The sequence below is a fragment of the Scytonema sp. PRP1 genome (assembly GCF_036697665.2).
Classification (GTDB): Bacteria; Cyanobacteriota; Cyanobacteriia; order Cyanobacteriales; family Nostocaceae; genus Kalymmatonema; species Kalymmatonema gypsitolerans.
The window spans coordinates 1-57096 of the sequence record NZ_JBAHYJ020000005.1 but is presented as its reverse complement, the minus strand read 5'-3'; the positions used below and the strand labels follow the sequence as shown (position 1 = coordinate 57096).

Here is a 57096-nt window from a genome sequence, read left to right as displayed (position 1 = left end):
CGATAGAGGATTTTCGGTTTTTGCTACCTCAATCGTTAACTTGCATAGCTTTTGTGTCAAAAAAGGTTGTCCTCCTGTCCAGGATAAAATTTCCCCTAGCACTTTCTGGGGATTACCAACCTGGTCCACTAGTCCCTTTTCTAAAGCCTGGGCTTCCTTAAACTTAAACCCATTTAAAGTAATTGCTTTGCCAATGTTAAAAGGAGTGCAGGCTTTATCTTTTATTAAATCTGAAGGTGTCGCCACTCCTAGCACTGGCAGGGGAAAATGATAAACGAAATCAACACTCAAGAAATTTGTGCTCAAGGTATCAGCTTTTATCTTTGCTTTTACCTTGGAGCGCACATTTTTGTAACTAGCAGCTTGAGTTAAATATATTTATGATATCTGTCTAATTACTGATGATTCCCTTAAAAGAATTGCTAGTCATATTGAAAACACCAATATAAATATCATTACAAAAGATGTAAGTGATATTTATATTTTTTTTCTAACTATTGTACTACTAGCTATAAATGCTTTGAAAAGGAACTTGTAGAAATTATGCTTATAGTTAGTGAGTTTATATTTAAATAGTTTCTGCATATAAAAATACTAAATTTTTTTAAAAAAATATACTGAAAAAATATAGTTCTTAATGAATTCTTAATTGATAGAGTTATAAAGTTTTAACTTTTGTTTGCTGAAATTCTAAATATTGGTCACAATTACTCTCAAATACTTTCCAAAATGCCAAATTTTAGACTCATGTATCTATCAACTATACATCCTCCTAAAGCATGAGTCTTAATGTGGCTAATTTTAACTTTTTAGAGTGAGTGACTAACGTGTGGAGTCTATGAAATTAGAGACTCCTTGCATCTATCTGTCTCATTAACATTGGTTATTTCTTCACAAATTGTTAGTCAATTACTACCCAAAGGTATATGTCAAACAATCACGTAATTTTCATTCATCCGGATGGTACGAGTCCATCCCACTACGCTGCAGCACGATTCATTAGCCAAGGTCCAGACGGTAGACTTAACTGGGATACGCTCTCCAATGCAGGTGTCTACCTAGGACACATGAAAGACCAGATCATTGGAACCTCCAACGGTGGTGCTGTGACGCACGCCAATGGCGTGAAGGTGTATGCCGAGTCCTACGGTTTGGACGAGAACGGTAACCCGGTGCAGTCGTTGTCTACCTTAAATAATCCTGACGTTCCGGCAGGTACCACCATTATGGAAGAAGCAGTTGCCGCTGGAAAGGTGACTGCTTTAATTAACTCTGGTTTCATCGCTGAACCCGGAACCGGAGCGTTCGCGGCTCAAGTTGCTCCGGCAGCGACTGCCCAACCATCGGCTCCTCGCAACAACTTAGCAGAAATTACCAAACAGGTGATTGAGTCTGGTGTAAATTTCATCATGGGTGGTGGTGAGTTGCATATGCTACCTGTGGGAACCACCGGACGCCATGTCACCGCAGAACTTGATGCTCAATATAGCACTGGCGATCGCGCAATCCAAAACCGCCCACAAGAAAACCTGATTGAGCTCGCTCAGGAATTAGGTTATACAGTTGTTTACACCCGTGATGAATTAAATGACCTGCTTGATCCGAGCAAAACACCCGAACCTCCCCAGAAAGTTCTGGGTGTGTTTGCTGCCATCCACACCTTTAACGACCAACCAGAAGAAGCCCTAGCCGCTAGCAACACCCCCCTCTACGTTCCAACTGCACCGACCGTTGCCGAAATGCTGGACGTTTCCCAGCAACTGATGGAGCAGCATCCCAATTTTGGCAATGGTTCCTTTACCGTTATGGAAGAGGAAGGCACTGACAACTTCGGTAACAACAATAATGCTGCTGGTGTGATTGAAGCCTTACTGCGGGCAGATGCAGCAATTGGCGTGGCGCAAAACTTCATTGAGCGCAATCCCAACACGTTGCTGCTGACTGCTGCTGACAGTGATGCAGGTGGTTTGCAAACAACTGACCGACCGGCAAACCAACCCGTAGGAACTCTAAGCACCAATCCTCGATTTTCTGGAAATGCATTGGAAGTGTTTAGAAACACTCTGGATGGAGTCAACGGTAGCAACACACAACCCTTCGTTGCTCAACCAGACGCAGATGGTGATGTTTTCCCCTTCGGAGTTGGTTGGGTAGGCACTCCTGACTTTTATGGCTCCATTGTTACGAAAGCAGATGGTCTGAATGCAGACAAGTTGCCTGCAACTGCAGACAACACCGATATGTATCGGTTGATGTATGAGACACTGTTTGGTGTCGAGTTACCTGCTTTAGTTGCTCCACAAACTCAAGCTCCGGCTGCAACGAAAGATACAGGTAATGTCATCTTCATTCACCCGGATGGCACAAGCCCGTCGCACTACGCTACAGCACGCCTTACCGACTTAGGACCAGACGGCAGGCTGAATTGGGACATGATGTCCAACGCTGGAGTGTATCTGGGACACATGGAAGACCAGTTGACCGGAACTTCCAATGCTGGTGCTGTCACTCACGCAACGGGTACTAAAGTATATGCTGGCTCTTATGGTTTTAATGAAGATGGCAGCCCGGTTGTGCCAGCTTCCGGTCAGGTCGGTATGACAATTATGGATGAGGCGATCGCCGCTGGTAAAGCAACTGCTGTGATCAACTCTGGCTACATTGCCGAACCAGGAACAGGTGCTTTCCTTGCTCAAGTAGAAAATCGCAACCAAGCAGCTGCAATCACAGAGCAAATCATCCGGTCTGGGGTCAACTTTATTATGGGTGGCGGCGAATTGCATATGCTGCCTGCGGGAACAACCGGACGGTATGTGACACCACAACTGGATGCTGCTCAACAGGGAGAACTGGTTAGACCCCAGACTAACTTGATTGAGTTAGCAAAGGAACAGGGTTACGAGGTTGTTTATAATTTGGATGAACTCCAAGCTCTGCCCGACAATACTGAAAAGGTTTTAGGCGTTTTTGCTGCTGAAAACACCTACAACGATTTCAACGAGAACGAGTTGGTAACACGGGGTCTAGGTTTGTATGGTCAGCCAAACAATCCGAATCCGCCCACAGTCGCCGAAATGCTCAAAGAAACCCTCAGGTTCGCCTCCCAAGATCCAGATGGTTTCTTTGTCGTTCTGGAAGAGGAAGGCACCGACAACTTCGCTAACAATAACAACGCAGTCGGTACTGTTGAGGCTGTTAGAAGGGCGGATGCAGCAATTGGTGTGGCAATGGACTACATCAATAACACAGACCCCAATACGCTAGTTATTACTGCTGCCGACAGTGAAGCAGGTGGTTTGCAAATATCTCAGGCAATTCCCTATGGTCCTGCGTACCAAATCTTTGAACCCAAAGTACCTACGGTTGGTGTCAACCCAGCACCACCTGCCTCAACTTTGCAGAATCCATTAGATGGGGTAAATGGCAATAATACACCTTGGGTTCCCTTTACCGCCGAAGATAGCATTGCAGGTCCGGTTGGTAACTTTGGCGTTGGCTGGGTCGGCACTCCTGACTTCCCAGGTAGCATTGTTTCTAAAACCTACGGTATGAATGCTGACCTACTTCCCAGCACTTTGGACAATACCGAAATCTATCGCATCATGTACAAGACCCTGTTTGGTAGCTACCCAGGTGGTAATACCAATCCAGCAGCTTTTGGCGATGATGCTTATGCTATCAATGTCACTCAAACTGTGACGGATGATGATCTACCGCCATTGAGTACAGTAAACTTCGTATAATCTATGTTCTGATTGGGGAATTTTACAATTCCCCAGTTTGACAGGTGGCGATCGCAAGGGAAAGCACTGCCCCGAATCGCGATCACTTCAATAAACCTTAAAGAAATGCGAATAGCAAAAGTTACGGAATTTAACTAAGAGATGCAATCAACTTCACCACTCGTTCCTTCACTTCATCGCGAACGCGGCGGAAAGTTTCTATACCTTGCCCCTCTGGATCATCGAGTTGCCAATCTTCAAACACATCCCTTAGTACCCATTCTTCTGGCAAGTTAACGCCACAGCCACAAAGAGAAATAACTGCATTGTAGTCATCTGCCTTGAAATCGCTTAACGGCTTAGAAGTCTGATGAGTAATGTCAATGCCAATTTCAGACATAACTTGAGTGGTAATAGGATCTACCTCACTTGCTGCCAATCCTGAACTCGTCACAGCAATCTTGCCTTCTCCCAAAGTGCGAGCAAATCCCTCTGCCATTTGCGAACGACGGGAATTCTTCTTGCAAACAAACATGACACGTTTCATCAGCGTTTCCTCAGTATTAGATATTAAAAGAATCCGTTGGAAAGTTGCTTTGACATCAGCACGGCTAGTTACACTTCCAAGATGGACGCAACCAAATAAATTAAAGTGATGCTGCCAAATTTCTCGCAATAAAATAAAAGGCGATACTAGTAGAACTGATGCCGTGATTGCCTCTCCTACAGGGGAAACAGATTTCCACAGGCTATTCTAGAAACTGCTTTCATGCCCATTCCAACCACCAGATAATTCTATTATTTCAAGAAAAATTGATATGTCAAGCACTGCTTAGTGCCTTTTTTAATGTAATGTATAATCGCAATTTTGGATATATACCATAAACAACATACAACCTTTCGGTATAAGTGTTCCCCTTAGTAAAGACGCCCATTGCTGCGTAGAGCAGGTTTTTTGTCCAAATTTCCCTAAGTCCGTGACATATAACCCCTTGACTTTGAAGTCAGGTATAAGGTTTAGGCTAATTTTAGAGTTCAAAAGGAGAAGTCGAAAATGTCCAAGCGTCTAGTTGAAGTTTTCACCGCAGGATGTCCTTTGTGCGATGAAACCGTTAAGGTGGTTAGGGAGCTAGCCTGCGAGAATTGCGACGTGCAAGTCTACGATCTGCGCTCTGGATGTGCCACCAATATATGTCGCGAGAAAGTGGCACAGTATGGCATCCACCGCGTTCCGGCTGTCGTCGTGGATGGGAAACTCGCTGGCTGTTGCCAGAAACAGCAGCCAGTGTCCCGCGAAGCACTCGTCGCTGCTGGTATTGGACAAGGATAAAGTACGTGTGGGTCGAGGTAGAACCCCGACCCATCGGCCCAAGGAGATGGCATGAAAACGAAAGAGGTTTTATTTATAGGCGAGTTAAGCCAGCGAGTGGATCTGCCCACTCAGACAATTCGTTATTACGAACGTTTGGGTTTACTCAACCAGCCCAAGCGAACAGAGTCAAAATACCGCATTTATTCACAAGAGGATGAGGAGCGCCTGCGGTTTATTCAGAAAGCCAAGCGCTTCGGACTATCCCTGGAGGAAATCAAAAAGCTGATTGACATCAACGCCCTTGGTGCTTTGCCCTGTGTAAACCTCAAGGCAATGGTGAAGCAGCACATCGATGAATTGGAGCGCCGTATCCATGAATTAACAGCCCTCCAACAGGAATTGCTCAGCCGATACGAGCAGATTGAGGCTTTGCTCCCAGATTCACCCGCTGTACCAAATGATACCATTTATAATGGCAAAATCTGTGGATTAATTGAACGGGAGTAAATCACTAGCAATAAGGCTTACCCAGATGACAAAACCTCAATCCCTAAAAGGCATACAGTAACATAGCTGTCACTAGCCGCCATCTACGAAAAAGGTTGGCTTGGGAGGCTGGCTACGCCATAAGTCCAAAGTCCAGTACGTAGAGGTTCGGTAAACATGGCGTTAACCCCCTCGCGCTTGAGAATATTAATCCAGTCGAGATGATTGTATTCAACTCGTTGAACAACAATGTTCTGCACAGAATCTGTTGCTACAGTCACCATGAGATAGTGTATTGCTGGATCACCATCATTGTCTGGTTTGCCAACGACACCACAATTCGCAGCAAACCGACCATCCTTCAAGTGACGAATCCAGGGTAAACCTGAATGAGTGCAGATAAAGCCTACTGCCTGATACTGCTCTAACCACTGAATCAACCTTTGTTCATCCAATTCCGATTCAAATAAAAACTCGTTGGTTCGATCTGGACTACCATGACACAAAAGGATGCGTCCAGCAGCGGTATTAATAATGGCAACTCCGGGTAAGGTTCCCAACCATTGCCGATTCCCCTCACTCAAGTCAAGCAGAGACCATTCAGCGGCTATGGAACTGAGACGCTCATCTTCGGGAGAAGCATAGCCACAACCACAAGTGTTTGACCCAGCTACTGCTTCAAGCTCGTGGTTTCCAGCAATCAGGATGTCAAAATGCTGTCGAACTAAATCAATCACTTCGTCGCTATGCCCACAAAAACCAATGGCATCGCCAAGAAACAAGAGTGTTTCACACTGTTGTTCCTTGGCATCTTGCAAGCAAGCTTTCAGAGCAGGAACATTACCATAGATACCACCCATCGCAGCAAATCGGTGTAGATTTTGACAATCATACACTGTTGTCACCATAGATTACCCTTAATGAAAATGTTATGAATGCTGCTTCTCAATTTTTTGATATCTGGAGTCTTTTCATACAGCCAGATGGAAATAACTACGTGCTTTTATGAGAGTTAACTTCAAGAGCCTTATTCGCGACAGCGATTGTCTCTTTGGCAGCTTTCTCTTTACGTTCGCTGTAGCGGTCTGTGAGATAATCCACTTTGTCACGCAACAACAGCGTGAATTTATAGAGTTCCTCCATCACATCAACCACGCGATCGCGATAAGGTGAATCCTTCATCGTTCCGTCTTCGTTAAATTCCTGGTATGCTTTGGCAACACTAGACTGATTCGGAATCGTAAACATTCGCATCCAACGCCCCAAAATCCGCAGGGTGTTGACGGCGTTGAAAGACTGAGAACCACCGCTGACTTGCATCACCGCTAAGGTTCTACCTTGCGTCGGTCTGACTGCTCCTATACTGAGGGGAATCCAGTCAATTTGGTTTTTCATGATGCCCGTAATATTGCCGTGCATCTCTGGCGATGACCAGACTTGACCCTCAGACCACTGGCTTAATTCCCGTAATTCCTGCACCTTAGGATGGGTATCCGGTACACTGTTGTGAATCGGTAATTCCCGTGGGTCAAAAAACCGCACTTCTGCACCAAACTCCTCGATAATTCGAGCGGCTTCTTCTGCAAGCAGGCGGCTATAGGAACGTTCTCGCAAAGAGCCATACAAAAACAGTATTCTGGGAGGATGAGAAAAATTCGTCATAGAAATCAGCAGTAGCTTCTAAGAATGGTATTTAATTTGCTGTTTAACCCAAGCTTGGGCGCTCATTTGCACTGGGTCCCAGGGACTACTTAAGGGTGGTGTGTAGCTGAGGTCGAGTTCATTTAACTCGTCTACGTTCATACCATGAAATAGAGCAGTGGCGAAGATGTCGATCCGCTTGGCAACCTCCCCCTGATAATGTCCAACCATTTGAGCGCCCAAAAGCCGACCATTTTGAGCATCTCCGGTGATGCGAATCCGCAATTTGTGCGCCCCTGGATAGTAAACTTTGTGATCCCAAGCATCCATCTCGACCGTGACAGCGTTGAACCTCCCACCTTGTGCTTCTGCATCGCGCAAGCCAGTACGGGCAACAGCCAAATCAAAAATTTTAACGACCTGAGTCCCTAATGAACCAGCAAATTCTTGCTCACCGCCAACGGCATTTTCACCAGCAATCCGACCTTGCTTATGGGCTGTTGTTCCTAAGGGAAGATAGGTGTACTCATTAAGCAGGCGGTGCCAGGTTTCAACACAGTCCCCTGCTGCATAAATATCGGGAACGTTAGTTTCCATCTTCCGGTTAACTTGGATTGCACCCCTTTGACCTGTCTTTAAGCCTGCTTCTGGGGCGAGGTCGGTTAATGGTCGAACGCCAACCGCCACCAACACCATATCGGTCGTCTTATGAAAACCACCAGTCCCTGATACTATTAACTGCGTTCCTTTTTGTTCAATAGTCTCGATTTCAACCCTATTGATGACTTCAACGTTGTGGCGTCTTAGTTCTTCACCAATAACTTGTCCTAAGGAGGGGTCAACGGTCTTCATGACGGTTGCTGAATGCTCCACTAGGGTAACGGCAATACCCCTATGCGTCAAAGCATCCGCCATCTCCAGCCCTATGTATCCGCCGCCGACAATGACTACTGATTGCGGCGCATGGTTGGTCAAGTGCTGGTGAACAGCAAAGGTATCTTCCATTGAGTGCAAAAGAAAAACTCCTGGAAGTTCCAACCCCTCTATGGCAGGTTTAACTGGCACAGCGCCCGTAGCCACAATAAGCTTATCGTAAGTCAACCATTGCACCTGTCCTTGTTGATCTACAATTTCGACGCTTTTTTTAGCAGGGTAAACAGTCTGGGCTGTGTGGTTGAGCAACAGATTAATGCCTGTCTGTGTGATTTCCTCTGCCGTGCGATGAGCTAGATTGCGCCAATCCGGTACTTCACCGCTGAGATAAAATGGAATACCACAAATGCTGTAGTTGGGAAAGCTATCAGCTACAACCACGGTGACATCAACTTTTGAATCCAACTCTTTTGCCCGTAAGGCAGCGCTGATACCCGCATCGCTACCACCAATAATTAGTAGGTGGGTCATGTTGACTTGCTTCCTGATTATGTATGGTACAAAACGTTGTCAAACAGTATACTTAATCATTTCAATAAAAATTGATGTTTCCTGAGAAATTTTTATTAGATTACATAATTTCATAAAAAACAATAAAAGTTTATGTTGCTGTCAGATTAAGAGAAATTATTACAAAGAAGAATTCGTGAGACACGAGGAACATCGTGTCTCCATGACTGAATCTAACTCAGTATTATCCACAACACGCCTTTTTCACACCTTGTGCTGTTGGCTCGGCATTAACCGTAACGTTCTTTTCTGGCGCTGTGTCTGTCACTTTCACCACAAATACTTCCCATTTGTTCTGGTCTGGATCGCTTATCCACACTTTGTCTTGCAGCGCATAGCAACAGTCAGTATTCTTTTCTTCAAATAGTGCCAGTCCCGCCTCTTGAAAACGATTGACTGCTGCTTGCACCTCTAACGTACTGTCAACTTGCACACCCAAATGAGACAAGGCACCACCAGGCTGCATACTAGAAACCACGTTCAGTGTCAGGTTTAACGGAGGACTGGGAATATCAAACTTGGCGTAGTCCACCTTATGTTTCACAGGTTCAACGCCAAACATCGCCTGATAGAAGGCAACGGACTTTGCCAGGTTGGTAACATTCAACGCTACATGGGTTTTTAGAACTGCCATAAATATTCTCCCTTGTCGTTTCTTCTAAATATTGATGAGTATCAATATTTATGCATATCAATATACTGGCAAAATATATTGATAAATGTCAATATAGAAGTATGAACTTTTCTCAACAAATTTCCGCTTGTTGTCCGTCACTGCTGTCAAGATTCATCAACGCGGACGAAGCAGCACAAACGGCAGCTATCTTCCGCGTCTTGGGAGAACCCGCTCGGTTGCAATTGCTCAGTCTTATCGCTGCTCAACCAACTGGTGAAGCTTGTGTCTGTCAGTTAACAGAACCTTTGGGACTATCTCAGCCCACTGTGAGCCATCATTTGAAGGTGATGTACGAGGCTGGTTTACTCCAGAAAGAACGACGCGGAACCTGGATTTACTATCGGCTTGTCCCTGAAGGTATCGAAGCTTTGCGAAATGCTTTGGCTCTCCCCAACCAGAAGCCGTGAGGTTTGTTATCTCTGAGGCTTGACCGAGCCCCGCGACAGAACTCCTTAATTTTCTTAATCATTTACTTGGTTTAGTAAAATTCGCATTTTTAACCCTTAAGTGTGAGATGGATGCTTTCCAAGGCTCCTTGAGTTTGCATTAGGTACTGTTCTAAAACAGTAAACTGAGGCAAATTAAGACTGTAATATATGCTACGACCTTCTTGACGTGTGCGAACTAATTCCACTTCTTTCAGGGTTTTGAGATGAAAAGACAGCCTAGACTGAGTAATTCCTAAATTTTGGCACATTTCGCATACGCGTAGCTCTTGAGAGCGCAGCAGTTCCAAAACTTGAATCCTTATGGGATCAGATAAGGCGTGAAAGCCCTCAGCAATTGTGTCAGAAATGACAGTCTTGGTAGCAGTCATCAAATTTTATTGATAAACGTAGCTAGGGTCTTTGTATCATATTGGGTTTCATTCTCAAATCCGGTGGAGGGGGATTAATAAGTCTTCTGAGCACAAATCGTCTGTAGGTTAAACAGAACTATTATTCAGCAAACGTTATAAGTTTAGGGACGAAAATTATTATGAAAACCCCGAACCAATGTTGTAAAAAGACTTGGCGATATTAATGTGCTAGTGTGCTCTTGAACGCGATAGCTGGTGTTTTCGCGTTCAATTTTCTTTTGGGATGATGTGATTACCAACTTTCCCTTCACATAATTAGAGCTACAAAGTTGTTGGTTCAGAAGAGCGGAAGAATCGTCTTTGAAACCAGAGTGCTACATTGACCAAACCAATCAGCACAGGAACTTCCACCAAGGGACCAATTACAGCAGTAAACGCTGCTCCGGAGTTAATTCCGAATACAGCCACAGCCACAGCGATCGCCAGTTCAAAATTATTGCCAGCAGCTGTAAATGCCACGCTTGCCGCTTTCGCATAGTCAGCTTTAATTTTCCAAGCCATGTAAAAGCTGATGAAAAACATGAGTATGAAGTAAATGAGCATTGGAACTGCTATTCGGACAACATCCAATGGAATCTGAACGATGAGATTGCCCTTCAAGCTAAACATAACCACGATGGTAAACAACAGAGCAATCAGCGTGATTGGGCTGATTTTGGGAACAAACTCAGTGTGATACCATCTTTTGCCCTTTGCTCTTACAAGAAGAACGCGAGTCAGGAATCCAGCAATGAAGGGAATTCCCAGGTAAATAAAGACACTTTGGGCAATCTCTCCAATGCTAATGTTGATTACACTGCCTTTTAAGCCAAATAAAGGTGGCAGAACAGTCATAAAAAACCAAGCGTAAACACTGTAAAACAGGACTTGAAATATACTGTTAAATGCCACAAGTCCTGCTGTATATTCAGTATCTCCTCTAGCCAGATCACTCCAGACAACGACCATTGCAATACAACGGGCTAATCCAATGAGAATCAATCCCGCCATGTATTCTGGATAATCATGTAAGAAAATAATCGCTAGAGCAAACATCAGAATTGGTCCGATGAGCCAATTCTGAAGGAGCGATATACCAAGAATTTTGCCATTACGAAACACATCGCCTAACTCTTCATACCGCACCTTAGCAAGCGGCGGGTACATCATCAAAATTAAGCCGATGGCAATGGGTATATTAGTGGTTCCTACCTGGAATTGGTTAATGAGGACATCTACTTGAGGAATAAAATAACCTATGCAAACCCCAATAACCATTGCTAAAAAAATCCACAAGGTTAGGAAACGGTCAAGAAACGAAAGCTGTTTTAGAAGATTCTTTCTCTTCATCACTTATCCCGCATAATTTCTCTAGATAGATGCAGTTTTTGAAACTTAGGTGGGGCAAGGTTGTATTGTGTACTACTTGAAACCTGAGACCACCCGTGAGATGCTTAAGTATAAGCTTCATTGTCCTTTCTAGTTCTAAAGCTCCTTCGGTTTCAAGAAAATTTGATATGTCTATGCTAATCTAGCACAGATGCTTCCTCAATAATGCATTTCTTAGTTCTAAGGGCTGCTTGCCGATGGGTTTGGGATCTTATTAAAAAAGTTGATGAAATACTGGTTTGTCTGCGCTATCTTGATGCCTTATGAAATCAATGCGGCGCAGACGGCATAAACACAAAGTTGATACCCCATATGAGTTACAGCACGACCGCTTATTGAATTGCCCATGAATCCACCATCACTGTACCACTACTGACAGACATCAAAGTAAAGGTATCAATTCCTTCTGCCTATGTTTGATGCTTATATTAAGCAACTTCTTTATGTATAAAGAAAATCATCAACCTAAAACTGCTTTTGCTTGCGTAACACTTCTCCCAGCGTTAGGTTAAGCTGCGCTTCGCCACCAAACACAGTTCCTACTTTACCATTGTTTAAGTGAACATGTCAATACGGTAAACTTCTTCTGGTAAAGGTACATAGCCCACAGAAATTAGAGTTTAGGTGCCTATCCTAATGTAAAAATCTACAAATTGGTAAATAGCCGCTTTATTTTCGTATTCCAAGAATTAACGTAGATAAATAAAGGTCGAGACAGTGGCTGATACTGAGCTTGTTCTACAGTTTCACGTGTTGGCAATACTGGTCCTTTACCATTGTCAACAGCGAGTACTTTCAATTTATCCTTGTGTTCTTGATAATAAGCATAGCCAAAGTAACCTAGAGCATTTGGATCTTTGCTGACTCCGGCTGCTATAACTTCGTCATCTTCGCTCGCTGTGTAGTCAGTACGACTGGCTCTTGTTTTGCCGACTGTTGCTTCGGTGAAATAGTCAAAAGTTCCTGATTTGTTGCCTGCACCAAACAATTTTAAGGGACGATTGGGCCAAGATGCGCGCACTTGATTCCAATTTGTAATTTTCCCTTGACCTACTGGTTCCCACATTTCTTTCAACTCGGCAAGGGTGATTTCTTTTGCCCAGTTGTTTTGTGGATGAACAACGATGGTGAGAGCATCAAAAGCTATGGGAAGTTCTATAAACCTGACACCATTTTTGCGACAAGTTTCTATCTCTGCTTTTAAAATTGGTCGAGAAGCGTTAGAAATGTCAGTTTGTCCAGCACAGAATTTTTCAAAACCGCCACTTGTACCAGAAATATTCACTGATACTTTCTTGCTTTCGCTCTGATTCAAACGCTTTAGCGATTGCCTGAGTGATTGGATAAACAGTACTTGAACCATCAATCCTCACATTCCCTGTTGTCGTTTGCGTATTCCCTTGAGCTACTTTTTGTGATACTTGAGTTTGAGTTGAGTAAGTTCTCGCAGTCCAATTGGTTGTTAAAACCAATGTTCCAAATGCGAGTACCAACTTGACAAGTCTTGCGTTCATTATCTCCACCACCCTGATAAATCAATTAAGGGTATATCTCTATCATTTCAAAAAAAATTGATTTGTTAAGAAAAGAAGAGTGATAATTTACACAACTTAATTAAAAAAAAATAGATATTTTAGGACTGGTCTTGACAAAATCGAGCAGGCAATATTTGGCTAAATCGGCGGAATTCAGACAGATACTGCTCTAGGGCGGCAAACTGAGGGATATTAAGACTGTAGTAAATCCAGCGTCCTTCCTGCCTTGAGCGAACCAAACCCGCTTCCCGCAAACTTTTCAGGTGAAAAGACAACTTTGATTGGCAACCTTCAAGGCATCACACAAATCACACACACAAAATTCTTTGGTCACGCAGTAGTTCTATGACCCTAACCCTAAGTGGATCGCAAAGGGCATGAAACCCAGAAACAATAGTATCGGGAGCGAGGGTATAGGTGGAAGCCATCAAGATTTTTTATTGAGTTACTTGTCCATATTAACCATGTTAAATTCAACTTAAATTAATTTCACTCCCCATGTAAGAGCCTTAACCATAGCTTGTTTGAATCGAGCCATTATCACAAGAGCTACTGAGCTAAAGCAAGAGTTGTTGTCACTTTCGCGCGTCTTTTTGCCAAGTAGGGGTAATGTACAGTAAGTATGTGCAAAGTGGTTGGCTAACCTAAAACCCTTATTAGAATAACCAGGATGACTGAAACCACAGTTCGCAAACAGTACGACCAGTTAGCTGCCGTTTACGATCTACGTTGGAAAAGTTATATCGCTAACACACTATCTTTCCTCAAAACCTGGGCAGACATATCACCAGCAGATACTGTACTTGATGTTGCCTGTGGTACTGGTGAGTTTGAACGTTTACTGCTGGCTGAGTATTCATCGCAACAGATTGTTGGGGTAGACATTTCAGAGAAGATGCTGGCGATCGCCAAACTCAAATGTAGTGCTTATCCTCAAGTATCATTTCAGACGGCAAGTGCGTCAGCTTTACCATTTGACAATGATAGTTTCGATGTGATTGTATCTGCCAATTCGTTTCATTACTTCGATGACCCACTTGCTGCGTTAAAAGAGATGAGACGTGTTCTTAAGCCTGATGGTAAAGTTATTATCCTGGATTGGTGTAGAGATTATTTAACTTGTAAAATTTGTGATATTATACTTAAAATTTTTGATCTGGCTCATAAGCAGTGTTACACCCAAGATGAATTTCACCGCTTCCTTGAAGATACTAATTTTGCGGTTTGTCGTGCGACCAGAATCCGTTTTGGTATTGTGTGGGGATTGATGGTAGCAGAAGCCGACCTCAAGGCTTAAGCCAATTTTCTATTTTATTGCTACTTACTCACCTGTCAAAATTTCTAAAATTCATACTGTCAGAACATTTCTCCTTGGAGAAGCGGATATTTGCTTTCTTTGTAGATGCCAAAATTGATATCAAATGGGCAAGTTCCAGATCCAAAAACTTATTTGGAACTAGTATTGTTGAAGACAGCTGCAAGTCACTTCACGCCAATCAAAATGCTGACCGATGCCTATGATGCTTGTACAGACACCACAAGACCGATATGTCCAAGTTGGTCAAATCAATACACGCTACTGGACTTCGGGGGACAAGGGAACAACAGTCATCTTGCTCCACGGCATCGGCAGTAGTGTAGAGACTTGGGCGTATAATATTAGCGTCTTAGCTCAACACCATCGTGTCTACGCTGTTGATTTAGTAGGCGCTGGTCGCTCTGATAAGCCACCAGTAACCTATTCGCTCACCTACCTAGCCCAGTTTGTCAAAGATTTCATGGATGCCCTTAGTATCGAGTGCGCCAGCCTGATTGGAAATTCGCTGGGAGGCGGTGTCGCCTTGCAATTCGCACTAGATTTTCCTCAAAAACTAGAGAAGTTGGTCTTGGTGAACAGCTTGGGGTTAGGTAAAGAAATCACACTTACGCTTCGGTTAGCGACATTACCATTTGTTGGCAGATTATTCAAACCCACTCGCAGCGGTACAGCTTTGGCGTTGAAGCAGTCTGTGTATGACTCAACGCTTATTTCCAATGAGTGGGTTGAGCTGTTTTACCAAATTGCTACTCTTCCTAGGGCATGGGAAGCAGTTGTAGCACTTATTAAAACAAACATCGACCTGTTTGGTGTTCGGACTGAAATTTATAATCGGATTGTCGATAGATTGCCTACCATCACTGCGCCAACACTTGTGCTTTGGGGGCGACAGGATCGTGTACTGCCAGTTGCTCACGCTGCTGTTGCAACCTTAGGTTTGCCGAATGCCCGTCAACATATTTTCGATCCGTGTGGTCATTGGTCACAAATTGAACATTCAGAGGAGTTTAATACTTTGGTTTTGGAGTTCTTAGCTCATTAGGTATTGAAATTGCTTGTGGCAATTAGAACTTAAAGCTTTAAGGGACTTCCAAATTAAAAAGTATCCAATTTTTTCTTGTGGAGTGGGCTTCTAGCCCGTCCTATTAACTGGGCGGGCTTTCTGGCCCACCCCACAAGAGGGATAATTTATTTGTTGGAAATCCCTAAGCGGGAAAAAGCCGCGCGTCCTGACCTCTAATCTCTCGATGCAGGAAGTGGTTGCGCTAGTTCCTGCTGGGAAGAAATTGGCTTGAGTCCGAACACAAATCTCGCCAGATTGTTTCGCCTGATGAATAACTCATAGAGGGCAATGGTTACGATTAGAGAGGTGGTGCTAATCACCCAAAATTTCTCCATCACGCCTGCATTCCAACGTACTACGTAGAAACCAATTGCCACGAGGACTGTTTGGTGAAGCAGGTAGAATGGATATTGTGCAGCGATCGCGTATTGCAGTAGCTTGCTATTGAAATTCAAGTACCTTCGACCTAACCCTACAAGGGCAACGATCCAAAACCAGGAGTCAACCCCCCGTAGTAATTGGTATAAGATGTATTCCAGAGAGTAACCTCGCTCTGGCAAGCTATCAGTCTGCCACAAACCAAAAAGAACTAACATACAGGTACATGCCAAGACCAGAGCGATACTCTTATGCCTGTCTATAGCCTGCCCAAATCTTGCGTCAGAACTTAGGAAGTAGCCGTAGATAAAGTACAAAAGGTATAAACAGAAGTTTGCCCAGTCGTCATAGAGGTTTTGGAAACCTGGCCATCTGGGTCGCAATGCTGTTTCAATGGCAGCCAAGGGTAGAGCAAGCAGCAAAATTGCTCCAGGTTTTTCTATAATAACTGAGAGCTTTGAGAGTAAATGCGCTCCTGCCCCTTTGAAATGTAGAAAGAGCGGTAGGGCAATCAATGAAAAGACGAAAAGATAGATCACAAACCACAGGTGTGACCACTCAAAATTCCCCTGAGGACGAATGCCATTGAAGAATTGGGGATAGAATTGCAGGTATGAGTCATGGTAGTTTGGATTGCTCCGAAGTCGGTAGTAAACCTGAGGCGGAACAAGGATTAGAGTACCAAACAAGAAAGGGATGAACAGCCGTTTGAATCGCTCCTGCACATACTCAAGCGTTGACCGAAATGACAGCGCAAACCAAGTGCCAGATCCTGACAACAGAAAAAAGAGCGGCATATGCCACTGATGGACGAATACGATGAAGCAACTCATCGCATGACTCAACTGGTCGTTCTTGATGTAAAACTCGCCAAGTTCGCCACTATAAAAGATGGCTGCGGTATGGAAATAAAGTAGCAGCAGCACTGCCAAAACCCTAAGCCAATCTAATTCGTAGCGTCGAGCGGGTTGGCTTTTCGCTTTGGCTTGACACTGAACTTGTTCCATATTACGGTCTACAATACAGTCATAGATTCTCTAAGTTGGTTTAGAAGATTTTACTCTCCTTTTTATCTTGATTAAGTCTATCTCAATAGAGCAATTCATCTCCCGTTACAGGGTAGCTTAACGGGAGATGAGAATGCGGCAAGAAATTTAAGAGCGGAAGGGCTAAAAAAACTGTTAACAAATACCGAGGGACACTCGGTATTTCAAGCTTGTGGAGAAACTGTAAGATTTGTTAGTGCAAGCACTAAACAGCAAGTTTCTGTGAAGCAAGAATCTGCCGCCAAGCGCGTAAGTTTGGCAGTGAGAGTGTCAAAACGATCATCTCTACGTCCTTGCCCGTTTGTTTAACGGAACTAGAACAAATAACAGCCTCTGGAAGCTGATAACTAAATTGATGTTCTAGTTTCGTTAAAGGTCTCGAAAGGTCAGCCTCCAAAATCCTGGTTCTTCCGCCTCAGAGAACTTGCCAAGAATGAGAATCACATCCCCATTCTTGATTTGTAATCGACCTTGCTGACGCACATTGATTGGAGTGTCGTTATTACTTTGCTGCACATATGTTCCATTTGCACTGGATTCATCGACCACCCACCAGCATTTTGCCTCATATTCAAGGACGCATTGTTGTCGAGAGATTATCTTTTCTGGGTCGGGAAGTATTATATCGTTGTTGTTGCTTCGTCCTATAGCAAAATACTGCTGTTCTAGCTTGATAGTGTACTCATTGCTATCTGGGTCTTTAACATTGAGAAAATGATACTCTGAATACATTGATACCTCCTACTTGCTAGTTACCTCAGCTATCAATGCCTACTGAGGTTGCTTTCATAGGTAACTATTAGGGTGTGGTTTAACCCAAAGCAATTGAAGAATGATTGTAAAATCCTCTAGAGTCAATCTTAAGTTGCTTGAATTTTCCCAAATTTCTTGATTGCGGCAGATTTTGATAGATTTGGTGGCGGTGGCAGAGTGGTTAAAGGAGTAGTTACGGGGGGCGATCGCTTTCCACCACCCATCACCGTTTTAAAAAATTTTCCCAAAACCCAAACAAAGCAGAGTATCGCCAGATGCAGTGAAGCTGCTTTTTCTGTTTTATTAGTTACGTACAATAATGCTAGGCTTGTTCTCAAAAATATCCATTTCAACCGCAGAAAGTACTTTAGGTTTCATTTGTTGTAAGTCATTCAGCACATTTTTGGCATTCTCGGTATTGAATTTGTAGTATTCTGTCAAACTTCCGATAGGATAATTAAAATCGTGATATCGGTGCTTGAAATACAGTTCTACATTTCCTCGATGTTCCCAAGTTCCTAGCACTTTGATATCAACGCTTTGGTAATGCGCTCCTAAATCCATTTCTACTTCTGCTATTCGCATTCTAATAGGTCGCTGGGTGACTCCAATTTTGTACAAAATCCCTTTGTTTGTTTGAATCTCTAAAAAATACAGGGTGCAGGATAGGACTCGTTTGAGTTGAGCGCAATACAGTTTCAAATCTGTCAATCTGTAGCCCAAATCAGGAGCGTTTTTATGTTTGGCGTGTTCTACGGCTAACTCTAACTTGAGTAATTTTTTGAGTAATAACGGCTCTTGTACTTCGTTAAATAGCATTAACGAGAGTGCTCCAACAGGAATTTTACCCAGATTGGTGAATTCATATTGATGTGGGAAAGTAAAAACATTTTTTTGTAATAATTCTGCTCGAATCAGATTAGAAGAAACTAAATCAGAACTGATTAAGTATTTTTTGCAACCATACTCTGACCAGAGTAGTTTCAATTGCTTTAAATCTTTACTGGATAAATAAATGTTGAAATGCTGGTATAGTGGTAAAGTTGGAAATTCACGGGTTAATACCGGACGGCAGGTTTCTTCAGTATGGGCAAAATGATGCTCTTTTATCTTGCCTTTTTTGGCAAGTAGTCCACTACCGCAATAGGGACATTTAAGCGAGGTCTTTCCCCTAGAGACATCTTCAATACTTACCAATGTCTCATCTTCATTTACACCATATTTTAACCACATTGTCAGCAGCCAATTTAACAAGAAAGAATAGAGGCGTCAGTCGTCAGAATTCAGGGCTGAATTCTGTACGACTGGTGAACCAGTACTGCAGGAGGTGAGACCAGTGCTGCAGGAGGGTTTCCCTCCGTAGGCAACTGGCGTTCGCCCTCAGGCGTGCCGAAGGCATACCCGAAGGGGTAACCCGAGCGCAGGTAACTGGTGTTCGCGTAGCGTGCCGTTCGGCGGAGCCGTGGCGTTAGCCATAGGCATACCCGGAGGGCGGATGAATAAGTGGGTTTAAGTCCCCCACTAAATCTTTGATGAGCGTGGTCTACAATTAGTGGCGGGTTCTACCGTCAACTAATTGATTCTGATTCGGTGAATTCTGACTTCTGGGTTCTTCTTCAATATTATTCTAATAATTTGATGACCGATTACCTAGAACGCAGTAACCCCTGGTATTCTGAACTGTCGCAGGCTACATCAGCGTGACTTTACAGTATACCTGTGGACTTTAGCTCCAATTGAGAAAACCCGCCTTGGGAAGTGATTAATTTTCAACTGGAAAAAGAGCATGATGTCCCCATACGTTACCCTTATTTGGGCTTATTTGAGTAGTTGCTACTACAGTTACATAAAAAGAAGCAGACAACTCAGTTCTGAACATTGTTTACTGGTAGATGTCCGAATATCTGGTTTTGAGTTTCGGTCGGCGGTAATCTCAGTATAACCTTAGCCTCTTTGCCAAAACCCTGACTGAAAGCCGACTGAATTTCTGTGGAATTATAAACTTCTTTAAGCTTTAATTTCAGGTTAGGAATATTCTCAATCTCCAGAGAAATGTTTACAAATTTCGTTGTGGTTTCTACATGAAACAATCCAGCATTTTTGCTCAAAAACTCGGCAGTTGTTACCGAACATTTAGCTAAGGATTGTTTCCATTCCTGGGCATATTTTTCCTGAAAATAGGGATTGCCTAAATTTTGTTTAAGTAGGGGTGATTTTGGTTGTTGTTCTGGCACAGATGATATTTTGGGAGCTACCTGATTAACAGAGTTATCTGTAGTGGCTCTCATCGGTGCTAAGTTATCTTGATTTTTTAACTTTCGCTGCTCGATAAAAGACAGAGCAAGCCGGCGATTTTTATGCCTATCAAGTGCTTCAGTGTATAGCTCCCAAGCTTTTTTAGTAATTACTACTTCGAGTGGTTCAATCATTTTGACAATCTCTCGCCAATCCCCCAAAGTAAATTCTGAGATTTTTTCGATAAAGGTCATAAAGATAGCTTTGTAGATTTTGGCGGGAGGAGCGTTTTTTAAGTTCTGCGAGTACAGCATATCGTACACCATTTCTAGCTTACTACCCGACACAGATAGGTCAATTTCTGTTAGGTCAAGGTTGAGGCTATTTTGAACTCGGATTTTTATCGTGCTTTTCAGGTTTTGGTTTGTAGTTTCTTTAGTAGTAAACTCAACGCTGCAAGCGCAGCTAGGGCAAATAGCTTGGTGATGTTCAATGACTAAACCGTCCTCACCAATTTCTCCATCCACAATCGCCCTTTCATGAGAAAGAGGCTTAAAAATATGAGTGCAATGTGGACATTGGATTAAACCCAAAGAACTTGAGCAAGTGAGGGTTTTTGGTTCTAAGCTCCATTGACGCTCCTCGTCCGGGAGTCCATGCTTTTTCCAGTTGTCAGTTACGTCAATGATCACAGCCGTTGGTTTGAGACTTGAGGTTCTCAAAACCCGTCCTGTCATCTGAAGCCATAAAGTCGAGCTTTCGGTTGGACGAACACAGTAGATGCACTCGATATTCGGACAATCATATCCCTCTGTTAAGATTTCGTAATTAGTAATGACTTGGGTGGCCCCGGTACGGAACCGTTCTAGGATTTGAACTCTTGATTCTGGTTTAGTTTCACCATCTAAATGTTCGGCTTTAATCCCATGACGGCAAAATTGAGCCGCCAGCACTCGACTATGTTCTAGGCTACAAGCGAATATAACTGTCCGCAAATTCTGAGCATATTTTAAGTAGTTTTGAAAGATTTCATCAACTCCAATTTGGCTGGTGACAGCAACAGCTAATTCTTTAGCTCTAAAATCTCCACGGGACTTTTTAACCCCACTAGTAGAAATAGTTTGGTTGGTGCTAAATAATCTAAATTTACTTAAATATCCTTGCTTGATTAAAGCTGCTGTGGGTATTCCCACCACCAAATCGTCAAATAATTCTTGAAATCCTTGACCGTCGATTCTTTGTGGAGTGGCAGTTACACCCAATATCCGTGCATCTTGATAATGTTCAATTAGGCGTCTATATGATGAAGCGCTGGCGTGATGTGCTTCGTCAAAAAGTAAAAGTCCAATGTTTAATGGTAGTTCTAATAGCTCTCGTCTGGCTAAGGTTTGAACACTGGCAACTTGAATTCTCCGTTCTGGATGCTCAGGACATCCTCCTTTGATGATCCCAACTGATTCGCCTACAATAATTTCTAACTTTTCGGCAGCTTGAGTAATTAATTCAATGCGGTGAGCGATGACTAAAACCTGTTGATGCTGTTGAAAAAATTTGTGACAGATATGAGCAAAGCAGATGGTTTTACCTGCGCCAGTTGGTAACTGAGCAAGTACCCTTCTATTTCCTCTGTTCCAAGATTCGCAAATATCCTTTATCCATTTGCGCTGATAATCCCTAAGTTCGTATTGTCGGACTACTTTGCTCATAGCTCAAGAAATCAGTTGATTTTTTTACTTACATTATGCTTGGTAGATTATAAAATTATATTCAAACTAATAAATCCTACTGAGATGTTCCTTTAGGAGCATCGCTGTGAAGGCGAGTGTCCCATCTTCATGTCAGTAGGCACGAGCGTCTTGGGCATGATCTTGCTTTTATCTTTCCAGGACAGGGAGATGACGCGATCGCACTTCTGGGGTTATAGTCGAGTAATAACGATAATCAAATTGGGAGGAGGGAGACGAGCGACGCTCGTTTCCCTCCTCCTCCCATCCCCTACACGATAATCATTATTAGCAAAATAACTCGAATATTAAAAGTGAAGCATAAAATGAGTATCTCATTTTTGAAGCATATCATGAGTTAAAATCTCATTTTTTATTTCAAATCACAGTTACCAAATCTCCGATAATTAAGTTTTGAGACCCTTGTAGTCGAAAACTTTAAGATTCAAACTCTTCGCCAATTAAGGCGAGCCAGCGCCCTTTGGAGGGTTTCCCAACCCAGGCGACTGGCGTCGCAAAGAAAGACGCAAAATTTTTTGATAACTAATTAAGCGGACTTGGTATTACTCCTTCCTTAACGGCACCGAGTCACCGCCGCGATCGCAACAAAGTAGTTTGCTTCAGCAAATCTAGCTGGCAATTCCTGAGAACAGTTGGAATGTTTTAGAGTATTGACTATTAGATACCCATGCGTAGCAAGTGACTGGTGCTGTAGCATCCAAGCGATGTCCCAGAAACAGAGCAAGATGAGCAGGTCCAGCAAAAAATAAATGGATTTCTTTACCACCTATGCACACTAAGTTATTGACAATTAATTTTTTAATGCTTCCAACGGCATTGTTGGCATGTTGTGGAGAAGTAATAGGCTGCTCTCCTCTAATGTGAAGCAGTGGCTCACCTGTGAGTCCATACTTCTCCAGATTGACTTCCACTTCAGGAATAATATCTCGAAGAATACCTATGCTAACAACCAAGCGGGTTCCTGTTCCACCTATAATCTGATGAGCTAAAGGATAAACGGGGGTTTCTTGAGTGGGATGAGCATCTGTCGCCCATACCTCTCCACGGTATTCCATTTCAATGGCGTAACCCCTAACAGCTGAGAAGACAGATCCTATTGCAAGACATGCTGCCAGACGACGGTTGCCAGCAAGCCTGATTCGCTTAGTATTTCTATACTTTTCAATCCAGCTTCGAGTATCCTGTAGTTCAATCAGTAAGTGATTCCACTGTTGGGATAGGGCAATTGCACGAGTTTCACCACCAGAAAAAGATGCCCAATCGAAACACAATCCATGATGCTCTGGATTATTTTCAGAGGCAATGGCTGTGTAAATCAGGATGGGACGGAGGGCTGGTAGTTGACTGGGAGAAATTTTTTCTCGCAGTTTTGTCTCTAACTCTTTGCGGGTAATAATTTGATTCTTGCGCTGTCGTATAAATGTGCCTAAGTGATTATAGATATTATCAAAAGTTTTAAAAGATAAATCTTCATATTCACTCAGATTCTCAGCCAAAGACTGCTTAAAAAGAGCTTCGCCATGAGATTTTGCAGTGTTCCAATCTGCCTCTACTATTACCTTTTCAAAAATGAAAAAGGCATCTTGTTCTGTGCCGCCAATTTTTTTGACTAGGCGGGTATACTCTTTGAAAGAATTTTCTTTGACCGTAGAGTTTTCTTCATAAAAATCTTGAGGATTACGAACGCGGCGCAATCCATTTACCAAAGGCTCTAAGTCTCTGGAAACTCCTGCCGCAACAAGTATAAATTGCTGATAGGTATCTGGACTACCAGCATCTACTTCTCGGAACCGTTGAATTTCATTTAAAAACTTAGATGGTTGGAGTGTGTGGTCTTTAAATTCAAGAAACTCTATCGCAAACCCACGACCGGGTACAAAAAACTTTGCCTCTACATCTCCAATCCCTTCTCGGATCATAGCTGTGAAGCCATCCTGAGCTAGCCAAGCAGGAATGCGAGCAAGCATGACTTGCTCCTGAAAGGAAAAGCCACCTTCAGCAATATCACCACCACGAGACTGTGGTTCTAGGAGTGAGGGAGTCAAATGTTCGCTCTCTGTCATGCGGTTTGCTGCTCAGTCGGTTTTTCCACAATAGAATACCCTTCAACGGGATTGGAACTCCAGCTTTGGAGTTTTGAATCTGAGGCGTGTGACGATGGGCCAAGCCATTTTCCTGTATCTAGCCACAATTCATAGTAATATAACCATAATGCAGTCCACGGAAGGATAGTCTCTGCAAGCAGCATATCTTTCTGCCACGGTTTTTCTTTGGGATAGTAGAGGCATAAAGTTCCGTCTTTCCAAACATGGGGAGGTCGTGGTGCCAAAGTGGGAGATATGACATTAACGGTTGGGTAAGAGCTAAGTTTGTAGCGGATTGCTACTCGATATTTTGGGGAAAACTGACGGGGTTGAAGCGTGCCTCGCCATACAGCTACCCCACGCTCTCGCCTGTAAGCGAACCCAGGAAACCGATGCAGTATGTGCAACTTTTGCAGCCCCAGGTTGATAGTGGGTCTCAGTTGAGAATATTCAGCCTTGGTCAATCCCATGAAACTTGGTTGCAATGGTTGAAGTATATAAACCAGAAGCAGGTTGGCTGGGTAGAATTAAACCAGTAGAGCTGACGTAAGATTTGCCAGGTAAACCCGCTTTAGCTAATTTGGATGCAGCGGTTTCTACCTCTGATGGAAAATATTCTTCTCCAAAAATTTTTTGCCAGTATTTAATCGCCTTCTCCCGATCGTCAGTCTCTAAAGCTTTAGCTGCCCAATTCCGTCCTTCATTAATCCGTCTCATGAAAGTTTCAAAGTGGGTACGGCTCCAGTTCCAAGAGATGTTATGACCAAGAATTGGATCGGGGAGGTTTGGGGTTGCAACATTGCTAGTACATAGCAGGTGATCGTATTGGCGGTAAATAGCATCCAAAAGCTCGTAAAATAGGACTGCCAATGGCTGTGTCATGTCTAAAGTGTTCTTTTGGATGTGATAAACCAGCAGAGCGCCAAGCCAGTAACTTTTGGGTTTACGGCTTTTCATTTGGCAGTCACGGAAGTGCTTCAGAAGCTTGCCAAGTGGTTTAACTTTGTAATCGTTTTTTTCTTGTAGTTCATTGAGTAAGTTGATATACCCAATGGGGTGCGATGCAATCCACTTATTGAATCCTCGATCTGGAACGTAAAGCACACTCTCGAATCCATCTGGTGCAATGCAAGGAACAAAGTCTAGGTGAAAGTCTTTGCCTTTGAAGTAGACATGGACAGATCGGCGTGCCCGTTCTATCTCTATTTCCGCTTCTGCATATCCCTCAAAACCCAAAGCTTTTGGCAAGCCATCAAGCAACTTTTTCATGTCTTGAATTAATCGTTTAGCTTCTGGTTCATTTGCCTTTGGATCTCCAGGGACACGTATTAGGGTATCTACGTCTTTAACATCCCCTGATGTCATGTCCTGAGCGTAGGAGCCTGCAAGTCGAGAGTGAGGGTAAACAGTGGGAAAATCTTTGCTTTTGGCGATGTACTTACGGACTAAGGGCGGCAAATCGCGTGCTGCATCAAGGCGTTCTTGGGGTGGTTGAATGTTCTTGAGCAGTTCTTCAAAGTGTGTGATCAGCGGAAACATCTATTTTTACCTTTACTGAATTGGGCTATTCATAGCGCAGTGCTATGGTAATTTCTTTTCATATGCCACCATCATCAATATTTGAATCAAGATCTATCTTCCAGAAAAAACTTACTGGTATTACCTATAGTTCGTAACCAAATTCATTTGAATTTAGCCGACATTGACTTACAATAAGTTATTGTGTAGCACTTTATTACATTGTATTTTAATCCTATTTGATTAAAAAGAACAATTGTACTTATAGTAAAAACCGAACTAAAGTTAGTAGTAATTTTACGGTTTCTCGTTTAGTCTGGTGATTAACTCAAAGTAAGGGGAGCGAGCGCTATTTCTCAATTCCTGTACACTTCGTTATAGATTTGTTGCTCCACAAACAATTCATGCAATTAGTATATTGTTTACACTCTCAAGAGTAAGTAGGGAGTGGATTTTTCTTCTACACAAGACCATAAGGTTCATTCCTGACCTGAATCAGCGCACCATTCAACAACTCCCTGACGCACCCAAAAGTGGCAGTGGCATTCGTTAAGCTGTCTAACAGAAGGATGAAGTGTTGGTCGTCCCAACGAATCAATGGCGATCGCCCGAGCATTGATGCCGCTTTAGATTCAAGGACAGCAAAATACTTTCACCACATCCTCCAGGACAACGAAAACAAGCCCATTTCTGATATTCAGCATCACCAACGACTAAAATTTCCCCTGGTTTTATATTCTTAGGTGACAGATTCGTTATCAGCAATTGGGCGGTCTTCTACACTACGTACTTCCAGCCACACTCCATAGGATTTAGGGTCAACACCTGCAAGTTCCTTCAACTTTAACCCTGTGATAATTGGTGCTCCCCACTGAAATCGGCGACCGTCAATCACAAAGTAGAAAGAGCGATCGCTACGCCAAGTAATGAATCGCTCGATACCAGGCTTTCTGAGTTCAACCGTTTCATCAAGGCGGATTTCTTCTAACTGACCGTTATGTAGCACTTGGAAGATGAGGTACTCATCCACGGGTCTCTTGCTTGCTTCATCAAGCAGCTGCCCTTCTGTAATCACGGGGTCGTCTACTTTGTAACTTCGGTCATCAATCCGCACCAAGTAGTGTTTTGCCAGCGGTGGTTGTACAGCCCCGTGCTGCTTAACCCACGCTTCCAATTCAATCTCCTCAACCACAATATTGTTAGTCATAGTTTTAGTTGCAAGTTTGACTTTCAATTTCACTTGTGAAATTTTATCCATTATATTGCACACATGATTTAAAATTGCAAGAGTGAAATTGGAGGTGAAATGGCAAAAGGACAGTTTGATGTTGAAGCCTTTTATGCAGCATTGGACAGCCAGCGGCTGTCTAAGCGTTTGACCTGGAAACAAGTCGCCGAACAATCTGGTGTTAGTGCGTCCACCTTAACTCGGATCGCGCAAGGTAGACGACCAGATGTAGACAGTATGGCAGCAATGCTCGCATGGTCTGGGCTGAACGCAGACTCCTTCATTAAGCGCGAACAGGATACTCCAACTGAATCCGAACCACTCGCTAAAATTACAGCGTATTTGCGTGCAGACCCCCATTTAACGCCAGAAGCTGCATCTGCAATGGAAGCCGTCATCAAAGCTGCTTACGAGAAACTTCGCTCTTGATCAATGAGATGATATTACGCTGTGGTTTTAGGAAGGAGGTAAATGCTTATGCCAGTTAAGGCGAAGTTCCGTCGAGGCTTTAAGAAGGAGGCAAGTGCTTATTCCAGGGAGTTTCGGGCAGAGCTTGGTTTAAAACCACATGATCCCTTATGTCCTTGGCAGCTTGCTGAACATTTAGCAATTCCTATTGTTCCTCTGTCGGAATTTCAACATAAAATTCCTGACGAGGTTCGCTATCTCACAGAAAAAGACCCAAAAAGTTTTTCTGCGATAACAGTGTTTTATGGCACACAAAGAATAATTGTTCACAATGACGCTCACAGCCCTCTACGTCAGGCTTCCAATGTTTCTCACGAGTTAAGTCATGGCATCCTTCAACACCAGCCAGATGAAGTTTTCAACGAATGCGGATGCCGGAATTTTAACCAAGAATATGAAGATGAAGCAAACTGGTTAGCTCCGGCACTTTTAATTTCAGAAGAAGCTGCACTCCATATCGTTAAAACTGGAATGACAATAGATGAGGCTGTTGAATATTACCGCGCTAGCAAGGAAGTTATCAATATGCGTATTAATGTTACTGGAGCGCGAAAAAGAATTTCATCTCTTTGGAGAGCTAGTTGAATCAGCTTAACTGCAAAATTTAATAAATTTTTGGCAATCATCAATCAAAAATTTTATATAAAATAAAAAGTTAATAAGGCTGTCATCTATATTCATAAACTTGGTCAAGTAAGTCTTGTTCGTTTTTAGCCTGCCATATCTGGCAGGCTGTAGTAGATTCAAGTCATAGCTGATTTAACTAGCGACGGACGCTATTTCTGGTGAGAATAATTTGTGATTTTCGATGGCATATTTATAACTAAACAGTCCTTTTTTTGACAAGAAAAATTTTTCTTCACTACCCGATATCTTGAGTACGGTGATAAGGCATGGTGGTTGAATATTGTTATTGCGAATGAATTTCCTTGCAGTTGTACAGGTTTTTTCTTGATGGTTCTGTTGATAGCAACTAAAGCTTGTAACCTTTGATAGTAAAACTTTTCCACGTAATCTACGTCTTAAATAGTATTTACCTAGTTTTTGTCGAATTCGTTTTGACATTTTGCACTCTCCTTAATAATTGTGCATGGTTTTTAGATCGCTTAAGTTGAATTTCAAGCTGACGGGCTTCTTGTTTACTTGAGGTCTTCCACACGTAGACGATTTTGAATTCGATGCCGCGTTTTATCGCAGCACGAGTAAATGCTGCTCCAGACCCTTGTAGATGCTGCTGAAATCTTTTCTTGAGGTTCGCGCATGAACCATTCGTAATAACGAGCTTGATGTTTCTCATGGACAAGCGGACTCCTATAGCTCAATTAGGTAGCAGCAAGGAATTGAGGGGATTTTTCCTGACAATTCCATATATGCTTTATTTGGGATTATTTTTAAGACTGAGGCGTTAGCTGATTGTGGTGGTTTATGTCGTTACGCAGTTGAGCCTTTCTTGTTCTTGTAGCCAACTAATTACATTTGATTTACTAATGCTTTCAGGCTTATCTTCACCTGCAAGAAATACTTGAAAACAGCCAGTTTCTAACTCATAGTAGTCAATGATTAAACCGGATTCTCTGGCTGTTTTTAGAGCTAATACTTCCTGGGGTAACAATCTTTCAATTCTTAACTGTTCTTTTGGGGAAAGCTGCTTCAAAGCTTCATCTTTAACAGCTAAATGCCTGTATATAGCACTTCTAATTTGATGGTAACTGGTAGATAATTTGAGTTTCTCTACCAGCATTAATACTTCTTCCCCAACTGCCTGCTGTTTTGTAAGGTTAGTGGTGCTAGTTTGTTCGTTTTGTTTTAGTTTGGAGTTAACTTCTATAGCTTTTTCGCTCTCTGTTGGGGATATTTCCACTTGTGGAAGCATCCTCGACTCAACCAGAACCACTTCAGATTCAACAGTCTCTTCCTGGGACTGCTCTTTTTCTTGAGATTTGATTTTGGCGTGATAGTCTGCGATCGCTTCGCGGAGAATTTGTTGGGGGAGTAGCCCATATCCGTCAATCAATTCCTGTGTGAGTACCCCTGTTTGGTGGTCTTCTTCCCACTGGGGCGGAAATTGACAAAACCTTTCACCTTTTAAGGTTCTGCGCCAAATTGATGGTTTTTCTTCAAAGCTATTTTGAGAAGTTTCTTTCTCAGCTTTAAGTAAAGCTTTGCGTTCCTCAATCAATTCCAGTACCACTTCGCAGGTTAATCCACCGATAGGGTAATCCTGAAGTTGGTTGATAATTGGTTTGTATTTTTCAGAACACAGTTTAAGTAAAATTGTGACTGGGATGGGTGCTAGATGCTGGGGACAGCAAGCGAACTCTTGGAAGTTTTCACCTATCTTGAGCGCCCGTATTTCTTCTGCGCTTCCCTTATCCCAACTGTAAGTATTTAACAGTCTGCGGTATTCTTTTTTGCTATAGCTGGTTTTATATTCCCAAAGCAGGAAAGCGAAGTGGAGATATTCTAGACTGCTGTTTTCAATATGTGCGGTTGGGTTGGGTTCTAGTTGATGTTGTTGGCAGTAGGAGATTGCCTTGTGAGTAGTTTCCATGATAAAATTTGCTTCGCTTTTATAATTAGTCGGTCTTTCTTTAAGACCAACTTTCCCTCCGCCGGCAAACTGAATACTATGCTGCTGTTACTGGTAGCAAAGCGTATTGCTCTTGGTGCTGCTGTAAGACAGCGATCGCATAGCCCAAGGTGTGTTGGTGGTATTTGGGCATTTTTCTGAATGAGATATCTTGCCCCCACTCCTGTACTGTAGAGGGTGCAATCCCTAGTACCTGCGATAAGCTTTTGACACACTGCGGACGAAAGTTGATGTGCGTTACTGTAGCTAGCCGCTCTGCTGGTGTCATTCCCTCGAAGAATACTTTTTTTAAGAAAATTTCTGCACTTGCGCTTGGTGGAGTGTATTTTTTTCCTTTTACAATTGCGTTGATTGTGGCTCTGTCTAAGTTGCACTTGTTGATATAAGCCAGTGTTAGTTTTGTGTGGTGGGGCATTTTGTCGAAGCTAGGGTTGTTACCCCACTTGCGAACAGCTTGTTTTGTGACTCCCAGTAGTCCTGATAGCAGTTTGATACACGCGCTGCTGTACTGAAACCTTGTTTCTTCTTCGAGCAGAAGTTCTGGGCTGAGTTCGGCTATCCCAAAACAGAGGCGGAGAAATTGCCTTGGCTCTAATCCCTGCTGTGGTAATACTCTTAGGATTTTGCAGTTGTTCATATAGGTCGGTAATTTTGTTTTTGAATGTTTTTTCTACTTAAGGGATTTTCTTGACTTGAGATATTTCCTAACACTTTACGGAAATTTTGGTTTATTTTACTAAATAATTTACAAAACTTAACTATATTAGGAAAATTCTCGTTTGCTTTACACCGCTTGCTTTATACTTGTTTTGCTGCGTAAGCGTTTTTAATGATGCGGGGGTTGAATTTGTGCTAGAGTTATAGACTTATAGATATGAGTGATACTTCCGATAAAAATAAGCAGTACAAATATATTGATGTTCCATTGAATGATGAAATGGAACAAAAGCTGATGTCTTTGCCAGCGGCTTGGGAGAGAACAACAGGTAATAAATCTAGGGGGAATAAACCTGAAAGTAAGCGATTGCGTAATTTGGTGGATTTTGCCTTTGCTTTTTTAGAATTTTTAATATTGAATGGTATATCTTTACCAACGCCTGGTGGATTTGACAGATTTTTTGCGGCATCTGGTTGGGCTATCTATAAGTCTGGAACTACAGTACTGCCAGATGCTGGAACTAATGAAAATGTTCAGAATAATACTGTTGGTGAGCGAATTTCTACAGAAACTCAACTAGGTCGTGATTTGTTAGAAATTATTGAGGCTGATGAATTAGATGTTATTCAGCCTGTAGGCAAAGAAGGTGTTTCTTTGTTGATTAAAAAGCTAGCTGCAGGTTATTTTGCTTACCAGCAGCTTGTAGCTCATTTGCGTCATCAAAATATACCAGAACCTACGGTTTTAGGAACTGAAGAATGGGTCAAAAAATACTTTTCTGATTCTTCTTCTTGCCATGATTTATTAGAATTTATATTAAATATGGATACTCTTCCAGACCAGGAACAAATGACTTTTTTAGCTAATAAGTTTAAGGTGCGTACTAGACAATTATATAAAATTTATTATCTTATGCATGGTTGTTCTGGAGAGCATTCTGATTGTCATTGTGAAAATGAAAATAATGACAAAATGTGATTATACTTGATAAATATATTATATATTATAGATATTTATCAAGTATAAATATTTATCAAGTATAAATTTTAGTCCATTTTTTCTCGATCTATTTCTGTTAATTGTTCTCCTAACTTTAACTTTTCTATTTTTTTGTCTCTTGCTATTTTCTTTGCATCATCTGCAAATACATCAAGAATTTCTGCTTCGCTGACCTGAAATTTTTCTGTTAGTTGCTTTAATCTCTTTTGGTAAGCCTTATTGCATTTGCTGACAAAGCAACTAATTACTATAGTAGCCATATCTTCTGGAGCATACCCTTTTTCTTCTAGCGTTGAAGTTAATGATTCATATAACCCTATAGGCATGCCTCCTCTAAATAATCTATATGGTCCGTCATATTGAATAGTTTTCCATTTCAAAAAATCTTGTCCGCTTTCATGAACGCACATTCTATCTATTGCTTCCCATGCACCGTACTGTGCTGCTTCTGCCTTACCTAATGAAAAAGCACGGGTGATGTAAATCATTTCGTCGTATAAAGGTTTGGGGATATGACCCCTCAATTCTTGCGATCCTCTTTCAACTACTAGTATTCCATTTATGATCCCCCTTTCAGGGTGGGCTTTTTTATCTGCCTCTAGTTCTTCAAGAGTTACAGGTTTTTTAGGTGTTTCTGGGTTTGGCATGATATGGCTTTAAGCTGAGAGGGCGACACACAATCGGATTTTCTGTCTTTACTATTATCTCCCGTAAGCTATGATGCTGACAAATTAAGCGGTGAATTGAAATTTAAATATATGTTTCATCGGAAAATCAGTTTTCATCATTGAGATTTTGTACCAGATGTTGTAATATCACCATTAGGATTGACAAGTTTCACGGGTACTCTCCGTAAGAAATTTGTCTTATACTAATCGTTTCTGACAAAAAGCGATGGAATTAGCTGATTTGTCTTTGGCTTTTTGGAACGAGTTACAGCATTATGGCTGGAATTGCACTCCCGACTTTACTATCGATGCGTTGATAGTCAAAGTTGATAATTATTGTTTTGCTACTTATGTTCTTAAAAAATTTCGTGAAGTTTTAAAATCCTGGGCGATACGCTTTGGTTTAAGTTCTGTAATTATTAAGTACGGAGAGGATGTTTGGGATTTTTTTGATGTGGAGGCTTGCGTATCTCCCGACTGTATTTTGAAGCACAAGTCAACTCGAAATCCTTTTTTGCAAAAACAATGATTGTGCTATCTATGGCTTCGATTCGAGCTTTGGAAGATATTCTTGGTCTGGATTATATGCGGTTTCAAGAAACAATTATGCAGTGTACATCCGAAGGTCTGATAACTTGTGCTGTGAGTAATGTTACAAACGTTTGCCTTCATACTAATCCTAATTTGGAGCAGAGTAGAGCTATTTGGAGCCCACCTCGATTGATTGGTTACAACTATTTAGAATTTTGGCGTGAAACTTTTCCCCAACTGGAGACTTTGCAGCTGATTTTGGCAAGAGATAAGCACGTTAAGGGTTATGAGTACGAGGGCATTCGCCCAGATCGTTCGAGGTGTCGTTATTCAACGGATTTTTATTTGATTGACTATATGGGAGAGCCTACTCGTTTTGGTATCTCTCACAAAGAGGATTTTGAAGTTGTACGCACAGCACCTTCAAACTGAACTAATTTTCTTTCTTCTCTCCTACAACCAAATAGGAACGTCTTTTTCCTGGAATTTCTCGTGGTGCTAATTCAACCGTATACCGTCCGTAGTTCGCACGGAGATCACCTGGTTGTATTACTGATGTTTCCCACCCATAAGTAGCAAATAATTGTTCTGGTTCATCCGTTCCAAATCGCCAGTGACCGCTAATTACGGCTTTGCTATTTTGAGAACCAATCTGCCACGATTTTACACTAACCAAATCAGCGCCTAAGTAGCTACCAGTAGGACTTAATTCGCTGATTGTCGAAAGCAATTGATGAACTTCTGTTTCATCAAGATACATCAGAAGTCCTTCTAAAAGCCAAACTGTGGGAATATTCGATTGATATCCATGTTGTAAAAGCAAATGCGACCAAGGCTGTTTGAGGTCGGTTGCGATTGTATGATGACGGCACTTTGGCGGAATCTCTTTGAGAATCTCTTGCTTATAATCAATAATTTCTGGTAAATCAATTTCGTATAATTGTGTTTCTGGTGGTAAAGATAGCCGATATGCTCGTGTGTCTAAACCTGCTCCTAAGAATACTACCTGATGAATTTTCGACATCACTTCCATGATGAAATCATCAAAATACTTTGTACGAACTGCTACAAACTGTACTTTTAGCAGGCTTGCTGAGTCTTGGGTTTTCGAGAGCCATTCTTTTTGTAAATTAATTGCAGCATCACCAGCTAGTTGTGCGGCGAAGGGGTCATCAAATAATCGGTCTGGTCTTTCTGTTTCGATAGCTCGTTTTGCAGCCATTACTACTGCGGTGCGACATACATCTGATTGGATTGTTGGGGATTTACTAAATTGAACTTCCATGTTCATTAAAGAATTATTTGCTTTTGAGCTATTTTATCTAAAATGCGTTGTTCTGCAGCTTCTAGGTGAACTAGTGATAATAAAGTTTTTTATTTCTCTTGCCGAATTATTTATAAATTTTTGATAAGGTAATCACCACTTAAATAATAATTACCAATACGTACTATTTCCTCGTCTGTAACTTCTCTTCCAGCAAAAGCATTGCCTTCAAGTTCTTCTACTTTTTCAATCCAAGCGATCGCACCAGAGGGTGTCATCTCTTAGCTAAGAGGCTATTTATAAAGTAAATCTAAAGGTGAGTAGAAAGGAGTACTCCCAACGGTAGGATACATTCCATATAGTGTATTTACATAGTTGCTCATGACACGAAAGTCTTATCCCACGGACTTAAATGATAGGTCGTGGGAAATCCTTGCCCCTCTAATTCCACCAGCATTCGTTGGGTGGACATCCTCGCACAACTGATATGCGAGCAGTATGCAACGCAATCTACTATCACTTGAAAACAGGGTGTCAATGGGATATGCTTCCAAAAGACTTTCCACGCCCGTTCAACAGTATACAGCTACTACCGAAAATGGCAGCGCAGAGGAATCTGGGAAGAATTAAACCACGCACTACGTGACAAAGTGAGGAAAAAAGTAGGTAGGTCAACACAGCCGACAGCGATTGCCTTTGGCACTGCCCCTTGGGCAATCGCAGCAGACAGTCAGAAGGGTTTAAACGACGGAAAAAAGGGGAGCCAGTGCGTTGGGCGGGCAACGCCCGACTTGAAGCAACTGGCGTGGATGTGTACGGCAATGATTGCGGTAAGCTGAGTCTTGGGAAGGAAACGCACTCACGAAGTTGATAGCCTTGGACTATTGCTTAAAGTAGTTGTGAGCGAAGGCAAAGAAGAGTGAACGAGTGCTTGCAGCGTATGCTTTGATGGGGTGGACGAACACCCAGAGTTATTAGAAAAAGTTGAAGTCATGTGGGTTGACTCAGAGCAAAAGGGTGATAAGTTTGCCTTGGCTGTTTGGTTGATGATTCAAGCTCATGTTGAGGTTATGCGCCGTACTGATAAGGAGTTTGAGGTTTTACCCAAGCGTTGGGTAGTAGAAAGAACATTCGGTTGGTTTAACCAGTACCATTGTCTGAGTAAGGATTACGAACGTCTGACACCAAATGAGTGAAGCTGCCATATACGCCGTTATGACTCGTCGGGATGCTACGTCGTCTAGCCGTCTAAAGATTTACTTTATAAATGGTCTCTTATTGATTGTGATAAAAATTTAAATACTTTAAGCTGACGGGGCGACAAAATAGTCTGAGAAGCTTATTTGGTAAACAGTACGGCGATTTATGGTAAGAAAAGATAGGTCGTTCAATGTCAATAAGACCTATCTAATGATAATGTTGCCTGTATTTTACCAAACACACCTGAAAAGTCAATTTAATCCTGCCGAATACATCTTTCTCAAAATTTTGATTACGGTGCTGCAATCTATTAAAAAAGTTAGTTTGGAGGCTTTAGCTACTGCCTTACCAATTCCAATTAAATTTGAAAGTAGAAGAAAGAAAATACAGAGATTTTTGTCATTGCCGAATTTAACAATTGAAAAAATTTGGTTCCCCATTGTTATGGCATGGTTAGAAACATATTTTACATCTAGCAAGATAGTTTATGTAGTGATTGACCGAACGAATTGGTCTTGTATAAATCTATTCATGGTTAGTGTTGTTTGGGAGCAAAGAACGTTTCCAATATACTTTGAATTATTACCCAAGCTAGGCAGTAGCAATATTAATGAACAGAAAGCAGCCCTGTCTCAAGTCTTTCCAATTTTTAAGAATTATAAAGTTTGCGTATTAGGAGACCGTGAATTTTGCTCAGTGAAATTGGTAAACTGGCTCAGAGAGCAGAATGTATATTTCTGCCTGCGCCTCAAAAAAAATGAATTCATTGAAGTTGAAAAGGAAATTTGGTTAGAATTAAAAAATTTAGGTTTGTCCCCAGGAACCTCTTTCTTTTTAAAAGGAGTTAAGGTGACGAAAACTAATGTTTTGTCAGTTTTAATGTCGCGTGTAAATGGAAACGTAAAATCCAGGGAGTTACGCCGGAAGAGGGGTGGTTTCTCCTCACGAATCTAGAAACTTTAGAGTTAGCGATCGCTAGCTATAAAAGAAGATTTGATATTGAAGAAATGTTTCGTGATTTTAAGAGTGGTGGTTATAATTTAGAAGGAACAGCCGTGTCGGGTGAACGATTTCTTGCTCTTATTTTACTGATAGCGATCGCCCCTATACTTCTGCCACTTTATATGGACAGAAAATTAAACGTATCGGTCTACAGAAATATGTCGGTCGCGTCAAAGAATATGGACGCATTGAAAGACGGCATAGCAGTTTTTACATTGGATTATATGGCTATACTTGGGTCAATTTTATGGAAAGTTGCCAGGAGTTAGTCACAGAGTTATTGAAATTTAGTCCTAATAAGCGAAGATATTATCAACAGGGACAGAGGGCGATGAAGCTTATTCTGTCTACATCATAGCCGTTTTTGTCGCCCCTTCAGTACTTTAAGGTAAGGTTGTTTTTGTCAACTTTACCTTTTTTAGAAGATTTTATTTTCAATACTTATTATCCAGAAATACTGGGCAAACCTATTTATTTATATTGCCGCTAAACTTGATGCTATGTAATCTTTTAGGAGTACCCAAACTAAATTGGGATTAACTGAGTATTTACTAGATAGTTGAAATAAGCTTGATTTGAATCTATGATTTAATTGTTGGCTACTCAACTAGAAATTTGTTAGAGCTTTGTTTACAGTTCTATTAAACTGCTCAGTTTGTTGATTGCGGGTAAATTTGATGGAGCAAGTAAGATATCTCTATAGGCTTTATACAAAAACCGAGTTGGCGCAGCGATATGGGATTACAACTACTGCACTAAAAAAGTGGTATCGATTTGCTGGGATTATTCCACCTAAAAAGAAGGGAGGCTATTTCACTAACGATGGTGTCGAGGCAGCAGATTACTTTTACATAGCAACTAAGTACAGGAGGTTAACCCATAGCGAATATTTATCCGATGTACTTCCTGCTGGGGGGTTGAGCGAGTATTTATTGAAGGCTAATTTGATGTCTCTTGAGGAATTTATTATTAGATATATTCCTGAAGATGCGAGGAATAACGATGTTGTAGTTAGAGAAATTTTGGAGAAGATAAGAAACAATGAAGCATATCAACCAGATGGTTTCTCAGTTGCAAGTGTCGCTTGAAGAATTGCGTGAAGTATGCGATTTATTAAATCTTCAAGTTGACGGAGATAAAATATCTGATCCTACCGAGCATTCTTTGTTACAAGTTAAGCAAGTTGCCTCTAAAGAGAATAAATCTTTGCGCGATGCAGCTTTGTATTTATTGCAATTACGTTCTGAATGCCAACAGGCTGACGGATATCATTTCAACAAGCGCGAGTATATCAAACAAAGGTTTGGTGTTGACCCAGAAGAAGCTGCACCAGATAGTTTTGTGGGTATACTTTACCGAGATTTGGATAAAGGCATTCAATTAGGACAATTACGCCATCAGGTTGTACTTGAATCTTCTACTTTGGCACTTGAAGAAAGAATATTTCACGGTACGGGTTCTACTTCATTTGGTGAAACTGACTCTGACCGAGCCGTTCTTAGGGTTGAAAGTCGCATTGGTGATAATTTTTTCGGTCAGATCAACTGGGAGGAGATCAATCATCCCCTGCTAGTAGGTTCATCGACACCGCAGCAGAAACAGTTGAAGTCCTCGCAGCCGAAAACCGGGCAATCTCAGAAGAAATAGTTCAACAGATATTACCTATCTGCTACCAGTTGCGGGATGAGAGTTTGTCCGAATTGCGAGGTGCTTCTACCTTGGCGGTAGGCATAAACTTCTTGAGTGTAGTAGCTGGAACGGTTGTTGGGACGTGGATTGCGGTTCCTCCCACTCAAGATAGGCTTGAAGTGAGGAGTGTACAGCCAATTTTGGCAGGTGTGGGGATTGGTGAACTGATTGGACTAGTACTTGCTTTATTTATTATCTGGACCAGGGAGCACAAAGGCAATGCAAGCAGCAGTTAATTTTTTAGTAAATGTCTCCGGCGGGTTATTAATGAACCTGGGCGTGTCGGGAATGGTGGGGCAGTTGATGGGAGTAGGGGCTACTCTTGCCTTGCACCCATTGCTCTTACTTACCGGGATAGTTGTCGGTGGCGCGGTGATATCAATCGCCCGTGAGATAAATAAACGTCCGTGTTTGCGCTTGGTTGTTGATAATAGTAATTGTTAGGGGTATGTAGTTGTGTTTACACCCAAACCTCTACAAAATACTAGGCAGCCAAGAAAGAAGAAAAAGCTAAATGCCGCTTTGTGGACTGTTTGTTCGACTGTTGGAGCATTATCTGTAATTGGTAGCGTTGCGCTCATGGTTGGTTGGCGACAGCAACTACCAACTAACCAAATATCCGAGGTACAACAAGCAAAGGCACAAGTTGCTCAGATCCGGGAAGCTTATCTGGAGAAGCTCTCGCGTACTGACTACAACATTGACCATTTGTCAAGTTATTCTTCAGTTGAAGGTATGCTCACTTTGACGGGTTGGCGACAACTAGCGGCGGCGTTGTGGGGACAGCAGCTACGGGGGGAAATATCCAGGATGCAGGCTGACGAACGTTCGGGGTTCTACCGTCTACATTATATGCCAGCCCTCGAAATAGTTAAGTTTAACTCGCTGGATGTACTGCTAGAAGCAGCTTCTGGAAACAACACATTTTATTGGGGCTACAAGCGAACTGACGGGACAAAGGTTGAAGAAAAACTACCACCAGGGGCTGCTGCTGTTTTGCTGTTGGGTAAACTTGAGGCGATCGATTATGCCCAGAATTTGGAGTCTCAACCAGCTGTAGATTTGAATTCTATGCTCATTCAAATTAGAAACGCCCAAGAACCGTATTCTTTGGCTCAGGCGCAGTTGCTACGGGCGCGGGGGTATACCGATCCAGTTGAGCAAATGTCTCAAGTAGCAGATATTCGAGAACGGATAAAACAGAGGGAAGAAGCGCGTTCGTTATATCTCAAACAAATAAAAAAGCGCCCCTCACAGTCACTTAATCACAAGCAACCTGTTAGTAAGCAATCAGGGGGGTGAATCCAATGTATGGTAAGTTTGCTGCTGCCCTTATTTGTTTGTTGTTGTGTTCTTTCAACGCGATCGCAGCAGTCAAACGAACGCCAATTCGTACAACTTTAGAGGGTTCTTCTCGAACAACTGTTGAGATGATGCCATCTCCTAACAGTAATGTTCATTGGTTTAGTGCTGTTGTTTTTTTAGCTGGGTTTGCTTGTTTTTTGGGCTGGGGAATAAATGAGTATAACCAGTTGGTTGAGGACACTAGTGATGATTTACCCCAACCTCAACAGTTGGAAAATTCCAAACCAGTTTCAATTCAACCTCCTCCTGTTATATCTTCACCACCTGTTCCTCCAGTTTTAATTTCTCCTAATATTGTGCCATTTCGTACAAGAGAGATTTCTCCTTCCCAATCAGGAGAAATGTCACCTCAAGAATTTTACGAACGACTGCAACAGGAAGATATTTGGCAAGAAGACGATTCAGATAACCAGTCAATTAGCTAGTGAGGTAAGTTATGAGCAACAACAAGCGTAGAGATTTCAATGTTGATTATTCGGAAGGTGGGTCAATTGTACCTGTAAATCGCCTCTCTTCAATGCTGACTCAAGCGCAGTCAGGTGGGATACAGCAGTCTAACTCTATACCTCCAGTGACGATAGATTATAATGCTCAGCCAGTACAACCAGTTGAAGTTAGATATGTCAATTCGCCTACTTCCTACAAACCAAGAGTTCCTCAGATAGAGGTTCCCTATGTGGAAGTTTGGAAGGCGCATCGGTTACATCCTCAGAATCCCTGGCGATTTTTCTGGTACATAGCGTATTTCTTATCTGATTGTATTAAATCACCTGTAGGAGTAGGCTTAGTTGGTCTTTGGTTGTTTGTGATGCTAGTTAACTTTCTCCTTAATGGGTCTTATACTGGACCGGGGTATGTTTCTGGGAAGAAAATAGAGGTGTTCGGTGAGAAAGTACCTCAGTTTACTCTACCAGTCGTTAAGCAACTGGAATAGTCTTCGTGTGGGTAAGACTTATTTTTTGGCTGACACTACTATTGTGGATTGCAGATATAGCTCAACCAGGGTATTTGCAATTTTACAACTGGCGTGAGGCAGCGGCATTATTGCAGAAAGTGCAGAAGACAGCTTTGTCAACTCAGGTGGGAGGAGAGAGTGAACAAGCTTTAAGAGATCTTTCAAAAAGGAAAAAAACTCAACTTCATAGGCAAGATTTCTCCCAGAATGAGGCAACCGTATCTGTTTCTACCTCTACTCCTAGTAGTTCTTCTAACTGCCGTGTAGCCAAAAATGACTTCGAGTCAGTATTACAAGACTCTCAGGTTGGTTGCTGGTTGGCGGTTCCTGCAAATGCAAGAAATAAAAACTGATGACTGAGTCTTGGAATAATGCGAATCCTTTTTGAGTTTGGTGAGAACGATAAAGATACTAGTGTTAAGAATTTTGCTGATTCTACTGATTTGACATCATCAGATGATGTCCATACTCCTGCGCGTGATTTTAATTCGGCAAGTTGGAAATATGCGCTTTGTACAGCATTGCTTGCAGTATCTATTGTTGTGCGTCCCATCTCAAATTGGATAGATACTCAATCCGTAATCCAGCAAGTAGTCGCATTGGTTAATCCGCAAGCTTCTCAAATGCCTAATAGTCTAGCTGTTCGTCTCTATCACGCAATGCAGCGTAAAGGCTATGAGGTGTCTCTTGGCGAGGGGGAGGTAAATATTATCTATATTCGTGGCGCTGACCAGTTTGGTAGACCAAATGGGAATCGCATTAACGAGTGGAGCGATCGCCGTATAGTATTGCAGTTTCGTTCCGGGAGTCCGGTAATTGCTGGTAACTGGGCAGCGACGGTTAAGCCAGGACTACCAGCGATTAAGAATCCTTTGGGCAAGTCAGGTGCAGCATTTATCGAACCGGGACAGTACCGGGCTTGGCAGGTGGGTAGTCACCACGGGATATTTGGACGCGTTGAGGAGGGTTTGGTTCAAGTCGCACCAGTTAGCTTTCGCCGCGATGTTAGTCGTGACGGTAATGTTAATGGTGAACCCGTACAGTCAGGAAAAATTGGGTTAAACCAGCATTCTGGAAGCAATCAAAGGTATGTTGACGCCAGCTCGTATGCTTGTCTTGCTGCTCAATCTGTTTTGGGTCATCGTAGTTTTATGTCTGTTGTGAAATCTGACCCTCGTTACCATCAAAATCCCAATTACTTATTTGCAACCACTGTTTTGGATGTAAATGATTTGTAATGCGGTTGGTTATCGATTTTCGAGCTAGTAAGGCTAAAAACAAGCTTTCAATAAATAACACTTGGAATTATGCGATTGCAACCTCAGTTTTGATTGCAGCTATGGTGGTTCCCCAGGTTTCTGGGTGGGTTGAATCTCAGCTTAGTGTTAAATCTTTCCAGGGTCTACTACTACCTAGAACTGTTGGTAGTAATGAGGTTTTAAATAATGGTCGAATTGCTTTTCCAACTGCGACTGGTACTCCCGTAACTAGTGAGTTTGATTGGCGAACACACCCCATTACGGGCGATACGCGAAGCGTCAAGCCTCCGGCTTATCGCAAGTTTCATAACGGGATTGATTTTGGTGCGTCAAAGGGTACAGCAATTTATGCAGCTGATTCCGGTCAGGTGGTGAGCGCAGGTGACAAAGGAGATGGTTATGGAAATGCAATTATTATCCAACATCAGGGAAATATTTCTACTCTCTACGGTCATGCCAACGAATTGTACGTGCAAGAAGGGCAACAAGTTGTACGTGGGCAAATGATTGCGACGGTAGGTAGTACGGGTTTTTCAACAGGACCGCATTTGCACTTTGAAGTTCGCTCTTATGGCGTAGCGCAGAACCCCCGTCCTTACTTGCACGAATATTTAGCTAACCGTTGAAGGTTATTTCGCTATTGGCTAGGAAATGCAAATTGTACCGATTTTTATATCAGGTTTGGTTGGTGCAGCCTGCTCTGTTGCATTTTCTTATGGAGTGGCTTCACTACCATGTAGTTTGGCATCAAAGGGTGCAGATGCTGTCTGTCAGGTGCCTAGTTTTGGTAAAGCACTCGATAGTTGGAAATTTGGGTTTGTTGTTGGTGGTTTAGTTGGGTTAATTTGGAGTCCTCGCCGTCAATTGATATCCCGTTTTCAGCCAGTTCATTTGTCAACTGCTTCTTTAATTACTTTGAGTCTTTATTTTTTTAGTTCTCAAGGCGCTAGTGTTTCTTCAGTATCGTTAAACAGTTTGGGATCAAGAGTTAGTACAAGTTCTTATTCACCACGGTTGAGTGCTTTTTTGGCAACAATTCGCTGGGCAGAAACGGGAACGAGTGAGCCTGAAAGTTATCGTAAGTTAGTATTCAACGGAACTTTTGATAATTTTTCGACACACCCATTAAAGAAACAGTGCGTTCCAATTAATGGTAAAACTGTTTGTTCAACTGCGGCTGGTGCTTATCAAATGTTGGATAAAAGCTGGTATGACTTAGCGCCAAAATTAAACTTGAAGGATTTTAGTCCAGCTTCTCAAGACAAAATGGCAATTGAATATATTCGTCGTAATAATGCCTTAGGTGATATTAAAGCAGGAAGATTTGATACTGCGGCATGTAAAGTGGGCAGGGTATGGGCGAGTTTTATTTGCAATAATTATAACCAAAATGCTAAATCTATCGCTCAATTAAGAACTTACTATCAGCAACAATTACAGAAGTTTGAAATTTCCAGGAGATGAAGATTTAGTGATGTTATTACCATATAATTATCAAAATAATATTGAATCTAAAAAACACCAACTTTTCACTGCAATTATGCAAGCCAAACAAGATGGTTTAAGCAATGAAGAGATTATGGTGAATGTATGGAGCGCTTTACCTTCGTCAATGATTGATTATGCTGAAACTGTTCTACAACAGATTGACTTTAAGACAAAGTTATCACGTCCGGTTGTTGAATTTGATTTAGAGTTTTTATTCCAGGTAATATATGAATCAGTGGTTGCTCTTACAAGTGATGAAGAAATATTATCGGTATGTGCAGAATACTGTAATTTAAACCAGTATGAGTTTGTACGTTATGCTCTTGAGTATATCCATGTCAATCGTGTTCCATCGCAATGGGAGCAGAGTAACATACACTATAAGATTGTTCAAATAGCAGATTCATGTCCAATGGAATCCTTATTTGAATATATTGACTCAATCAAAAATATTTATCTTAAGCAGATTGGCTACCAAGTTGTTCAAGAAAATCTTTACGGCTTATTTTTAAGCAATAAACAAGTTAGTTATTTTCTAGAGTTAGTTAATAAAACTAAAGATAATTTTATCAAAAATTATTGTTACCGTACCGCAGTGCTTGTTGCACGTGTTACAGGTAAACCAATAGATTTGCAACTTACAGGAGATGGTTCAACAATTAACGAGCCTAAATCTTTAGATAGTAAGGCTGCTACTAATAAAATCGTTCATTCACAGATTTCTACTATGGAACAGGCAGGAAAATTATTAGTTGATACCTTGGAAGATTTTAGTATCAATGCTAAATATGTTGATGCCAAAACTGGTCCTACCTTTAACCGCATTAAGGTAAAACTGGGACGGGGTGTTACCTACAAAAAGGTAGAAGACATTGGTAACGACTTAGTACAGCAGCTTGGTGAAGAATTGGGCTTGAAAGTTGCGCCAATGGTGAGTGTAGTGGCTGGAGGGGTAGTATTTGACATACCCAGATTAGACAGACAGTTTGCCTATTTCCGCGACTACGTTAAGTTTAACGGCGAACCTGACATTCATTCGGTATCCATCCCTGGTGGTGTTGATGTCGATGGTATCTATGTCGAAATTCCCCTGTATAGCGATAACGTCACCCATATTCTGGGCGGTGGACGAACGCGGGGTGGGAAATCGCAGTTTGAGAAAGCAGCAATCTTGTATTTGGTGCGGCGGTATCCACCATCGGTTGTGCGGTTGGCGCTTTCGGATGTCAAGCGCGTGACGTTTGGTAAATTTGATGGGCTACCCCATCTTATTGCCCCAGTTGCGCGTGATGCAGAATCTACCGCCAACTTACTCGATTACTTGGTTGAAGAGATGGAACTGCGCTACCAGGAGTTTGAGCGTCACAGCAGTATTGAAACAATAGCTCAGTATAACTTGCGGTTTGCACCTGGTATTATCATGCCGCGGTTGGTTTGTCTGATTGACGAGTGTTTTGACTTGCTTTCGGATGATAATTACTGCTCGCGCATTGAGAACGCGCTGATGAAGTTGCTTGCAAAAGCTGGTGGTGCAGGAATTCATGTTCTATTGTATACACAGCGTCCTGACAAAAACGTCATTGACCCGTTGATTCGCTCAAACTTTCCAGCTAAGACTGCCTTTGTTACGACTCGTCCTGAAGATAGTTGTATTATCCTTGGGGACGATAAAGATAAGCGTGCAGTCTATTTGCTGGGATATGGGGATTTCTTGTACAAGACGACTGAGGTGGTACGACTCCAAGCGTTATACGTTGCTGACGATGAAGATCCTGAATACTTCAAGCAGTTGCTCAATGAAGCAAAAAGCCAAGATAACCCCTATACTGCATGGGAATCTGGACTAGATTTCGATGAATTTGTCGCTAGTTTGTCTGGTGAAGGCAGTAGTCATGACAGAGGTAAGTCTAAAGCCACTGCTGTTACTAAAACTAAGCAATCAAAGACTGATTTTGAAGGTAGTTTTCATTTTAATGTACAGCTTGATGAGTCAGCTAAAAACTCAATTTTGAATTTGTATCAAAAGGGCTATCAACTTGATGAGATTGTAAAAGCTGTCTTTAATTTATCGCGCCATGATGGTAGATCGTATAAGAAATTTAGAAACGTTGTTGAGGAATTTTTAAATAGTTTCCAAGGGAGTGAGGAAGATGATATTTGAACTAAGTATGCCTCTACCCCCTAGTATGAACGAAATTATTAACCAGGCACGGTCGGGTTGGCAAGCGAGCGCTGAGCTTAAAAAATACTGGACAAACTTAATTGCTGAATTTGTGCGAGAATGTGGATTTTGTTTAGATGGTGCAGTTTGGATTGAATTTCATTGGTATGTGAAAAATTTTGGGCGAGATAGCGATAACGTAGCTGCTGCTGCCAAATTTATTATGGATGGTTTGGTTACAGGACGAGCAATCCGTAATGATAACTTGACAGTTATCCAATCACCTATTATCCATTACTATCATCGTAGTAGTGGTGATGATGGCGTGCTGTTGAGACTTTCACAATCACCTGATTTCTTGTTAGATAATTTTATTGAATCTAACCAGTTTTCCAGGAATAGCTTAGAAAAATACATTTCAAAGATTACATATCTAATGTCAGTTTAGTTGATAGATATAGTTGATTTAAGGAATGACGGTTATGTTACGTTTTAATGACTACAGTCGGTTGATTGAGAATATAAATGCAGGCAAAAATATTCACCTGTGGGGTAAGCAGGGTATTGGTAAGACTTTTACTGTCAGAAACTGCTTGCTCAAAGACATTAACTTAGAGTCTGTTTATCTTAACCTTGAATACCCTTTTAGCGTGGATAATTTATTTGATGTTATTCCTATTAGTCTAGGTTTGTATTACCAGCAGGATTGGCAAAATATTGTCAGTCAATTATCGGATAATTTTAATAAGTTGCTGGTGATAGATAATTTTGATAGGTTGCACTGTGTCAGCGAGACTTTTAGTGATGACTTATTCCGATTGCAACAGTTAGCTCAAATAGAAAAACTATCTTTATTATTAATATCTCGGATGCCACTAGGATATTTCCATTTCCCAAGTTTTACTAACTGCTTTGAAGAATTGGAATTAAACGAAACTAATACTTGGACTTTTGGACAGTAAACATACGGGTTTTGTAAGAATTCAGAAGTCAGAATATGCCTTCGGCACGCTACGCGAACAGGAGTCAGAAAAAATGAGACAACCAGCCAAGACATTTCAAGATTTGATAGTTTGGCAAAAAGCACATCAATTTGTTTTGTTAGTATATCAATTTACTGGTCATTTCCCTAAATCGGAAACATATGGACTAACTTCTCAATTTAGACGGGCAGCAATTTCTATTCCAGCAAACATAGCAGCTATGTTTTAAGAAAAAGGGAGCAGCAGATAAAGTACGTTTTTTAAACATTGCACAAGGTTCTTTGGAAGAATGTCGTTACTATCTAATTCTTTCAAATGACCTTGAATACGGTGATATATCAGGATTAATGCTTCAACTAGAGGAAGTTAGTAGACTACTGACAAGCTATGCTAATTCTATTCTGAATTCTGACTCCTGACTCCTGAATTCTTACTAAGCAGGTTCGATGCCTGCTACTGTTCCTGGGTAAGACTTTATAAAGGCTGAACTCGAACATCAGATGGGTGGTTTCAATATACTGAGTGCCATTAATGCTGAAAGAAGTAGAGTAGTAAGTCTTTTTAGACAAGTCTATACCCTAATCCCCAAATATTTGCCGGGGTTGCTGTTAGTAACTGGCAATATAAATTACAAAGAAGGGGAAATTATGCTGAATAGATTCAAAGCACAGGTTGTAAATTCACTTATAGAAGCTAATTCTGCGATAGGAATGACTTCATTACTATTGATGATTGCTTCAGTTAGTATCGCTTTGCCAACGGCAGTAGGGTTGAGTTTTCTGGCAGATGCTGGGTTACAGGTTGGTAACAAATCTTTGTACCAAAAGGCTGCTTCAGCTTCAGCTGCAACTGGCTTACTTGGTTTGGCTGGATTGACTGGCGCGATTCTAACTGGTGGATTATTGTCAACTTGTGTACTGGATGAAGAGGAGGAAGATGAACAAGCTTCGACTACTACTTCTACCAGTCAATTGGAAGAAGAGGTAGTTGAAATATCTGAATCCGTGTTTGTGCCTGAAACTCGACCAGAGCAAATCTTTACCTATTATGTCACTAGCATGGATGGTCATCCTAATCTGTATGGGTTGGACATAGCTAGGACACAACCTAATGTTTTAGAACCTGGGAAATTTGAGATTATTTACCATCGACTAACTGATTATCAATTCCAGCGATTGTCTGTCTTGTTTGAGGTGAAATATCCACAAGATAAAAATTTGGTAGGTAAATATTTTAATTCGCGTTTATCTAATCCAGGTGATGCGATTAAAGAATATTTACGCCTTCATTACAAGTACATTGAAGTGAAATCTAGCGGGCAATTTAGAAACGCCTGTTTGGACTCATGCAAAGGCTGTGCTAACCTTCACGGTGAACATAAAATTGTTTGCGGTATCTATCCCTATGGATGGGAAGGTTTAGACTGCCCTGATAAAAAATTGCTGGATGGCATAGTTTTGCGGCAGTTTGAAGATACTCGCGTTCTTGATAACCTTAACCAAGGTTTGAATGATGCCGAAGTTTCCAAAATTGACGATTCTATTGTCGTTCATGACCGTTGTTTTGATATCAGCTACCGCTTTGATTTTGATGGTAATAGGTTCTTTTGGTCAGATAATTTATCTGAATTGGGTAAAGACGCAACTTTGGTTGATTATGTCAATTATTTCAAAAACCGGAAAGTAGTTGACGAGGATTTCTCTACTCCTGAAAAGATTAGGGAACTGAACAAGGGATTGCGGTGTGCCGACGTGCGCGTACAAGGTGATAAGATAGTTGTTTATCACATTACCACTCGTACTTGTTACTATTTCAAGTTCAACGGTCAATCAGATGAACTGTTTAACTCTTTTTGTCCGCGTGAGTTAGAAAACAACTACAACCTTGTTTCGCTTGTTGACTATTTACGGTCTAAGAAGAGTTTTGACGCTTTAGGTCATAGACATCCAAAATCTGAAAACTTTTCAGCTTAATTAATTCCCACTCCTTATATTACTTGGGCTGACGGATTGGCACTCAGTACGGGGGAATTTTCCCCCAGTACTGGGTAGTCAATTCGAGACATATCTACCCAATTAAGCTATTAAGGAGTATCACATCATGGCTGAACTAATCGATTTTGTTTACGAGCTTTTGTTTGATGTTTACTTATTTGGTTTGATTTTTCTGTTTATTTGTTTGCTGTTTTATGCACCTAGTAATTCTCAAATCGACAATTCTAAAACTTTTTTGGAAGAGTTGATTACTGAAGAGATTCCACAGCAGTTGATTACAGAAGAAGATAATAATTCCTCTGATTTGTTGCCTGTTGTTGATAACATTGAGGACACTGATGTCGTCAGCCAGTCCGGTGCCGAGGCAACCTCGGTTGAGGCGACTGGTGTGCAAGTGTTCGGTGCTGAGTGCGAGCCATCTACAGAATTAGAAAATCAGTGTTTTGGTGACGCATTGTCCCCTAAAAATTGGGCAGGCTTATTACCACACGTAAACGTGGGGGCTTCAGGATCAATCAAACCAAGCCTGCCCAATTTTTTACGTGTAAGACCCCGTGAGGAAACTTTGCTTATAGCAACTGCTTCACCACTAGAAATGGCGTCTGAACTACCAGTGATAGTAACTATCAATGAGCAGCAGCAACGGAAGCAAAATTTGATGAACTTAAGCACGAGAAAATTACAGCGTTTTTGCTCCAAAGCTTCAATTCCAGGCTATTCTGCCTATTTGAAGCGAGGCAAGGAAGCGTTGGTTGATTTTCTTTTAGGTTTGTCGATTGATAGCAGTCACATTGTTGAGTCTTTGCAAATAGGAAGCTAGTTGCTTGATTACCCCGGCGATATCAGGGGATTGAGCTAGGAGGATTTTTTTAGTTCGGACTGTACGTTCGCTCATTTTTACCCACAAGATTTAATTAAGCCTTACAGGGGTTGGAATTCAGGCTGTGGAATCGATTCAGGCATTTTTAGTCCCATAGGAGGTTTTGGTCATTTTATGATTTATCCTATGCCTACGCCTTAAATAATCGCCTCTCTTAGCCTTTTGGAATGGTCACAAATTTTACATAAAAATACCGATTCACGTAAAAATTCCCTTTTTCCTTTTATATTAAGGCTTTAATTCCCCTTCGGCTCTCAAAATAAGCGAACGTACAGTTCGGACGATGATTCCTGCAGCACTGCTACATCACAAAAAACCACCCCTTTGGGATGGGATGGTTTTTTGCTCTATAAATTTTGTCTTATTTATTAGGGCTGGGTTGCTAAAATGCGTTCTATGCTTCTTGGCGATAGTGTTGGCAATCCCCTCCGGGCGGCTTCTTCAGCTACTTGCATATGGTGATGGTGCTTTGAACGACTGGGTTTTCGGTTCTTGCTCCACTCGCTAATTTCGACGATTTTGCTCGCCTCTGTACTTTTGCACTTCTTAGGTCTGCCTACGTTTACACCTAATACCTCATTAGCCTTTGCGATCGCCGAATCCCAGGTTTCTGGTGTGATGGTACTTGATGTCCATCTTTTCTTCCACTTTGCTATTGATTTTTCGGTTACACCAATCTCTTCCGCTATGGCTAAGTATTTTTTGCCTTCGTCTAGTCCTAGCAGAATTTTCGCTCTTTTACTAACTTCATTGCTGCTGGTTGCTGCTATCTGCTCTAGTACTTGTTTTTCAATAGAATTTAATATCTGAAGACGAGGCATCTAAAATTTACCCCTCTTTACTGTACAATTTTGCCAAATGCAATGAAGCCTGATATACTCTTTTGTAACGTACATTTGTAGCGTACATATTTTCTCAAAATTCATTTAAAGCCCTGTTACGACCAGGGCTTTAAGGAAAAAACAACTCCACCTGTTATTAGTACAGGACGGAACTTTGTTTTGTCGATTTAATCATTCATAACCATCATATCATGATTACACCCAGCTTCACAAATCTTTCCTTAGATAGATGTTTTTCTCCCGGATGCAAAGGATTTACATATCTATTCAGTAGTATTAGGGAGAAACATTTCAAAAAAAGCGATCGCCGTATTTGCTGATGGTGAATGCTCCACGAGTACTCCTGGAAAAGTCAACCTCCTTAGGAGTTAGCTAAGCTCGTGCATTTTTTTTTCTAAGTAAATGCCTTAGCTCTTAATGGGTTGATAATGAGACTTTTCTACATCAAAAAAATCCTGCTCAAAAAATTCCTTCGATAGTTTTCCTGGTAGGTAATTTTTTGTTATCTACAAAACTTAACTTTTTTAATCATGTTGTTTTTGCTGATAGGTGGTAGAGCTAGAAGTTTTACTACCTGGGTGTTTTCTCTTTTTCGTGCTTCTGTTTTAAAGACTGAAATTTATCTTTTTCAGATTGTTTGTAACCCGGTGTAGAAATATGTCTGAGATACATAATCCGGATATTGTATATATTTCTCCTTCAGAATTGGTTGTTCATCCGAAGCTGATAGAAATATATGGTGAAAATGAGAGTCGCCCTGCTTTGGAAAAAAGCATTTCTGAACTAGGGATTCTCGAATCTTTGAAGGTTTCAGCACGTAGTGGTGTAAATGTTGTCTTGGCAGGTAAGTGTCGGCTGCAGATAGCCCGTAAGCTGGGAATCAGCTTAGTGAAGGTGGAATTTGTCGAGTCAAACTCGCCTGAAGAGGATTTGAAGCTAGTACTTGACTTTAATCTCCACCGAGAAGGTGGGAAGACTCACTTCCAGAAGTTTCACGAGGGGCAGTACTGGGAGAACGTACTTCGTCCCTTAGCTAAAGAAAGACAAAGGGAGAACGCTCGCCGTTTGAATCAGTCGAATGATTCAAATTTGAATCATTCGTTAGATGACAGTAACTCTCAATTAAAAAAGGCTAAGCGAGTGATTCAGGAGGTTTCAGACAATCTAGATATAAGTGTTGGTAGTTATCACAAGGGTAAGAAAGTATTTGATTTTATTTTGCAATTACGAAAAGTTCAAAAATTTAGGGCAGCTGTTGCGCTGGAGAAGGAGTTTAACCGGAGTATTGATGCAGCGTACAAGTTTGTTTGCGCTCAAGATATCTATAACCAGGTGATAGACCTGATTGAGGCGGGTAGCTGCTGTAGTCTTGAGGATGGTATTGCCTGGATGCGGAATGGTGAACGTAATCCGTTTCGGCGTTTTAAACTTGACCATGTGTATCAATTCAAGAACAGACTGCGCCCTGAGTTGCAAATCGTGGGACGTGTTATTGGTATAACTAACGAATTTGTTGTGTTTGGATTTAGAAATTTGGTGAATATGTCTCTTGAAGTTGTGAATTTACGTCCACGACATATTGATGCCCAGTTGCAAGATGAACCATCTGCAGAACAGAGAAAGAGGATATTTTGCTTGATGCAGAAGTTTAGTGATGTTTTCCCGGTTCAGGTGTCTTTGACGGAGTTGTTGAAACTTCCAAATTTGACTGATAAAGAGGAGGTTCTGTTGCGAGTGTATGAGTCTGATATTTTTGAAAAAACTTGGGAGGATTATAAAAAGCAGATAAAAGAAATGGAATCTACAAATAGAAATAGGGATAATACTCGTGCTGCGTAGGTAGCTTATAAGGCTAATCTAGCAGAGAATATATCCCAATAGAAACGTTATTTACTAGATTAGCAGCTAAATACTTATTGCGGTACGAGTTCACAAATTTAGTGGATGTCGAACTCGTATGAAGATATGTGACTTTTTTTTGCTTTTAAATTCAGTGGTGGAGTATGAGTAATTTTATCTCCACCAGCCGTACCAAACCCTGTCCTGTGTGTGGTGATACTCGTAGGCGTTGCCGAGAACTGCGAGACGATGCCAACAAGTTCCTCTGCATGACTGTTACCGATGGGTACAGTACTCCTCCTGGGTTTACCTTTCGGGGGTTAACCAAAGATGGAACCTGGGGAGTGATCATCCGCGATATAGGAAAAGCTGATGACGAAGCCCGCTACGAGTGGATTTCGCGATGGCGACACCTTAAAGCTGAACGTCTTAAAGCTGAAAAAGAGCGTTTATCTCGTCTACTCCCGGAACCCGACCGAGACAAACACATCCGAAATATCTTTTCCCAACTGTCGTTATTCCCAGACCATCGCGATGACTTGCGCCGGCGGGGACTCTCGGATGACCTAATTAAGGCGGGAATGTTTCGGTCGGTGGTTTCGTGGCAAAAACTCGACCGGGAGGTATCACACCAACTTGCAGGTGTAGGTATTTCCGGGAGGAGTTTGACCAACTTTGATTCGGGTTATCTTGTTCCGGTGTGGAATGAGAAATTAGAAATTGTCAGTTGGCAGTTGCGCCTTGATAATCCTGATGAGAACGAAGGGAAGTATCGGTGGGCGTCGAGTCGGTTTAAAAAAAAGCGCCCTAACGGTCCTACCTCTCATTTGTCTAATGGGGAATTACCTCTTACCTATTGTTTACCGATAACTGGGAGGTGTGGTGATAGTAATATAAGTAATTTTGAGGTGACTGACCCGCAGTCCAATTTATTGCCTGTTGGTGATGCTTTTTCTCTACCTCAATATATTGGTCTTGCCGAGGGTATTCTCAAACCGTGGATTATTTCCCAACTGCGATCGCAAATTGTAATCGGTAGTGCGGGTGGTAATTTCGGATCATCGCCTGAAACTTTCAAGCGCTACTTGTTGGCAGCAAAAGCCCAATTGGGAATTGATAATTGTCAATTGATTCTCTGGGCGGATGCCGGGGCGGTTCTCAACAAGAACGTGATGCGTCAATACCGCCGTACTTATGAATTGGTAAGGAGTTGGGGTTATAGCTTAAGGGTGGCTTGGTGGGGACAACTTGATAAATCCTGTGCTGATCCAGATGAATATACTGGTCAGTACGAGTTGCTCACTTGGGCGCAATTTGAGGGTTTATCGAGAAATCCTTCTCGCTTCTGGGATAACGTAAAATACCAGATCTTGAAAATCAAACGGTTGGTTCGCCCCCAACGGGGATTCCAACAACAAAAGCGTCAGTACCGACAACAGCAAACTGCGACAACTATTATATATATCCCTGGCGCCTTACCCACTCCCGACGAATATATCCAACTTGGTTGTCCCAAGATTATTTACCAGGGAGACGAGCGCGTTAATATCTGGAAGGAAGCCGTCGCCAAGGGTTGGCAACATATATTAGATAAGTCTCCTCCTGGGTTGGGTAAGTCTCACACCGCTGGCAGTATGAAGGCATCTGAATTTAACTTACACCAACTGTGGTATCTTGCTTGTGACCATCGCAATCCAACAACATTCACAGTCGAGCAGAATTTTGTAGATTTGCCTCCTCGGCATAACGGGTTAGCCTATGACCATGCCAGACTTACACCTATGAGGCAACCTTTTTTGGTGCATCCAACTGGAACTTACGAAGGTAAGTTATTTCCTTCAAACTGTCATCGTACTCCCATTTTTCGTGCCTTGGGGTCGAAAAACATAGATAATATTGAAAACTCCTCTAATCCAATTTGCCTTAGCTGTCACCTTTACAATGCCTGTCGCAGTAACAGGGGTATGGGATTTGGTTATAGGTATGAACGCTACTCTGTATTTAACTATTCTCAAGTACGTGCCCATCCCGATAGTTTGCCTAACTGTGATGATTATGAATATTCTTCTTGTGGTGCATTCTGGGATGAAGCTTCACTCGTTATGCGATCGCGCAAAAAAGTCGAAGTTAATATAAGTGATTTTAATCAAACGGCTGGTGAGTTAGCTGTAGCCGCGCCGTTCTTATTTACAAAACTTAAACCTATATTTGAAAGATTAAGGTTTCTCTTTGGGGGAGAAGAGTACGGGTTCGAGATGTTGTGGGCAAGTGATACTACTCTACCAACTCCTAACGTCTCTTCGCCCAAGTCGGCAAGTGTGTCCACACGAGTGGCTCCTCGTTATGGCTATAACGATACAGCTATTCGTCAGATGTTGGGAGAGATACCACAAGATATTGATGATATAATTTTCCAGGTTGAACTTGCCCTACGTCCAAATTTATCTTTCCTACGCTCAGCTCCAGATAGTATAGATGCCAGTACCGGGACTAAGGCTCTGAAAATAGCATCGCGGCGTATAAATAAACTTCTTAGAGGTCAGACTTATACTGAAGCTAAAGAGCAACTCAACCAGGTATTGCTCAACTGGTTAGTTCCTCTACTTCAAGTGTGGGCAAACTATATTAAAGGGTCGTTTCATTTTGATAAAGGTATACTTTGTGTACATTTAGAAGATAATCGGCACCGGGAAGTGGCAACTGCGGCTAAGTTTAATATTTACCTCGATGGCACCTTAGATGTGCGTTATTTAGCGCTGAAGTTGGGAGTGGGAGTAGAAAATATCCTCGCTATCTCGCAGCTTGTCCCAAGCTATGACAACTTGACAGTTGTCCACGTTACTGGTATGGGCGTGTTGGGTCGCGATAGACGCGATTCGATTTTACAGAGAGTAGCAGCGCTGAGAGAAACTATTACCAACAAGTATTTGGGTTTGTCGGTTGGTATTATTGAACGTAAAGCTTTTGCACAAACAGGCGATGGGTATCACTTCCGCGATGGGCGGGGAATTAACCGCTTTGCGGATGTCAACGTACTGATGAGTTTGGGTATTCCCTATGCAAATATTGGAGAATTAGCAGCCGAGTATCAAGTATTGACTGGTGTTGTGCCTTCTATGTCAGTTGAAGAATCCCCGTTGCGAGAAGAAAACCTGGCGACGGTAAAGTTTCTTGACCTCAAGTTCCAAGAATTTGTTGATAGTTTGGTTCGTGCTGAAATTCTCCAAGAGTCAGGTCGTTTGCGAGCGCACCTGCGTCCCGAAGAGGAATTAATCTATTACTTTGTGGGGGATTTCGATGTCGGATTCCTGCAAGAGGAATTACCTGGGTGCAAATTCCAAAGCGTGCGGGCGATTGAGATAGATTGGCGGGCTGCTGAGTGTGGCGAACAAACCAAGTTTGTTTTAACCAAGGCGATCGCCAGACAAATATTATCAGGAAATGAGAAACCAACGCAGCAGGATGTCGTTGATGAAATTGCTCAAGCGTTACCAAAGGGGAAGGCAATCAAGCAATCAAGGGTATCTCAAATTGTGAAAGAACATATGTCCCACATTGGGGGGTGGAAACAATTGCGGGTATTGATTGCGAAGATACTCAAAAGTGTTACACAAGAGCAAGGTGAACAGCTTCTCTCTAGTGATGAAACTTGGTTGGCAAAAATTTACTTCCCTCTGCTGGGTGAAGAGTCTCCCGTAGAAGCGGTAGTAAATCTCACCCAAGTTGCCCAGGTGGTGGGTACTCGCTTTGGGGCGATTCTTCAATATGTATCTCTTGATGTGCGAGGGCAATTGTTGGGTCATGCCTTCGCTGTCATGGCAAATATTGGGGTGGGGATAGATTGGCTGGTTGAGGAATTAATGCCCCTGTGGGATAGTTCTTGATTGCGGAGTGAATTTTCAATTAATAATTTTCAATTCACCACGCAACGGATGAGGCAATTAACCGAGGTATTGCCTTTGCTCTTGAGTCAATGACTGAGTGCGATTGGTCTACTACCCGAGTGATTTGTATCGACAACAAGTGCATCAAGGCTATCGCAATTGCAGATATCGTGCCTGCTATCAAGGAAGCTTTAGGAATTACCAATTAAATTTAACTTTTTATAGGGTTGTAATTTGCGCGCAAACGACATCTAAATTAGTTTGCAAAAATTATGTTTAATGTATCAACGATAGAATCAGAATTTATGGTTTGAGTGGTTTTCCTCCAGTCAAAGCGATCGCCTAGATTCTTGTCAATAAGCAGGCGTTAATGCGATTCCTTTGAGCTTTATTGAGATTAGTCGTTCTTATTGACAATATGCGTGTGCCCTGGAGATTTGGTCTTAATGAATTACCAGCTTACTTTACTTACAAAAAATATTAACTTTGTATGGAAGTTCTTTAATGTTTATCTTAACTTGGGGTGAAATTATTAGTTTTGTATAAAAATACTAAACACAAAATTAATAATTTTATCTCTGATAAATCAGGAGTATGTGTTCATTAGATATTTCTCTAACTGATGCTAAATTTTGACCTAAAAATTATTAGTTTTGTATAAAAATACTTAATACAAAACTAATATTATTATTTAGTTTTATAGTTAATTACTTATCATTTTTCTCTGAAATCGGCTTGGTGTTTGGTATTGAAAAAATAGTTTTATATATCTATAAACGGGGAATTGAATTTACATTTAATACTAAAGTTACAAAGCAAATTAAATATTAGTTTGTTTTCCTTTCTAGTTTGGATTGGGATACTGAGGGTAGTTTCTGAGCAAAGTACCTTGACTTATGGCTAATGACTAGTATTTATATTCAGAATTGATAAATTTTTTCGATTCCCCTTAATTGGAGCGTTGTCAGGAAATATTTTCATGCAGGTTGTGTACGAACACGACTCTTGTGAAATTATAGTACCCCCAAGCTTTGGGACTGAAATTTGCCTATCTCAATTGGTTGTCAACTTTAATAGATAATTTTTATTTCAAAACTTCTTAAATATGGCTCGTACTAATATTAAAAGGAATCATTCTATGTCTCTTCATAATGAACAACAGCAGCAGGACAACCAACAACATCAGGTTGAAGAAAAAACAAAGAGACTTGTCATTGTTACTGGTGATAAAGGTGGTGTTGGGAAGAGTACCTTTTCACGAGGCTTGCTTCAGCTTTATATTGATAAAAATCTTTTTTGTATTGCTTATGATGCTGACCAACGTAATAATCAATTACGCCGACATCATGAAAAATTCAACCCTGGTTTAGTTCGTTGTATTAATGTGTTTGATAGAGGAAAAGCAGACCAATTATTAATCGATTTGGAAGCAGAAACTTTTCCATTAGTTTTACTTGATTTACCAGCTCAATCAGGCGGAGTTTTTGAATTATTTGTGAAAGAGCTATCTTTCTTTGATACGCTGGCAAATGAACTTGGCTACAGAGTTACTATGGTGTCGGTTATTAATCGACTTCGTGACTCTGTAAACATTTTAAATGCTTTACATAAATACTGTGAAAACAAAGTTGATTATGTAGTTGTTAAAAATCTCTTTTTTGGAGATAAGGAAAAATTTGGTCGCTATGATGGTTCTCCTATTCGTGAAACATTACTTGGCAAAGGTTTAGTAGAAGTTTTAATGCCTGATTTAATTGATTATTGCTATGATTTCATTGATGAAAATGATTTAACTTTCAGACAAGCTTCTTCTAAAGATTTTGGTTCTCTTCTTGCTGTTAGGGCAAGAGTTAAGTCGTGGTTGGATGATTTTGAAGAAAAATTAAAGCCAGCTCATAACTTGTTGGGTTTTAATTGCGAGCAATTGCCTGAAGGATTTTCACATACTGTGAAAGAAGATGAAAGTG

Annotated in this window: 57 protein-coding genes and 6 pseudogenes (1 of these 63 only partly in view); 34 read left to right on the top strand and 29 right to left on the bottom strand. The window is 41.6% G+C overall.

Features of this window, described 5'->3' with window-relative positions:
• Positions 1 to 291, bottom strand: partial view of an AAA-like domain-containing protein gene (locus tag V5G28_RS00800; RefSeq protein ID WP_336229382.1) — the beginning only. Its footprint begins 312 nt before the window's first position; the window shows 291 of its 603 coding nt (coding positions 1–291); its start codon is at positions 289 to 291; its stop codon lies off the left edge, out of view.
• 635 nt (positions 292 to 926) lie between these two features.
• On the opposite strand from V5G28_RS00800, the gene V5G28_RS00795 reads away from it, so the two are divergent.
• Complete coding sequence (locus V5G28_RS00795; RefSeq protein WP_336229381.1) at positions 927 to 3743, top strand: alkaline phosphatase; 2817 nt, start codon at positions 927 to 929, stop codon at positions 3741 to 3743.
• A gap of 130 nt (positions 3744 to 3873) precedes the next feature.
• Here V5G28_RS00795 and arsC read toward each other — a convergent pair whose 3' ends face one another.
• On the bottom strand, positions 3874 to 4269 hold the full coding sequence (gene arsC / locus V5G28_RS00790) for an arsenate reductase, glutathione/glutaredoxin type (RefSeq protein ID WP_336229379.1): 396 nt from the start codon (positions 4267 to 4269) through the stop codon (positions 3874 to 3876).
• A 507-nt stretch (positions 4270 to 4776) separates the two neighbouring features.
• Between arsC and V5G28_RS00785 the strand changes: the two genes are divergently transcribed.
• On the top strand, positions 4777 to 5052 hold the full coding sequence (locus V5G28_RS00785; protein ID WP_336229378.1) for a thioredoxin family protein: 276 nt from the start codon (positions 4777 to 4779) through the stop codon (positions 5050 to 5052).
• A gap of 51 nt (positions 5053 to 5103) precedes the next feature.
• Positions 5104 to 5541 (top strand): MerR family transcriptional regulator, encoded by a 438-nt coding sequence (locus V5G28_RS00780; protein ID WP_336229376.1) that lies wholly within the window; start codon positions 5104 to 5106, stop codon positions 5539 to 5541.
• Between the two features lie 83 nt (positions 5542 to 5624).
• On the opposite strand, the gene V5G28_RS00775 is transcribed toward V5G28_RS00780, so the two are convergent.
• The 4 genes from V5G28_RS00775 to V5G28_RS00760 form a co-directional block, all read right to left on the bottom strand.
• Entirely contained in the window at positions 5625 to 6428 is an 804-nt protein-coding gene (locus tag V5G28_RS00775; protein ID WP_336229375.1) for a metallophosphoesterase family protein, read from the bottom strand.
• Between the two features lie 85 nt (positions 6429 to 6513).
• Positions 6514 to 7182, bottom strand: a complete 669-nt coding sequence (gene arsH, locus V5G28_RS00770; protein WP_336229374.1) for an arsenical resistance protein ArsH — start codon at positions 7180 to 7182, stop codon at positions 6514 to 6516.
• 18 nt (positions 7183 to 7200) lie between these two features.
• Positions 7201 to 8565 (bottom strand): FAD-dependent oxidoreductase, encoded by a 1365-nt coding sequence (locus V5G28_RS00765; protein WP_336229373.1) that lies wholly within the window; start codon positions 8563 to 8565, stop codon positions 7201 to 7203.
• Between the two features lie 223 nt (positions 8566 to 8788).
• Positions 8789 to 9238: an ArsI/CadI family heavy metal resistance metalloenzyme gene (locus V5G28_RS00760; protein WP_336229371.1), complete on the bottom strand. Its 450-nt coding sequence runs from the start codon at positions 9236 to 9238 to the stop codon at positions 8789 to 8791.
• Positions 9239 to 9339: 101 nt separating this feature from the next.
• On the opposite strand from V5G28_RS00760, the gene V5G28_RS00755 reads away from it, so the two are divergent.
• Entirely contained in the window at positions 9340 to 9687 is a 348-nt protein-coding gene (locus V5G28_RS00755) for an ArsR/SmtB family transcription factor (protein WP_336229369.1), read from the top strand.
• A gap of 89 nt (positions 9688 to 9776) precedes the next feature.
• Here V5G28_RS00755 and V5G28_RS00750 read toward each other — a convergent pair whose 3' ends face one another.
• The 4 genes and pseudogenes from V5G28_RS00750 to V5G28_RS00735 all read right to left on the bottom strand — a co-directional run bounded on the left by V5G28_RS00750 (position 9777) and on the right by V5G28_RS00735 (position 13470).
• Positions 9777 to 10097 (bottom strand): ArsR/SmtB family transcription factor, encoded by a 321-nt coding sequence (locus V5G28_RS00750; protein WP_336229368.1) that lies wholly within the window; start codon positions 10095 to 10097, stop codon positions 9777 to 9779.
• A gap of 303 nt (positions 10098 to 10400) precedes the next feature.
• Positions 10401 to 11468 carry an ACR3 family arsenite efflux transporter gene (gene arsB / locus V5G28_RS00745; RefSeq protein ID WP_336229366.1) on the bottom strand — a complete coding sequence of 356 codons (1068 nt, stop codon included), beginning with the start codon at positions 11466 to 11468 and terminating at the stop codon, positions 10401 to 10403.
• 504 nt (positions 11469 to 11972) lie between these two features.
• Positions 11973 to 13021, bottom strand: a pseudogene (locus V5G28_RS00740) (PstS family phosphate ABC transporter substrate-binding protein).
• Positions 13022 to 13140: 119 nt separating this feature from the next.
• Positions 13141 to 13470 (bottom strand): annotated as a pseudogene (locus V5G28_RS00735) (ArsR/SmtB family transcription factor).
• A gap of 242 nt (positions 13471 to 13712) precedes the next feature.
• Here V5G28_RS00735 and V5G28_RS00730 point away from each other — a divergent pair.
• Entirely contained in the window at positions 13713 to 14339 is a 627-nt protein-coding gene (locus V5G28_RS00730; RefSeq protein ID WP_336229364.1) for a class I SAM-dependent methyltransferase, read from the top strand.
• Between the two features lie 214 nt (positions 14340 to 14553).
• Positions 14554 to 15402 (top strand): alpha/beta fold hydrolase, encoded by an 849-nt coding sequence (locus V5G28_RS00725; RefSeq protein ID WP_336229362.1) that lies wholly within the window; start codon positions 14554 to 14556, stop codon positions 15400 to 15402.
• A 194-nt stretch (positions 15403 to 15596) separates the two neighbouring features.
• Here the strand turns inward: V5G28_RS00725 and V5G28_RS00720 are convergent, their stop codons facing one another.
• From V5G28_RS00720 to V5G28_RS00705, 4 genes are all read right to left on the bottom strand, one after another.
• Positions 15597 to 16808: an acyltransferase family protein gene (locus V5G28_RS00720; protein WP_336229361.1), complete on the bottom strand. Its 1212-nt coding sequence runs from the start codon at positions 16806 to 16808 to the stop codon at positions 15597 to 15599.
• A gap of 408 nt (positions 16809 to 17216) precedes the next feature.
• Entirely contained in the window at positions 17217 to 17579 is a 363-nt protein-coding gene (locus V5G28_RS00715; RefSeq protein WP_336229359.1) for an FHA domain-containing protein, read from the bottom strand.
• Between the two features lie 128 nt (positions 17580 to 17707).
• Positions 17708 to 17917, bottom strand: coding sequence for a hypothetical protein (locus V5G28_RS00710; protein WP_336229358.1), 210 nt, complete (start codon positions 17915 to 17917; stop codon positions 17708 to 17710).
• Positions 17904 to 18833 carry a GIY-YIG nuclease family protein gene (locus V5G28_RS00705; RefSeq protein WP_336229357.1) on the bottom strand — a complete coding sequence of 310 codons (930 nt, stop codon included), beginning with the start codon at positions 18831 to 18833 and terminating at the stop codon, positions 17904 to 17906. The genes V5G28_RS00710 and V5G28_RS00705 overlap by 14 nt, the downstream gene beginning before the upstream one ends.
• A 519-nt stretch (positions 18834 to 19352) precedes the next feature.
• On the opposite strand from V5G28_RS00705, the pseudogene V5G28_RS00700 reads away from it, so the two are divergent.
• Positions 19353 to 19430, top strand: a pseudogene (locus V5G28_RS00700) (DUF2396 family protein); the annotation flags it as partial.
• Between the two features lie 35 nt (positions 19431 to 19465).
• Here V5G28_RS00700 and V5G28_RS00695 read toward each other — a convergent pair.
• The 7 genes from V5G28_RS00695 to V5G28_RS00665 form a co-directional block, all read right to left on the bottom strand.
• Positions 19466 to 21541 carry a DEAD/DEAH box helicase gene (locus V5G28_RS00695; protein ID WP_336229356.1) on the bottom strand — a complete coding sequence of 692 codons (2076 nt, stop codon included), beginning with the start codon at positions 21539 to 21541 and terminating at the stop codon, positions 19466 to 19468.
• A gap of 647 nt (positions 21542 to 22188) precedes the next feature.
• Positions 22189 to 23643 carry a CD-NTase-associated endodeoxyribonuclease Cap4 gene (gene cap4 / locus V5G28_RS00690; protein WP_336229355.1) on the bottom strand — a complete coding sequence of 485 codons (1455 nt, stop codon included), beginning with the start codon at positions 23641 to 23643 and terminating at the stop codon, positions 22189 to 22191.
• A complete protein-coding gene (locus V5G28_RS00685) occupies positions 23640 to 24134 on the bottom strand; it encodes a hypothetical protein (RefSeq protein ID WP_336229354.1) in 495 nt (164 codons plus the stop codon). The genes cap4 and V5G28_RS00685 overlap by 4 nt, the downstream gene beginning before the upstream one ends.
• Positions 24115 to 25203: a nucleotidyltransferase domain-containing protein gene (locus V5G28_RS00680; protein ID WP_336229353.1), complete on the bottom strand. Its 1089-nt coding sequence runs from the start codon at positions 25201 to 25203 to the stop codon at positions 24115 to 24117. Before V5G28_RS00680 ends, V5G28_RS00685 begins: the two co-directional genes overlap by 20 nt.
• Before the next feature lie 458 nt (positions 25204 to 25661).
• A complete protein-coding gene (locus tag V5G28_RS00675) occupies positions 25662 to 25772 on the bottom strand; it encodes a DUF6527 family protein (RefSeq protein ID WP_336229351.1) in 111 nt (36 codons plus the stop codon).
• A gap of 4 nt (positions 25773 to 25776) precedes the next feature.
• Entirely contained in the window at positions 25777 to 25947 is a 171-nt protein-coding gene (locus tag V5G28_RS00670) for a DUF6527 family protein (RefSeq protein WP_336229349.1), read from the bottom strand.
• A complete protein-coding gene (locus tag V5G28_RS00665; RefSeq protein ID WP_336229347.1) occupies positions 25922 to 26389 on the bottom strand; it encodes a multiubiquitin domain-containing protein in 468 nt (155 codons plus the stop codon). The genes V5G28_RS00670 and V5G28_RS00665 overlap by 26 nt, the downstream gene beginning before the upstream one ends.
• A gap of 99 nt (positions 26390 to 26488) precedes the next feature.
• Between V5G28_RS00665 and V5G28_RS00660 the strand changes: the two genes are divergently transcribed.
• Positions 26489 to 26839: a helix-turn-helix domain-containing protein gene (locus V5G28_RS00660; protein ID WP_041042207.1), complete on the top strand. Its 351-nt coding sequence runs from the start codon at positions 26489 to 26491 to the stop codon at positions 26837 to 26839.
• A 48-nt stretch (positions 26840 to 26887) separates the two neighbouring features.
• Positions 26888 to 27463, top strand: coding sequence for an ImmA/IrrE family metallo-endopeptidase (locus tag V5G28_RS00655; RefSeq protein WP_336229346.1), 576 nt, complete (start codon positions 26888 to 26890; stop codon positions 27461 to 27463).
• Positions 27464 to 27637: 174 nt separating this feature from the next.
• Here the strand turns inward: V5G28_RS00655 and V5G28_RS36535 are convergent, their stop codons facing one another.
• The 4 genes from V5G28_RS36535 to V5G28_RS00640 all read right to left on the bottom strand — a co-directional run bounded on the left by V5G28_RS36535 (position 27638) and on the right by V5G28_RS00640 (position 30105).
• Positions 27638 to 27943 carry a DUF3155 domain-containing protein gene (locus V5G28_RS36535; protein ID WP_442994192.1) on the bottom strand — a complete coding sequence of 102 codons (306 nt, stop codon included), beginning with the start codon at positions 27941 to 27943 and terminating at the stop codon, positions 27638 to 27640.
• On the bottom strand, positions 27912 to 28175 hold the full coding sequence (locus V5G28_RS00650) for a GIY-YIG nuclease family protein (RefSeq protein WP_336229344.1): 264 nt from the start codon (positions 28173 to 28175) through the stop codon (positions 27912 to 27914). Before V5G28_RS00650 ends, V5G28_RS36535 begins: the two co-directional genes overlap by 32 nt.
• A gap of 126 nt (positions 28176 to 28301) precedes the next feature.
• Positions 28302 to 29429: a hypothetical protein gene (locus V5G28_RS00645; protein ID WP_336229342.1), complete on the bottom strand. Its 1128-nt coding sequence runs from the start codon at positions 29427 to 29429 to the stop codon at positions 28302 to 28304.
• Positions 29430 to 29505: 76 nt separating this feature from the next.
• Positions 29506 to 30105, bottom strand: a complete 600-nt coding sequence (locus V5G28_RS00640) for a hypothetical protein (protein ID WP_336229341.1) — start codon at positions 30103 to 30105, stop codon at positions 29506 to 29508.
• Positions 30106 to 30342: 237 nt separating this feature from the next.
• On the opposite strand from V5G28_RS00640, the gene V5G28_RS00635 reads away from it, so the two are divergent.
• The gene (locus V5G28_RS00635; RefSeq protein WP_336229340.1) at positions 30343 to 31104 is read left to right on the top strand and encodes a hypothetical protein; all 762 of its coding nucleotides are present in this window, start codon (positions 30343 to 30345) and stop codon (positions 31102 to 31104) included.
• A 68-nt stretch (positions 31105 to 31172) separates the two neighbouring features.
• Here V5G28_RS00635 and V5G28_RS00630 read toward each other — a convergent pair whose 3' ends face one another.
• Positions 31173 to 31772 carry a hypothetical protein gene (locus V5G28_RS00630; protein ID WP_336229339.1) on the bottom strand — a complete coding sequence of 200 codons (600 nt, stop codon included), beginning with the start codon at positions 31770 to 31772 and terminating at the stop codon, positions 31173 to 31175.
• Positions 31773 to 32019: 247 nt separating this feature from the next.
• Between V5G28_RS00630 and V5G28_RS00625 the strand changes: the two genes are divergently transcribed.
• On the top strand, positions 32020 to 32322 hold the full coding sequence (locus tag V5G28_RS00625) for a hypothetical protein (protein WP_336229338.1): 303 nt from the start codon (positions 32020 to 32022) through the stop codon (positions 32320 to 32322).
• A complete protein-coding gene (locus V5G28_RS00620) occupies positions 32319 to 32756 on the top strand; it encodes a hypothetical protein (protein ID WP_336229336.1) in 438 nt (145 codons plus the stop codon). The genes V5G28_RS00625 and V5G28_RS00620 overlap by 4 nt, the downstream gene beginning before the upstream one ends.
• A 1-nt stretch (position 32757) precedes the next feature.
• Here V5G28_RS00620 and V5G28_RS00615 read toward each other — a convergent pair whose 3' ends face one another.
• On the bottom strand, positions 32758 to 33609 hold the full coding sequence (locus V5G28_RS00615) for a class I SAM-dependent methyltransferase (protein WP_336229335.1): 852 nt from the start codon (positions 33607 to 33609) through the stop codon (positions 32758 to 32760).
• A gap of 110 nt (positions 33610 to 33719) precedes the next feature.
• Positions 33720 to 33866: a hypothetical protein gene (locus tag V5G28_RS00610; protein ID WP_336229333.1), complete on the bottom strand. Its 147-nt coding sequence runs from the start codon at positions 33864 to 33866 to the stop codon at positions 33720 to 33722.
• 103 nt (positions 33867 to 33969) lie between these two features.
• Between V5G28_RS00610 and V5G28_RS00605 the strand changes: the two are divergent.
• The 19 genes and pseudogenes from V5G28_RS00605 (at position 33970) to V5G28_RS00515 (ending at position 48504) form a co-directional block, all read left to right on the top strand.
• Positions 33970 to 34840, top strand: a pseudogene (locus V5G28_RS00605) (IS5 family transposase).
• 164 nt (positions 34841 to 35004) lie between these two features.
• Positions 35005 to 36148: pseudogene (locus V5G28_RS00600) on the top strand (IS4 family transposase).
• 319 nt (positions 36149 to 36467) lie between these two features.
• The gene (locus tag V5G28_RS00595; protein WP_336229332.1) at positions 36468 to 36878 is read left to right on the top strand and encodes a hypothetical protein; all 411 of its coding nucleotides are present in this window, start codon (positions 36468 to 36470) and stop codon (positions 36876 to 36878) included.
• On the top strand, positions 36832 to 37437 hold the full coding sequence (locus V5G28_RS00590; RefSeq protein WP_336229331.1) for a hypothetical protein: 606 nt from the start codon (positions 36832 to 36834) through the stop codon (positions 37435 to 37437). The genes V5G28_RS00595 and V5G28_RS00590 overlap by 47 nt, the downstream gene beginning before the upstream one ends.
• 8 nt (positions 37438 to 37445) lie before the next feature.
• On the top strand, positions 37446 to 37715 hold the full coding sequence (locus tag V5G28_RS00585; RefSeq protein WP_336229397.1) for a hypothetical protein: 270 nt from the start codon (positions 37446 to 37448) through the stop codon (positions 37713 to 37715).
• Positions 37699 to 37923 (top strand): hypothetical protein, encoded by a 225-nt coding sequence (locus V5G28_RS00580; RefSeq protein ID WP_336229330.1) that lies wholly within the window; start codon positions 37699 to 37701, stop codon positions 37921 to 37923. The genes V5G28_RS00585 and V5G28_RS00580 overlap by 17 nt, the downstream gene beginning before the upstream one ends.
• Before the next feature lie 12 nt (positions 37924 to 37935).
• Complete coding sequence (locus V5G28_RS00575) at positions 37936 to 38781, top strand: phage terminase large subunit family protein (protein ID WP_336229329.1); 846 nt, start codon at positions 37936 to 37938, stop codon at positions 38779 to 38781.
• 5 nt (positions 38782 to 38786) lie between these two features.
• Positions 38787 to 39269 carry a hypothetical protein gene (locus tag V5G28_RS00570; protein ID WP_336229327.1) on the top strand — a complete coding sequence of 161 codons (483 nt, stop codon included), beginning with the start codon at positions 38787 to 38789 and terminating at the stop codon, positions 39267 to 39269.
• A gap of 11 nt (positions 39270 to 39280) precedes the next feature.
• Positions 39281 to 39778, top strand: coding sequence for a hypothetical protein (locus V5G28_RS00565; RefSeq protein WP_336229326.1), 498 nt, complete (start codon positions 39281 to 39283; stop codon positions 39776 to 39778).
• 5 nt (positions 39779 to 39783) lie between these two features.
• Complete coding sequence (locus tag V5G28_RS00560) at positions 39784 to 40152, top strand: hypothetical protein (protein ID WP_336229325.1); 369 nt, start codon at positions 39784 to 39786, stop codon at positions 40150 to 40152.
• An 18-nt stretch (positions 40153 to 40170) separates the two neighbouring features.
• Positions 40171 to 41037 carry a hypothetical protein gene (locus V5G28_RS00555; RefSeq protein ID WP_336229324.1) on the top strand — a complete coding sequence of 289 codons (867 nt, stop codon included), beginning with the start codon at positions 40171 to 40173 and terminating at the stop codon, positions 41035 to 41037.
• On the top strand, positions 41037 to 41684 hold the full coding sequence (locus V5G28_RS00550; protein WP_336229323.1) for a M23 family metallopeptidase: 648 nt from the start codon (positions 41037 to 41039) through the stop codon (positions 41682 to 41684). The genes V5G28_RS00555 and V5G28_RS00550 overlap by 1 nt, the downstream gene beginning before the upstream one ends.
• 25 nt (positions 41685 to 41709) lie before the next feature.
• The gene (locus V5G28_RS00545) at positions 41710 to 42522 is read left to right on the top strand and encodes a glycoside hydrolase family 24 protein (RefSeq protein ID WP_336229322.1); all 813 of its coding nucleotides are present in this window, start codon (positions 41710 to 41712) and stop codon (positions 42520 to 42522) included.
• 76 nt (positions 42523 to 42598) lie between these two features.
• A complete protein-coding gene (locus V5G28_RS00540; RefSeq protein WP_336229320.1) occupies positions 42599 to 44707 on the top strand; it encodes a DNA translocase FtsK in 2109 nt (702 codons plus the stop codon).
• The gene (locus tag V5G28_RS00535; protein WP_336229318.1) at positions 44697 to 45155 is read left to right on the top strand and encodes a hypothetical protein; all 459 of its coding nucleotides are present in this window, start codon (positions 44697 to 44699) and stop codon (positions 45153 to 45155) included. The genes V5G28_RS00540 and V5G28_RS00535 overlap by 11 nt, the downstream gene beginning before the upstream one ends.
• A gap of 34 nt (positions 45156 to 45189) precedes the next feature.
• Positions 45190 to 45669 carry an AAA family ATPase gene (locus V5G28_RS00530; RefSeq protein WP_336229317.1) on the top strand — a complete coding sequence of 160 codons (480 nt, stop codon included), beginning with the start codon at positions 45190 to 45192 and terminating at the stop codon, positions 45667 to 45669.
• Between the two features lie 73 nt (positions 45670 to 45742).
• Positions 45743 to 46109, top strand: a pseudogene (locus V5G28_RS00525) (four helix bundle protein).
• 228 nt (positions 46110 to 46337) lie between these two features.
• Positions 46338 to 47663, top strand: coding sequence for a hypothetical protein (locus tag V5G28_RS00520; protein WP_336229316.1), 1326 nt, complete (start codon positions 46338 to 46340; stop codon positions 47661 to 47663).
• Positions 47664 to 47790: 127 nt separating this feature from the next.
• A complete protein-coding gene (locus V5G28_RS00515; RefSeq protein WP_336229314.1) occupies positions 47791 to 48504 on the top strand; it encodes a hypothetical protein in 714 nt (237 codons plus the stop codon).
• Positions 48505 to 48932: 428 nt separating this feature from the next.
• Here V5G28_RS00515 and V5G28_RS00510 read toward each other — a convergent pair whose 3' ends face one another.
• On the bottom strand, positions 48933 to 49385 hold the full coding sequence (locus V5G28_RS00510) for a helix-turn-helix domain-containing protein (RefSeq protein WP_336229312.1): 453 nt from the start codon (positions 49383 to 49385) through the stop codon (positions 48933 to 48935).
• Positions 49386 to 50063: 678 nt separating this feature from the next.
• On the opposite strand from V5G28_RS00510, the gene V5G28_RS00505 reads away from it, so the two are divergent.
• The 3 genes from V5G28_RS00505 to V5G28_RS00495 form a co-directional block, all read left to right on the top strand.
• Positions 50064 to 51245, top strand: a complete 1182-nt coding sequence (locus V5G28_RS00505; RefSeq protein ID WP_336229310.1) for a hypothetical protein — start codon at positions 50064 to 50066, stop codon at positions 51243 to 51245.
• Between the two features lie 164 nt (positions 51246 to 51409).
• Positions 51410 to 55129 carry a hypothetical protein gene (locus V5G28_RS00500; protein ID WP_336229308.1) on the top strand — a complete coding sequence of 1240 codons (3720 nt, stop codon included), beginning with the start codon at positions 51410 to 51412 and terminating at the stop codon, positions 55127 to 55129.
• A 1105-nt stretch (positions 55130 to 56234) separates the two neighbouring features.
• A partial coding sequence (locus V5G28_RS00495; RefSeq protein WP_336229307.1) for a hypothetical protein occupies positions 56235 to 57096 on the top strand: 862 nt, incomplete at its 3' end.

Excerpts from the sequence above, each read along its gene's own strand:
- V5G28_RS00725 (WP_336229362.1), top strand. The coding sequence starts at position 14,554 with ATGCCTATGATGCTTGTACAGACACCACAAGACCGATATGTCCAAGTT.
- V5G28_RS00715 (WP_336229359.1), bottom strand. The coding sequence starts at position 17,579 with ATGTATTCAGAGTATCATTTTCTCAATGTTAAAGACCCAGATAGCAAT.
- arsH (WP_336229374.1), bottom strand. The coding sequence starts at position 7,182 with ATGACGAATTTTTCTCATCCTCCCAGAATACTGTTTTTGTATGGCTCT.
- V5G28_RS00760 (WP_336229371.1), bottom strand. The coding sequence starts at position 9,238 with ATGGCAGTTCTAAAAACCCATGTAGCGTTGAATGTTACCAACCTGGCA.
- V5G28_RS00580 (WP_336229330.1), top strand. The coding sequence starts at position 37,699 with ATGCAAGCAGCAGTTAATTTTTTAGTAAATGTCTCCGGCGGGTTATTA.
- V5G28_RS00655 (WP_336229346.1), top strand. The coding sequence starts at position 26,888 with ATGCCAGTTAAGGCGAAGTTCCGTCGAGGCTTTAAGAAGGAGGCAAGT.
- V5G28_RS00570 (WP_336229327.1), top strand. The coding sequence starts at position 38,787 with ATGTATGGTAAGTTTGCTGCTGCCCTTATTTGTTTGTTGTTGTGTTCT.
- V5G28_RS00540 (WP_336229320.1), top strand. The coding sequence starts at position 42,599 with ATGCAAGCCAAACAAGATGGTTTAAGCAATGAAGAGATTATGGTGAAT.
- V5G28_RS00660 (WP_041042207.1), top strand. The coding sequence starts at position 26,489 with ATGGCAAAAGGACAGTTTGATGTTGAAGCCTTTTATGCAGCATTGGAC.
- V5G28_RS00550 (WP_336229323.1), top strand. The coding sequence starts at position 41,037 with ATGCGGTTGGTTATCGATTTTCGAGCTAGTAAGGCTAAAAACAAGCTT.
- V5G28_RS00595 (WP_336229332.1), top strand. The coding sequence starts at position 36,468 with ATGGAGCAAGTAAGATATCTCTATAGGCTTTATACAAAAACCGAGTTG.
- V5G28_RS00545 (WP_336229322.1), top strand. The coding sequence starts at position 41,710 with ATGCAAATTGTACCGATTTTTATATCAGGTTTGGTTGGTGCAGCCTGC.
- V5G28_RS00695 (WP_336229356.1), bottom strand. The coding sequence starts at position 21,541 with ATGAGCAAAGTAGTCCGACAATACGAACTTAGGGATTATCAGCGCAAA.
- V5G28_RS00765 (WP_336229373.1), bottom strand. The coding sequence starts at position 8,565 with ATGACCCACCTACTAATTATTGGTGGTAGCGATGCGGGTATCAGCGCT.
- V5G28_RS00780 (WP_336229376.1), top strand. The coding sequence starts at position 5,104 with ATGAAAACGAAAGAGGTTTTATTTATAGGCGAGTTAAGCCAGCGAGTG.
- V5G28_RS00590 (WP_336229331.1), top strand. The coding sequence starts at position 36,832 with ATGAAGCATATCAACCAGATGGTTTCTCAGTTGCAAGTGTCGCTTGAA.
- V5G28_RS00530 (WP_336229317.1), top strand. The coding sequence starts at position 45,190 with ATGTTACGTTTTAATGACTACAGTCGGTTGATTGAGAATATAAATGCA.
- V5G28_RS00785 (WP_336229378.1), top strand. The coding sequence starts at position 4,777 with ATGTCCAAGCGTCTAGTTGAAGTTTTCACCGCAGGATGTCCTTTGTGC.
- V5G28_RS00775 (WP_336229375.1), bottom strand. The coding sequence starts at position 6,428 with ATGGTGACAACAGTGTATGATTGTCAAAATCTACACCGATTTGCTGCG.
- V5G28_RS00515 (WP_336229314.1), top strand. The coding sequence starts at position 47,791 with ATGGCTGAACTAATCGATTTTGTTTACGAGCTTTTGTTTGATGTTTAC.
- V5G28_RS00730 (WP_336229364.1), top strand. The coding sequence starts at position 13,713 with ATGACTGAAACCACAGTTCGCAAACAGTACGACCAGTTAGCTGCCGTT.
- V5G28_RS00625 (WP_336229338.1), top strand. The coding sequence starts at position 32,020 with ATGGAATTAGCTGATTTGTCTTTGGCTTTTTGGAACGAGTTACAGCAT.
- cap4 (WP_336229355.1), bottom strand. The coding sequence starts at position 23,643 with ATGACAGAGAGCGAACATTTGACTCCCTCACTCCTAGAACCACAGTCT.
- V5G28_RS00615 (WP_336229335.1), bottom strand. The coding sequence starts at position 33,609 with ATGGAAGTTCAATTTAGTAAATCCCCAACAATCCAATCAGATGTATGT.
- V5G28_RS00640 (WP_336229341.1), bottom strand. The coding sequence starts at position 30,105 with ATGAACAACTGCAAAATCCTAAGAGTATTACCACAGCAGGGATTAGAG.
- V5G28_RS00500 (WP_336229308.1), top strand. The coding sequence starts at position 51,410 with ATGAGTAATTTTATCTCCACCAGCCGTACCAAACCCTGTCCTGTGTGT.
- V5G28_RS00685 (WP_336229354.1), bottom strand. The coding sequence starts at position 24,134 with ATGGGATTGACCAAGGCTGAATATTCTCAACTGAGACCCACTATCAAC.
- V5G28_RS00645 (WP_336229342.1), bottom strand. The coding sequence starts at position 29,429 with ATGGAAACTACTCACAAGGCAATCTCCTACTGCCAACAACATCAACTA.
- arsB (WP_336229366.1), bottom strand. The coding sequence starts at position 11,468 with ATGAAGAGAAAGAATCTTCTAAAACAGCTTTCGTTTCTTGACCGTTTC.
- V5G28_RS00620 (WP_336229336.1), top strand. The coding sequence starts at position 32,319 with ATGATTGTGCTATCTATGGCTTCGATTCGAGCTTTGGAAGATATTCTT.
- V5G28_RS00720 (WP_336229361.1), bottom strand. The coding sequence starts at position 16,808 with ATGGAACAAGTTCAGTGTCAAGCCAAAGCGAAAAGCCAACCCGCTCGA.
- V5G28_RS00520 (WP_336229316.1), top strand. The coding sequence starts at position 46,338 with ATGCTGAATAGATTCAAAGCACAGGTTGTAAATTCACTTATAGAAGCT.
- V5G28_RS00610 (WP_336229333.1), bottom strand. The coding sequence starts at position 33,866 with ATGACACCCTCTGGTGCGATCGCTTGGATTGAAAAAGTAGAAGAACTT.
- V5G28_RS00665 (WP_336229347.1), bottom strand. The coding sequence starts at position 26,389 with ATGACTAACAATATTGTGGTTGAGGAGATTGAATTGGAAGCGTGGGTT.
- V5G28_RS00630 (WP_336229339.1), bottom strand. The coding sequence starts at position 31,772 with ATGCCAAACCCAGAAACACCTAAAAAACCTGTAACTCTTGAAGAACTA.
- V5G28_RS00650 (WP_336229344.1), bottom strand. The coding sequence starts at position 28,175 with ATGAGAAACATCAAGCTCGTTATTACGAATGGTTCATGCGCGAACCTC.
- V5G28_RS00565 (WP_336229326.1), top strand. The coding sequence starts at position 39,281 with ATGAGCAACAACAAGCGTAGAGATTTCAATGTTGATTATTCGGAAGGT.
- V5G28_RS00705 (WP_336229357.1), bottom strand. The coding sequence starts at position 18,833 with ATGTGGTTAAAATATGGTGTAAATGAAGATGAGACATTGGTAAGTATT.
- arsC (WP_336229379.1), bottom strand. The coding sequence starts at position 4,269 with ATGAAACGTGTCATGTTTGTTTGCAAGAAGAATTCCCGTCGTTCGCAA.
- V5G28_RS00755 (WP_336229369.1), top strand. The coding sequence starts at position 9,340 with ATGAACTTTTCTCAACAAATTTCCGCTTGTTGTCCGTCACTGCTGTCA.
- V5G28_RS00555 (WP_336229324.1), top strand. The coding sequence starts at position 40,171 with ATGCGAATCCTTTTTGAGTTTGGTGAGAACGATAAAGATACTAGTGTT.
- V5G28_RS00680 (WP_336229353.1), bottom strand. The coding sequence starts at position 25,203 with ATGTTTCCGCTGATCACACACTTTGAAGAACTGCTCAAGAACATTCAA.
- V5G28_RS00535 (WP_336229318.1), top strand. The coding sequence starts at position 44,697 with ATGATATTTGAACTAAGTATGCCTCTACCCCCTAGTATGAACGAAATT.
- V5G28_RS00505 (WP_336229310.1), top strand. The coding sequence starts at position 50,064 with ATGTCTGAGATACATAATCCGGATATTGTATATATTTCTCCTTCAGAA.
- V5G28_RS00510 (WP_336229312.1), bottom strand. The coding sequence starts at position 49,385 with ATGCCTCGTCTTCAGATATTAAATTCTATTGAAAAACAAGTACTAGAG.
- V5G28_RS00795 (WP_336229381.1), top strand. The coding sequence starts at position 927 with ATGTCAAACAATCACGTAATTTTCATTCATCCGGATGGTACGAGTCCA.
- V5G28_RS00635 (WP_336229340.1), top strand. The coding sequence starts at position 30,343 with ATGAGTGATACTTCCGATAAAAATAAGCAGTACAAATATATTGATGTT.
- V5G28_RS00750 (WP_336229368.1), bottom strand. The coding sequence starts at position 10,097 with ATGACTGCTACCAAGACTGTCATTTCTGACACAATTGCTGAGGGCTTT.
- V5G28_RS36535 (WP_442994192.1), bottom strand. The coding sequence starts at position 27,943 with ATGTCAAAACGAATTCGACAAAAACTAGGTAAATACTATTTAAGACGT.